Origin of the sequence: Mycobacterium sp. E3247 (assembly GCF_001667785.1) — a bacterium.
Taxonomy (GTDB): domain Bacteria; phylum Actinomycetota; class Actinomycetes; order Mycobacteriales; family Mycobacteriaceae; genus Mycobacterium.
Window position 1 is genome coordinate 1 of sequence record NZ_LZJG01000317.1, and the last position, 45,857, is coordinate 45,857.

A 45,857-nucleotide genomic window follows, 5' to 3' on the forward strand; every position below is an offset into this window, starting at 1 on the left:
CCCGACCATGGTCCAGCCAATCGCGCACCCGGGCGGCAACAAAGGCGGCATCTGCGGTCCGGCGACAAACGCCGTCAGCACTGCGACCAGAATCGCCGGGCGCATCAGGACCCCGGTTCGTCTCGTCGACGGTCGGGCCGGGGCGTCAGGCATATAACAATTCCGCTCTGCAGGGAAGCTGATTTCCCAGTCTGGAATGCGCCGGTATCGGCCGCAACTCGAAGGAATTTCCACTTCCGCCGGCGCCGCAGTCGGTCGGCCGCATTGATGTCGGACCGCTCGATGCGGAAGACTGATCAGGGCAATCGACGGAAGTGATCACAGTGAGCCGTGACCGCGTCGCGAATATCCGGACAATACGGCACACCGCGCCGATGTTGCTCTGCGTGGCCGTGTTCACAATCGCCGGTTGTTCATCGTCGGCCGTGAAGCCGACCGCCACCGCGCCAACGGCTGCGAACGGACCGAGTGCGGCGGCCACTCCGCTCGCATCCAGGGCGGCGCCCGCCGCACCAAGCCCACCCCTCGGCGAACAGCCCCAGCTGGCGACCGATCCCGCACGACTGGCCGACGACCTGGTCGCCGACGAACGGGTGCTGCGTGACCCCTCAACGCCGGAGCCGGCGTTGGTAGCGGCGGCACACCGGGAGCAGGCCGCGTACCGGGCCATCGGGAGGCACCCCGAATGGGACTCGATCACCCGGCCACGCATCCCGCCCGAACTGGCCGACGTCTACGACCGCAACCTCGACGCCCGGCGCCAGCTGCAGGCTATGACGCCCGCGAAAGACACGCTTCCCGCGTGGCGGATCGACCCCCCGGTCCCGGCCGACGAGCTGATGAACGACTACCACGCGGCGGAAGCCGAGACCGGCGTCGGCTGGAACTACCTGGCCGCGATCAACTTCGTCGAGACCCGCTTCGGCAGCATCAACGGGGTCAGCACGGCCGGCGCCCAAGGGCCCATGCAGTTCTTGCCGTCGACCTTCGCCACCTACGGCCAGGGCGGCGACATCAACTCGCCCCGCGACAGCATCATGGCGGCGGGCCGGTTCCTCGCCGCCAACGGCTTCGCCAACGACCCCGCTCGCGCCATCTACGGCTACAACCACGCGCACCAATACGTCGGTGCGGTCGACCAATACGCCGCATTGATCGCCGCCGATCCGGCCGCGTTCCCCACCTACTACCGCTGGGACGTCTATTACGTCACCACCGCCGGCGACGTTCTGCTGCCCGTCGGTTACTCAGCGCCGGCCCCGATCCCCGTCGGGGACTACCTCGCCACTCACCCGCAGTAAAGACCATACGCCCGGCTGATAAGCAAGCACCGCAAGGGATTTCGCACTCAACGTCCCCGTTATGCGCCGGCGCTAGGCTCGGTCCTTCTTGCGCGCGAGGAACGCCCGCATGTGCTCTTGTGGCTCCCCGGTCAGAAACGCCAGACCGAACTGCTCGATGCTGTCCTCGATCGCCCCGTGCACCGTCATGTCGAACCACTTGTTGAGCAACCGCTTCTGCTGGCGGACCGCGTGCGGGCCGAATCCCGCGAGCCTCCCCGCGAGCGCGGCGATGCGAGAGTCAAGCGCGTCGGGAGCGACCGCCTCGTGCACCAGGCCCCACGTGACGGCCGTGCCGGCGCCGATCGTTTCGCCCGTCAGCAGGAGCCAGGCCGCGTGCGACGCCCCGATCAACGCCGGCATCAAGGCCGCATGGATCACCGAGGGAATTCCGACCGCCACTTCGGGCATGCCGAATTCGGCGCCGGACTCGGCGATCCGCAGATCGCAGCACATCGCGACCTCGAGCCCACCGCCCAGGCAATACCCGGCGAGCCGGGCGATGACCGGGACGGGGCATTGACGGATCGCCTCGCAAAGGCCCGCGAGCCGACGGATGAAGGCTTCGGCGCTGACGCGGTCCAGGGCGACCATCTCATGAATGTCGGCGCCGCCGATGAACGCCGCGTCCCCGGCCCCGCGCAGGACGACCACCCGAACGTCATCGTCATCACCGGCGGTGACGAACGCCCGTGTCAATTCCTCGATGGCGGCCGTGCCGACGATGTTGAGCGATTTGGAATTGATCAGCTCGACCGAGAGCACACCGCCGTCGCGGCCGACCCGAACGAACCGCTTGTCCATCGTGTTCACGCGGCCCTCACAGGTACTTCAGGGCGATGTCTTGCAGATGGGTGCGCATCGTCTGGCCGGTCGCCCTCTCCAGCTTGATGCCCAACTCGCCGGCGAGATTGACGAAACCCATCAGCAGCATGATTTCGCCGTCGGGTTCGTTGGTGACGTTCTCGACGAGCCGGCTCCATGCGAATTCATTGCCGCTGTCCGACGTCCACGCCGTCATGACCTCGATGGCTCGGCGAACGTTTTCCCGCACATCCATTCCCGGAGCCTGCCACGACCACCCGCCGACCGCCCGCCGACGGGCGCACCGCGGCTGTAGCGGCTGCGTCGGTCGGCGGCCCGTTGCGGCGACCCAGTCAGACCGGACCGTCAGTACAGCGGGACCCAGACTCCCATGTACCAGAAGCCCCAACCGCCGAACTGCCAGTTGAAGACCGGGATGGCGGTGTAGGTGTCGTACTGGAACGGCCCGAAATCGGCCTGCGCCACGACGACGTCACGCGGAGGCCCGGACCACGGACGGTTCCAGCCGCCGGGAGGCGGCGGACCGTCCCAGCCGCCCGGAGGCGGCGCGCCCACCCAGTGTGGCGGCGCGTGGCCGGGTGCCGGGCCGTCGTTCCAGCCGTGTCCTCGCGGCGGCGGCGGGGGCGGCGCGCCGTGGTCCACGACGCTGAAGCCGGTCCGCGCGTCGCCGGGCCCGCCAACTTGGGCGTTGCCGCTGACATAGGTCCCGCGCGGGACATAGGGCTGGTGCGGTGGCTGCGTGCTCGGCGGGTTGAGGGCCTGCCTGCCCTCCGGCGGCGGCGCGTTGTGTTCGCTCGCCGGCGCGTTGGATTGCCCACCTGGCGGGTTCGGCCCGTGATCGTTCGGCGCGTTGTTCGGCTGCTCGTTCGGGCCGCCCTGCTGGGGGTACTGCCCGTGCTCGTCGGGCGCCGGCGGGTTCTGCCCACCCTGCGGCGGGTTGTTCTGGCGGCCCTGCTCGTTCTGCCCGCCCTGCGGCGGGCTGCTCGGGCCGCCCTGCGGCGGGTTGTTCGGGCCCTGGCCCCCTTGGGGAGGATTGTTCTGCCCGCCCGGCGCGCCGCCGGGTCCGGCCTGCTGACCGCCCGGGCCGCTCTGCGGACCACCGCCGCCGCCGCCGGGAGCGCCGCCACCACCACCGCCACCACCTCCGTGGCAGTTCGGGCATGGCGGGGGCGGGCCGAGCGGAGCCGCGGAGGCCGAACCGGCGTTCAATGTGATCGCGGAGATACTCAGGCCCGCCGCGAGCGCCGCCGCGCTGACAACACGTTTCATTGACATAGCTGCGTCCCCTCTTGGGTGTGGATCGCCTGCACTAGGGGCAGGTGACGTCCAACTCGAATGACTTGGTCACCTGCTGCGGTTGTTGCGGGTTGCTCATGTCGAGCCCGGTTGCGGTGCCCTTGATCGCATAGGTTTTCCCGTTCACCGCGGCTCCGGCGTTGCCGCCCTGGTTGGGAGCGGCGTCGGAGAAGCCGAGGGTGATGCCGTTGACGCTGCCGAGCCCGACCGAGTGAACGATGGGCGGGTTGGCGTTGCTGACCACCGCGCCGACACCGGCTGTGGGGTCACCGATGCCGATGTTGGTGTTGTCGCCCGCCGGGGCGCAGGTGACCTGGCCGCTGACGTTCTGCGCCTGACCGTCCACGATGACCTGCGGGCCGGCCGCCGACGGCGACGACGAGGACGAGGACCCGGTGGTTGACTTGTTACTCGAACAGCCGGCGCAGGCGGCGGCCACCACGGCCACGCCCGCCATGCCGACGACGAACCCACGCTTCACCACTGCTCTCCTTCGTGTCGCTGGTGCCGCACTGCCAACTCGTTGGCCTGGTCGACTCCGCGAGCCCACGCCGAACCTGCAGCACGGACGCCCGCAATGCCGCGAGCCCGGGTACCCGCTGCCAGTGAAAGAGAAACGCGGTGTCGCGACGCCGCACACTACGGCAGAACGCGCAACCCCCACTTGCCCAGTAGCGGATCGACGAGTACGAAGTCGGTGGTGTTGTCGTCGCCCTCGGGCGAAGACATCAACAAACCCACCGCACTCACGGTGCCGTCATCGTTCTTCACGAAACCGGGGCTGCCGCTGTCCCCGTTGAGGCTGAACACGCTGGCTGTGACAACGCCACCTTCGACATGCTTGACGACCCCACAGGTCTCGCCGGTGACCGCACCGATCTTGCAGAACGGCACACCCTCCCGAATTTGGTCGCCGTTCAACACATCCCGGACCACATACCTGCCGCCGACATCACCTATCGGCGCGCCGACGCCCGGATCGAGGCGGATGATCGCCGCGTCCCGCGTCTCACCCTCCTGCTCGCTGGCGCTGATCCTCCCGAGCGGTAACGAATTCCCGTACGTCCACAACGAACCGTCATGGGCGTCGCAGTGGCCGCTGGTCATCAGGTAATAGCTGCCGTCGTTACCCTTCGCCGCGAAACCCGCTGTGCACGAGTTATTTTCATCCTCAACCTTCATGCCCGGCGTCACGCCCGAATCCGCACGCGCGGGATTCGCCAACGCCATCGTGGCGACGACCACAGCGCCGACCAGGCCCAACCCTCGCAACCACCGCATGGCCACGCCACCTCTCTTGATGTATCGGGCAGCATGCTAACAGCGGGAGCGGGTTTCGGCCGCCCGGCCGTTCGGAATACGCCCGCCGGCCCGCCCGCGGCGAATTGACGTAAACGGCAAATCGGTGGCGATTGCTCTGCACCGCAACAGCTTTCGCCGCGAGGGCGACAAACCGATGATCAGTCGCCGACGTGGCGGGCGAGGAAGCCCAGCACGGCGTCGGCGAAGATGTCGTTGCGATCACCGGCCACCATGTGCCCCGCACCGCGCACGTCGCTGAACTCGACCTGCGGGAAGCGCGCCAGGAATTCGTCGGCGCGTTCCTGGCTGACGAGGTCACTCATCTGTCCCCGAATCAACAGCATCGGCACGCCGTCGCGCAGGATCGCGTCGACGGCCGCGTGCATGCGATCGGGGTCGGTAACCTCGAACGGCGGAAACGCGGCGGTTCCGCTGATGAACTGGGGATCCCAGTGCCAGTACCAGCGATCGCCGCGGCGGCGCAGATTCGTGGTCAGGCCGTCCAGGTCGGTGGGCCGCGGCCGGTGCGGGTTGTATTCGGCGATGGCGTCGGCGACTTCGTCAAGTGAGGCGAACCCCGATTCCACCCGGTCGGACATGAAGGCGTGGATCCGATTCGCCCCTGACTGGTCCATGTTGGGCACGATGTCGACCAACACCACCGCGCTGGCGATGCCCGGGGAGAGCTCACCCGCGAGCAGCATCGACGTGAAGCCGCCCAGGGATGCGCCGACGAGCACCGGTTGCGGGGGCAGCGTGCCCAGCACTTCGCGGACGTCGCCGGCGAAGCTGACGACGCGATAGTCGCCCGCGTCGGACCAATCGGATTCCCCGTGGCCGCGCAGGTCGACGGTGACGGCCTGCCAGCCGCGCTGCGCGACGGCGGCGGCGGCCTTGCCCCACGAACGACGCGTCTGCCCGCCACCGTGCAGGAACACCACGGCCCGCGCCTGCGGATCGCCCAGCCGGTCGGCGACGATGCGCACGCCGCCGGGACCCTGGATCGAAAACGGTTCCACTGCCATGGGCATCAGGTGATACTAAGCCGTTTCGGCGCCGACCCGGGCCCCGAAGCGGCTCCAATACGATGCAGCGGAGCGTCCTGAGGAGAAACCGATGCAGCTTGACGAATACCTGTCCTTGGATGCGACCGCGTTGGCCGAACTGGTCCAGCGCAAGCAGGTCACGGCGTCCGAACTTCTCGCACTGGCACGGCGGCGGGCGGACGCCGTCAATCCGCGGTTGAACGCGATCGTCCGCCACCTCGGCGAGGTCGCGGACAGGCGGGCCGCCGACCCGGCCCTGAGTGGACCGTTCGCCGGTGTGCCCTTCGTGATCAAAGACCTCGCGCAGGAGTATCGCGGCTTCCCGACCTCGAGCGGTTCCCGCTCGCTGGCCAACGACGTGGCCGATCGACACGCCCTGGTGACGCAGCGGTTCCTGGACGCGGGGCTGGTGATCTTCGCGATGACCAACACCCCCGAGTTCGGGGCCAAGGGCGTGACGGAATCCGATTACTGGGGGCCGGCACGTAATCCGTGGAACACCCAGCACACCCCCGGCGGCTCGTCCGGAGGTTCCGGGGCGGCGGTCGCGGCCGGGATCGTCCCGGCCGCGGGGGCCAACGACGGCGGCGGATCCATCCGCATCCCCGCCGCCTGCAACGGGCTCGTCGGCCTCAAGTTCAGCCGGGGACTTTCGCCGTACGGGCCGCAGACCGGCGAGCCGATGTTCGGGATGGTGACCCAGGGCGTCGTTTCGCGCACGGTGCGTGACAGCGCCGCGCTGTGCGACGCGATCGTCGGCCGCGATCCGTACGCGGCCTACGAAGTCGCCCTTCCGCGAGGCACTTTCGCCGACCACGTCAAGCGTCGTCCGCGCACGCTGCGGATCGGGTACTCGTGGTCCTCGGCGATCAACCCACACCCGGACCGGGAAGCCGTCGCCGCGGTGGAACGGGCGGTATCGCTCCTGAGCGGTCTGGGGCACGGGGTCGAGGAGGTTCGGCCGCCGTACGACGACGCCGCCCTCGCCCGTGACTTTCTCACCATCTGGTTCGCCCAGCTCTACCAGCACGTCGCGGACGCCAGACAGCGCACCGGCGCCGGCGACCGCGATTTCGAGGCCGACACCTTGGCCGTGAGTGAACTCGCCCGGTCCACCGGCGTGCTGGCACCGATCCTCGCGCTGGAGAACCGCAACAACCACATCCGATCCCTGGCGGGGTTCCACGAGACCTTCGATTGCTTGCTGACCCCCACCCTGGCCACGCCACCGCTCCGGGTCGGCGCGACGGCCACGCCGCGGCCCCTCCAACAGGTGGCCCGCATCGCCAGCAAGCTGCGCGCGGGAAAACTCATGGCGCTCAGCGGGATTCTCGACCAATTGGTCCAGGAGAGCCTGGGATGGGTGCCCTATACGCAGCTCGCCAACATCACCGGACGCCCCGCGATCAGCGTGCCCCTGCACTGGACCGACGACGGGCTTCCCCTCGGGGTTCAATTCGTCGGGCGCCTGGGCGCCGACGCCGACCTCCTGCAGCTGGCAGCCCAACTCGAGGACGCCGCCCCGTGGGCCCACCGGTATCCCGCGCCCGCGTGACCACCCCTATGCGTCCGGTTTGCCTTCCGACGAGTGATCGCCGCGCCACAGGCGCGAAAACCGCCGGGCGACATCGCCGAGGCGGCTCCCGGCCCATTGTGAAGCCTTGATCCTGCCGAGAGCTTGCTTTCCCTCCGCCGCGTAGTCGCTAACGGTTTCGTCGCCTTCCTCAGCGCGCATCCTCAACCTCCGATCTCGTCAAGCTGCTCGTGTCCGCGGCTGACGCTCGGACGGCTCCGACGGCGTCAAACGCTCCGGCGGTTCCGCCGGGGTTAGCCGCTCGGGTGTCTCGGCCGGCGCCAGCCGCTCGGGCGTCTCGTCGGGAGTGCCACGCTCCGGCGGCTCGATCGTGTCCATCATTTAGCACCTCCGATCGGCTCAGGGTTGCCTACCCGCCGACCCCGGGCGCCGAAACGCGGACGAACTCGCCCGCCGCGGCTTCAGGACACCGGTTCCTTGCTGGCCTTGACCGGCGCGGTGCTCGGCGGCAGCTTGAGCAGGTTGCCGCGCAGGCTCCCCCGCGCGGTGCGCACGGCCACCAGCAGCCAGGTGAACAACAGCCCGGCGTACGCGATCACCGCAGCCACCCGGAAAGCGGGCAGGTGCGTGTGGCCGGCGAGCTGCGAGGTGCCCGTGACGAACGTTCCGACCGGGAAGGTCAGGCTCCACCACGTCAGCGCGAACGGCATGCCGCGACGCAGCGTGCGCACGGTCAGCGCCGTGGCCAGCGCGATCCACAACACCGCGAAACCCCACACCGGAACTCCGTACAGGATCGCGAAGGCATTCAGGTCCTCGGCCAGCTCGGGGTTGACAGCCAGTCCCGCGCTTGCACCCAAAAGCCCTGCGGCGGTGATCGATTGGCCGAGCGGACCCAGGACGATCCACAGCGTCGGCACCCGCGCCGAGCCCGACGTGCCGTAGAGGGTCAGGCGCGCCCAGATCATCGCGATGATGTTCAGCGAAGCCAGCAACGACAGGCCGAACATCGCGTAGCAGCCGTACAGCATGGTTTCGCGTCCGGTGCCCGCCGTCATGTGCGGCAGTAGCAGCGCCCCCATGGCCGCGGTCACCATGGGCGGGACCACCGGCATCAGCCAGCCCCCGAAGGCCGCGTCGGGCTCGACGTTGTGCTGGGTGAACATCAAAAACGGGATGCTGACAGCGGTGAACAGCCCGCCCAGCGTTCCCGCCGTCCACAACACCCAGTCCAGGTCTACCGCGACACGCTCGCCGAGCAGATCCCTTCCGACCAGCACCGCTCCCCCGCCGACCGTCATCAGCGCCATCGGGGCGGCGCCGTAGAAGTGCGCCATCTGCGGATTGCGGGCGTGCGTGCGCGCCACCGTGGGGTGGCGCAACCAGTGGCCCCCGACCAGGACGATGAGCACCACCAGCAGGACGGCGGCGATCACCCAGACCACCTGGGCGAAGGCGCGCAGTCCCACCACGTGCACGGGCAGGGCCGCGCCGGCGCTGGCCACGATCCCGGTGCCCATCACCGCGGCGAACCAGTTGGGCCCGATATTGCCCAGCACCTCGACCCGGGTCTGCGGCGATGCAGCGCCGCCGGGGTTTGCAATGGCCATAGCTGCAAAACCTACTGCGCCGAGCCGGATCGGGCTGGCCTGCCGCTTACACTCCAACGGTGATGCATCCGGCACCAACGACCAGGCGGGCCTTCGGCAGGGGTCGGCTGGTCGCCGGGATTGCCGTTATGGTGGCCCTCGCCGTTCTCGCCGTACCCATCAAACAACGCTGCGGGGCGCCGGGCTTGTCGTGCGCTACGGCGGTCGACCCCCGGGGCAACGTTCACTACTACTACGAGGTGGAGCCGCTCGGTGTGTACCTCGCAGAGATCGTGACCGGCTCGAACATCACCGTGTTCTACGAGTCGGGCGAGGACCTCGTCAAAGCCGGATAGCCGTCATTTCGGCTCGATCACAAGTTCGATTCGGTCACGCCGGCCATGTGACGTCGGTGAAACCCCCGCGAGACGGTTCGCTCGGAACACGCTGGTCAGGCAGATGCTGCCGCCCCGACGGCCGGCCGGGCGCTGCCGGTCGAGCGTGCCGGGAACCCGTTCTCGATTGGGGGCTTCACAGCAAGCTAACGCATACTTGACACCATGCTTGAAGCGACGTCGCCGCAAACCGCCGCCGCGGTGCCCGGCGATGCGCTGGGTTTGGGCCGAGGATTGTGATGGCCCGCTCTGGCGGTGCCCACCACCGTCATCGAGCCGTCCGTCAGCCCTCCCGATTCCGCAAGGGACTGACGCGCACCTTGGGCGCGCTGGTGTCCGTGGCGGCCGTCGGCCTGACCGGGGCGGGGTACTACGTCGCGCACGGCGCGCTGGGCGGCATCACCGTCTCGAACGCCCTGCAGCCCGACGACCCGCGCTCCAGCGGCGACAACATGAACATCCTGCTGATCGGGCTGGACTCCCGCAAAGACCAGGACGGCAACGACCTGCCCTGGTCGATTCTGAAGCACCTGCACGCGGGCGATTCCGACGACGGCGGCTACAACACCAACACCCTGATCCTGGTGCACGTCGGGGCCGACGACAAAGTCGTCGCCTTCTCGATCCCACGCGACGACTGGGTCGCCTTCAACGGGGTGCCGGGTTACAACCACATCAAGATCAAAGAGGCGTACGGCCTGACCAAGCAGTACGTCGCTAACAAGCTCGCCAACCAGGGCACCAGCACTCAGAAGGAACTCGAGACCAAGGGCCGGGAAGCCGGCCGGGCGGCGACTCTGCGTGCCGTGCGGAGCCTGACCGGCGTACCGATCGACTACTTCGCCGAGGTCAACCTGGCCGGGTTCTACGACCTGGCCCAAACCCTGGGCGGGGTGGAGGTCTGCCTCAACCACCCCGTCTACGACTCGTACTCGGGCGCCGACTTCCCGGCCGGGCGGCAGACCTTGGACGCGTCAGAGGCCCTGTCCTTTGTGCGGCAGCGCCACGGCCTGGAGAACGGGGACCTGGACCGCACCCATCGGCAGCAGGCGTTCATTTCGTCGGTCATGCAGGAGCTGCAGGCCGCGGGGACCTTCACCAATCTGGACAAGCTCAAAAGCCTGATGGCCGTGGCACGCAAGGATGTGGTGTTGTCGGCCGGTTGGGACGAGGAGATGATCCAGCGGCTCGGTTCACTGGCCTCCAGCGGCCACGTCGAGTTCCGCACGCTGCCGGTGGTGCGCTACGACAACATCGACGGTCAGGACGTCAACATCATCGACCCGGCGGCGATCAAGGCCGAGGTGGCCACGGCGATCGGCGCCTCGCCCACAACCACAGCGCCCGCCACCACGGCCGCCAAGCCCAGTCCGTCGACCGTCGTCGATGTGATCAATGCGGGCAGCACGAGTGGACTCGCGACCGAGGTGTCCCGCGCCCTGCAGAACCACGGCTACACGACGGGCCAGACCCGCGACCGCAACTCGGGCGAGCCTACGGCGAGCACGGTCGCGTACGGCGCCGGTGTGGAAGCCGACGCGGCGAACGTGGCCAAACTGCTCGGCCTCGACGCGCCCGGCCAGCCCGACCCCAGCGTTCAGCCCGGCCACATCAGGGTGACCGTCGATACGAATTTCTCGGTATCCATGGTTGACGACAGCACCGACGAAACCGCGACCACCACGACGTCCACCAAGGCCAAGCCGTACTACTACAACGGCACCACGACGACCTATCCGACGCCCGATCAGGGGAAGCCGATCGACGGCGGCGGCGTGCCGTGCGTTAACTAGCCGCGCGGCGAAACCGGGCGCAGCGGGCCGCCGCGGGTCGCCGGCTAGGCGTGCGTCCCGCCGTCGATGCGGATCTCGGTTCCGGTGATGAACGCGCCGTCCTCGGACACCAGCATGGCGATCACCCCGGCCACCACCGACGGATCGGCCATCCCGGTGCCGCTGGACTCCACCGTGGTCGGCAGAATCGGCATCAACCTTGAAAACAGCGCCCAGTCAGCGTCTTTCGGGATGTATCCGCCGGTTGCATCGGTGATCCCGGACTTGATGCTGCCGGGTGCCACGCACACCGCGCGCAGGCCGTCGCGCGCGTACTCGAGCGCCAGCGAATGCGTGAACGCCTGGATCCCGCCCTTACTCGCGGCGTATGCCGCCATATACGGGTGAGCGAAAGAGGCGGACGTCGAACTGAAGTTGACGATCGCGCTGCGCGAATTCGCCAATAATGCCGGAAGCGCTTCCCGCACAACGAGAAACGTGCCGGTCAGGTTGACGCCGACGATCTGGTTCCACAGTTCCAGCGAGGTCTGGTGGGTGTGCGCGGCACGCAGGATGCCGGCGGCGTTGACCAACGAATCCAGGCCGCCGAGCGTTTCGACGGCCCGGCACACGCCGTCGACCACCGAATCCTCGTTGCCCACGTCCATCAGCATGGTGGTCAGACGACCGGCCGTCTCCGCCTCGTCGGCGCGGGCACGAGTGGCGCCCAGGCCGCCCTCCGCGACGTCGGAGGCCACCACCGTGGCGCCCTCGTCGAGGAGTCGCAGCGCGGTCGCCTGCCCGATGCCCGACGCGGCGCCGGTCACCAGGATCCGTTTGCCCTCGAGTCGCTTCATTGCCGCTCCCTGCTCGTCGCGTCGCTAGGGGCTCATCATTGCAAAGGACGGCCCCCGGACAAGGCAGAGTGGACGCATGGACATCGGATTTATCGGCTTGGGCAAGATGGGCCAGGGCATGGCCGCGAACCTGTTGAAGGCGGGCCACCGCGTGATCGTCTACAACCGCTCCCCCGACAAGACGGCGACGCTTGTGCAGCAGGGCGCCGCGGCGGCGCCCGCCGTGGCGGAGGCGTGCCACGGCGAGGTGGTGTTCACCATGCTCGCCGACGACCACGCCGTCGAGGATGTGGTGTTCGGTGAGGCCGGCGTAGTCGCTTCGCTGGCTCCGGGCGCCACGCACGTCTCGTCGAGCACCATCAGTGTCGCCCTCTCGGAGCGCCTGGCGGCCGCACACGCCGAAGCCGGCCAGCGCTACGCCGCGGCACCGGTGTTCGGCAGGCCCGACGCAGCCGCGGCGGCAAAGCTTTTCGTTGTTGCGGCGGGCGAGCCGCAGGTGCTACAGGCGCTCTCCCCGCTGTTCGACGCGATCAGCCAGCGGACCTTCGTGGTATCCGAGCAGCCGCACACCGCCAACCTGGTCAAACTGAGCGGCAACTTCCTCATCGCGTCGGTGATCGAGAGTGTGAGTGAGGCCGTGGCGCTGGTGGCCAAGGCCGGGGTCGACAGGCAGCAGTACGTCGACATCCTCACGTCGACGTTGTTCGCCGCCCCCGTCTACCAGACCTACGGCGGGTTGATCGCGCGCCGGGAGTTCGAGCCGGCCGGGTTCGCCGCCGAGCTGGGCCTCAAGGACGTCCGGCTGGCGCTCGCCGCCGGGGAGCAGTTGCAGGTGCCCCTGCCGGTGGCAAGCCTGCTGCGCGACCGCTTCCTGGCCCTGGTGGCATCGGGCGGCGGGCACCTGGACTGGTCGGCGCTCGCCACGCTCGCCGACCGCGACGCCGGCCTGGCGTCAGACCACTCCCCGTAGCCCGTCGGCGCCGAACGCCGGCTCCAGCATGGCGGAGTAGTCCGGGCCGCGCCGCAACATCAGCCCACCGTCGACGTTGATGACCTGCCCGGTGATGTAGCAGGCCGCGTCGCTGAGCAGGAACATCGCCAGGTTGGCGACGTCCTCGACCTCGCCGGGGCGGGGCAGCGGCGTGCACTCGCGGTAATCCTCGGCCACCTCCGGCAGGGCGAACACCGGCGCGACCAGATCGGTGCGGATCAGGCCCGGCCGAATGCTGTTGACCCGCACCCAGGACGGTCCGAGTTCGTCGGCGGCCAACTGCATCATGTGGTCGATGGCCGACTTGCTCACCCCATAGGCGCCGAACCAGCGATGGGTGTTGCTGGCCGCGATCGACGAGATGCCCACGAACGATCCCCCGCCACCCCGCACCAGCTCGCGCGCGACGTGCTTGAGCACGTACATGGTGCCGTTGACGTTCAGGTCGACGGTGCGCCGCCAGGCTTCTGAGTCGATCTGGGTGATCGGTCCGATCGTCTCGGAGCCACCTGCGCAATGCACCGCCCCGTGGAGTTGACCGTGCCAGGCCGTCGCGGCGTCCACCGCGCGGGCGGCCTCCTCCTCATTCGTGACGTCGGTCGGCTCGTAGCGAATGGAACCGCCGCCCGAAAGGGCCTCGATCTCGCTGACGGCCCCCGCCAACCGGTCGGAATTGCGGCCCACGATCATGACCGAGGCGCCCGCCGCGACCAGCCCGGCGGCCACGCCCTTGCCGATTCCGCTGCCACCGCCGGTGACCAGATACGTCCGGTTTTCGAAAGAAAGCTGCACGCGACGCCCTCTCAAACTCCAAACAGGTTCCAGATATCGAACCACGCGGAGAACTCGCCGCGGCAACGGGTGGCCACGTGGGACCGGCGACCTGCTACGGCGTGTCGCGGCGGGCCACCTGCGTGGGCTTGGCGTTGCGCCAGTCCTCGACCTCGGGCGGCAGGCCCACCGCGTACCGGTTCTCGTTGTGGGCCGCCCAGTGCGCGTGGCCCAGTTCGTGGATGTGGAACGCGTGCCGCAACGCCTCGGTGAATCCCATTGCGTCGGAGGCGGCGTTGACCGAGTCCTTGACGAGCAGGGCCGCCATTGTGGGCCGGTCGGCGATGCGCCGGGCGAATTCCAGAGTCTTGTCCGCCAACTCGTCGACGGGGAACACCTTGGACACCATGCCCAGCCGATACGCCTCGTCGGCGTCGAGCGAGTCCCCGGTCAGCAGCAGCTCTTTGGCCTTGCGCGGACCGAATTCCCAAGGGTGGGCGTAGTATTCGACACCCGGCATGCCCAGGCGCACCGCGACCACGTCGCTGAACTTCGCGTTGTCGGCGGCCACGATCAGATCGCACGCCCAGATCAGCATCAGGCCCGCGGAGATCGCGTTGCCTTGCACCTGGGCGATGGTGATCTTGCGCAAATCCCGCCAGCGGCAGGTGTTCTGGAAGAAGTAGTGCCACTCCTGCAGGTAGAGCTTCTCCACGATCGGATCGCGGGTCCCACCGTTGATGCGAAAGCTGGGAAGCTGGCTGCGCTCGGCGATCGCCAGCTCCGAACCCAGGTCGTGGCCTGCGGAGAAGTTGCGGCCGCGCGCCGCCAGGATCACCACGCGCACGGTGTCGTCGGCCTCAGCGCGCAGAAACGCCTCGTCGAGCTGGACCAGCAGGCCGCGGCTTTGCGCGTTGTGTGCCTCCGGACGGTTGAGCCAGATGCGCGCGATGCGGCCCTCGTCGAGGGTTTCGTAAGTCACCAACTCTTCGGCGTTGGCGTCGCCCGTCTGGGCACCGGCTTGCTCTGACACTGTCATTCGGCCCACCTCATTCGTCGCCAGGTCCCACGTGTTTACACATTACGGCCAGTGTGTAATCGACTCACCGCTGGGTGGGCCGACTACGGGCGATCAAGGGCGGCCGCGAGAGAGGCGGCCGCCGCCTTGAGCAGCCGCAACGAGCGGTTCAGCTCGGCGTTCTCTGCCTTCAGCCGCTCGAGTTCGACTTGGTGGTCGGCGGGCGCCGCCGGACTGTCGTGGTCGAGTAGGGCCCTCCGGGTCCGCTCATGGACGGTCTCGGTCACGGTGTTGCCGAGCTGATCTGTGACGGCCCGGATCGCCATCCTCTCCATGTCGTGCCGCCCGCGCACCGAGGCGACCGCACGCACCTCGTCGATGCGGGCCGACCCGTTGGACGCGGCGGACTTCGGCACGGCCCTCAGCGGCTGCGCGTGGCGGTAGGCTCGCGGCGCCTGGCCTGCGGCGGCGTCCGCCGCGATGGGCAAGACGGTGGCCTGTTGCTGCTGTACCCGCAAGCGCAGTTCGGCTTCCCGCCGCCCCAGCTCGTCCGCCCACTGCGCAAGCTCGGCCTCCCGCCCGGCGACCTGCGCCTCCCGATGCCGGATCTGGGCCAGTTGTTGGGGCAACGGGTTGGCCCGCTTCGCGAGCCCGCCCGCCCGCTGGGCGAGTCGCGCCTCCTGCTCGCGCACCCGGCTCTCCCAGGCGCGCACGTCGTGTTCGTACTGGACGAGGGCCGCCTCGCGCTCGGAAAGCTCGGCTTCCCGTCGGTCCAATGTGCCAGCGCGTTTGAGCAGCTCGGCGCAGCGGCTGCGGAGCTCGGTTTCCTTTTGCAGGTGCCGAGTCAGCTCTTGCTCGACCAGGTCGATGAAGATGTCGACCTCTTGCTCGTTGTAACCGCGCTTGCCGATGCGCGGACGCGAGAATGCGACATTGTGGACGTCAGCGGGGGTGAGAACCATCCTGTTTCCGAAGTCTTTGGCGTCGCGGGCCACGTAAAGCCGGGACGGTTGCCGACGAGGTTATTGCAGTTGTTCTACACGTGCGTTATTGGCGGCTGAACAGCGAACAACTCGTTAGCTACATCAAGTCCTCACCCACCTGCCCATGCTGCATCACCTACAGTTAAGTCATGGCTACCAAATCTGACCCTGGCGAGATCGGCGACGTCGAACCGGTCGCCGACAGCACCGCGAGCCAGGCCAGGCGGGTTGTCGCGGCGTACGCGAACGACGCCGACGAGTGCCGCGTGTTCCTGTCCATGCTCGGCATTGGACCCGCAAAACTCGACGCGTAAATGACTCCCGGGAACGGGCACGACTCGAAGATGCCGACCTTCGGCAACTCCGACTTCGTCGTGGTCGCCAACCGGCTTCCGGTGGACCAGGAGCGGCTTCCCGACGGCACCACGGCGTGGAAGCGCAGCCCGGGCGGCCTGGTGACGGCGCTGGAGCCGCTGCTACGCCGCCGGCGCGGCGCATGGGTCGGTTGGGCCGGCATCGCCGAGGAAGAGGTCGACTTCGACGACGAGCCGATCGTGCAGGAGGACCTGGAGCTCCGCCCGGTGCGGCTGAGCGCCGACGACATCGCCCAGTACTACGAGGGGTTCTCGAACGCCACGCTGTGGCCGCTCTATCACGACGTCATCGTCAAGCCGATCTACCACCGCCAATGGTGGGAACGCTACGTCGAGGTCAACCGGCGCTTCGCGGAAGCCACCTCCCGCGCCGCCGCCCGGGGCGCCACCGTGTGGGTGCAGGACTACCAACTGCAACTGGTTCCCAAGATGCTGCGCGAACTGCGACCCGACGTCACCATCGGCTTCTTCCTGCACATCCCCTTCCCGCCGGTGGAGCTGTTCATGCAGCTGCCCTGGCGCACCGAGATCATCGAGGGCCTGCTCGGCGCCGACCTGGTGGGCTTCCACTTGAGCGGGGGGGCGCAGAACTTCCTGTTCCTGTCCAGGCGGCTGATCGGCGTCAACACCTCCCGCGGATCGGTTGGGGTGCGCTCGCGATACGGCGAGGTCGATCTCGGGTCGCGCGTCGTCCGGGTGGGCGCGTTCCCCATCTCCATTGACTCCGGCTCGCTCGATCATGCCGCCCGCGATCGCGACATCAGGCGGCGCGCCCGGGAGATCCGGGCCGAGCTGGGCAACCCCCGCAAGGTGCTGCTCGGCGTCGACCGGCTCGACTACACCAAGGGCATCGACGTGCGGCTCAAGGCCTTCTCGGAGCTGCTCGCGGAGGGACGCGCGAAGCGCGACGACACCGTGCTGGTCCAGCTCGCCACGCCGAGCCGCGAACGCGTGGAGAGCTATCAGATTCTGCGTGACGACATCGAGCGCGAAGTGGGACACATCAACGGCGAATACGCAGAGGTCGGCCATCCGGTGGTGCACTACTTGCACCGTCCGGTCCCCCGCAACGAATTGATCGCGTTCTTCGTGGCCGCCGACGTCATGCTGGTCACCCCGCTGCGCGACGGCATGAACCTGGTGGCCAAGGAGTACGTCGCATGCCGCAGCGATCTCGGCGGCGCGCTGGTGCTGTCCGAATTCACCGGCGCCGCCGACGAACTCCGGCAGGCCTATCTGGTCAACCCGCACGACCTCGACGGCGTGAAGGACGCGATCGAGGCGGCGCTCAACCAGCCCGTCGAGGAGGGCCGGCGCCGGATGCGGTCGATGCGGCGCCAGGTCCTGGCGCACGACGTCGACCGTTGGGCGCGGTCGTTCCTGGACGCGTTGGCGGAGTCGCGTCCTCACGATGCCAACTAGGCCGCGCGAACCCATGGTGTTGCCGCGTAATCGCTGTGATACTCAAGGGATCGCGGAGGGAGGGGTCAGATGAAGCTCCGTCACGGACTGGCTGCGGGCACCGGCATCTTCGTCGCCGTCGCAACGGGAATTGCGCTGGAATCCGGGGCGCCCGCCAAGGCGCTCGGACCGCCGCCGGACGGCAACTACAGCTACAACGAGGCGGGCGTGTCGGGGGTGACCTGGACCGTCACGGCCATCTGCGATCAGCCCTCCGGAACCCGGAACATGAACGACTATTCCGACCCAATCGTTTTCGCGATGAACTGCGCCCTAAACATCGTGAGTTTCACGGACGAGCGGATTAGCGCCGCCGACAAACTGCAGAACTACAGCGGCCGGGCGCGGATGTCGAGCATGCTGTGGACTTTCAAGGTCGACAAGGCTGACGGTGTGTCATGTCCGGGCGGCGGCACCGCCCCTTCCACCGAAACGTGGGCTTTCAGCGACGAGACGATGAGCGGCACCCACACCACCCTGCACGGTGCCGTCTGCGGGATGGAACCGGCGATGAAGAAGCAACCGTTCTCGCTTACACTGAGCGGCCCCCCGCCCAGCCCGGTCGAGCGTTATCCGTTGTACTGCAACGCGATTGCGATGTGCTACTAGATCGGCGTGATGTAGGCGATCAGCCACTGCTTGCCGATCTTTTTGAAGTCCACCCGCAACCGGCTGCCGTCGTAGAGCGGCTGGCGTGATTTGTCTGTCACCGTACGGTTCATGTAGACCATCAGCGATGCCGAATCCCGTTTGGCCGACATGACTCCCGCGCCGACCACGTTAGCCTGCACAACCACTTCACGCTTTTTGGCCTCGGGGATGATCTGCGTGTTGGCGCTCTTCTGGAATTCAGCGCGATATTCCGGCGTCAACAGCGGATACGCGGCCGTCAGGCTCCGCTCGACGGTCTGGTAGTCGTAGGCGAAGACCTCGGGAATCTCCTTGGCCGCCAACCCTGGCAGGACCGCACGCGCCGCCTGCTCGCCGCGGGTCTGCACGCGGTCCCAATACAGCCAGCCGCCCACCGCGGACAGTCCGACGAACGCCACGACCGCCAGGTAACTCGCGGCGGCCGCCAGCCAGCGCAGCCATCGCATCAATTACCGCCGTTCGGGTATTTGATGTCGTAGCCGGTCATTCGCCCGGTCTCGTCTTCGTGCACGATCACGCGCAGACGATATGGCATGGAGGGCTTGTTGACGCCGTCGATGTCGGCGACCGTGACGCGCACGGAGACCAGGACGGACGCGTTGTCGGCGACCGTGTCGATGCCTTCCAGCGCTGCGCCGTTGACGACCGCCTCCGACGTCGCATTGGTAGTGCGGAAGATGGCCTTGAGGTTTTCGACGTTGTTGTTGGCGCCAAGCATCCCGCGAAGCGGGCCGCTGGTGCCGTCGACGAAGCGATTCACGCTCTCGTCGATGTTGTCCTGTTTGTAGCTGAACATGTTGACCACGGTCTGCCTGGCGGTGTCGACGAAACGCTGGTCACGCGCCTCTGCGGCGTGAGCGTGTCGTTGCTGGACTCGCAACAGGGCCACGCAGCCGGCAAGCGCCCCAACGGCCAGCACTGCGGCCGCAAACGAGATCCACGCCACCAGCCTTCGGTTGGGTTGGCGTCGCGGCGGAGGTTTCAGGGCCTTCCCTGGCTTGGCGAGCTTCGCCGGCGACTTGGACCCGGCCGGGACCTCGACGCTCACCGGCGCGGCCTTGGCCTCCTCCGATTTCGCGGGACCCGCCGCGCGCGACGCCCGACGACGGACGCGGGGTTTGGTTGTCTGCTCTTCTGCTGCGACAGCGTCCATTACATCGGCCTTGGATCACGCATCAGGTCCACCCAGTTCTCGGCGCTGGATGCGCCGCTGGCTCCGGCCGCAAAAATACCGGTGCCGCCGGCCGGGTCCTTGAACGCGCCGGTCTTCTCGTCATAGGTCGTATACGCCGGTCCGCTGGCCTGCGGCTGCGGGCCCGGCGGCGGCCCCCACGGCTTCTCCGGTCCGGGACCGGCCGGCGGGGGATTGATACCTTCTGGCGGCGCCGGTGGTGGCAGCCACTTGGGATAGGGCAGTTGCGGCGGCACGGGTGGAATCCCCGGAGGCTGCCACGACGTGAAGGGTGGTGGCGGCCCGTTGTCGTTGGGCGGCGGCGGATCATATGCCGGCTGCTTGTTCGGCAGCGGCCCCGGCCCGGGCACCACCCCGGGCGGGGGCGGCCCGACGATCGGAGTGCCGGGGTCGGGTTCCGCGCCCGGAGGGATGTAGGGGAACTTGTTGGGCGGCAAGACGTTCAGACCGTTTGTCATCGGAGTGTCGTACGGGACCGGCGGACCTCGCCATGGGTTACGCCCAACGGGCACATAGCCCTTCGGGTCACGACAGAGCTGAATCGTGGGCGCGCGCTTCCCGGGGAACTCTTGGCAGGGGTAGTTGCGGGCGCCACGTACCGTGCTGGGGTCGTTTTGGGCGACCTTGCAGTACATATCCTTCGGCAGCTCGCGCACGGTCTCGTCGGCGGGTGTGCGCATCAATGGCGGCGGGAGGAAGCCGACCGCACACGGCGGCGGGTCGTTCAGGTCCAGCTTGAAGTCCAGCTTGCCGCCCTCGTCGAGAGGTGGACCGCCCGCCATCGTGATGATCGCGGCAAACAGCGCCGGTAAGACGACCAGAAGATGCTCGATCGACTTGTGGTAGATGACGCCCACCCGGCCGAGGTTGGCCAGGCTGGCGGCCAGCGCCGGGAAGGAGGGGCGGATACCGGAGAACGCGGTGCTGGCCTCGTCGGTGGCACCCGGGGCGGTGGCCAGCGTCTGGCGAAGCTCCGGGTCGGCCTGCCGCACCTCGGAGGTGAACCGCGCCAGCCCGTCGGACAGCGTCTTGATGTCGGCGCCGGCGCGAATCTGTGCCTGCAGGAAGGGACCGGCCTCGTCGATGAGCTGCGAAGCCTGCGGATAGTTCGCATTGGCCTCGTCCACCAGCAACCGGGCGGATTCGAAGAGCCGGGCCAGCTCGGGGCCCGACCCGTTGGTCGCGATGAATGTCTCATGCAGCAGCTCGCGCAGGCGGGTGTCGCCCAGGCTGTTGGTCAGCGCCTCGGCCCGCTTCAGCAGGTCGGCGACATCCTGGCCGATCCGGGTGTTCTGCCGCTCGATTCGAAACCCGTTGCGCAACTTGGTCGACGCCGGCGTACTGGGCGGTACCAGGTCGATGTATTGCTCGCCGACGGCCGACACGCTCTTGACGGTCGCGGTGACGTTCGACGGAATCGGCGTGCCGCTGTTCAGCCGCATCTCCGCGGTGACGCCATTGGGGTTGAGGCCCACCGATTCCACCCGTCCCACGGCGACGCCGCGATAGGTGATGTTGGCGTTCTTGTAGAGGCCGCCGCCGGCGACGAAATCGGCGGTGCCGGCGTAGGTTCCGAGCCCGAAGGTCGCGGGCAGCCGCAGGTAGAAGATTGCCATCACCGTCAACGTGATGGCGGTGATCACCGCGAAGATCCAAAGTTGGATCTTGGTGAGTCTGTCGTGCATCTGCGGCCGCCTCCTACTGTCCTGAAGCCGTGCCGGGCGGGATCTTGAACGGGTCGGCCGCCTGCCCGGACAGGTTTGCCATTTCGCCGGTCAAGAAGTCGGGTGGATTGAGGATCTCACCCATGTGGGCCATGTTCGGGTCGAAATATGCCGTGGTGAAGAACGTTTCGCCGATCCGGCGCAGGGTCAGGTCGAAGGTGGTGAACACGTTGAGGTAATCGCCTCGGACGGCCTGCTTGATCCCGTAATTGGGGAACGGGAACGTCAGCAAGATCTGCAGGGAAGTGACGAAGTTCTTTCGGTTGTCGTTGAGGGCCTTGGCCACCGCGTAAAGGTCTTTCATGTCAGCGGCGAAATCGGCCTTGGTTTTCGCGAGCACGTTGGAAGTGACCGTCGCGAGTTTCTTGAGCGCCGCGAACGCCTCGACGATGTGGTCGCGATTCTTGTTCAGCACGCGTATCGCGTCGGGCAGGGTGTCCAGGGCCCGGCCCAGGTTGTCCTTGTCACGCGCCAGGCTCGCCGAGAATCGGTTCAGGCCGTCGACGGCATCGATGATGTCGTTGACCTGACGGTTGAGTCCGGCGGTCAGTTCCGCGAGTCGGGGCAGCAGGTCGACGAACTGGTTCTGCCTGCCGGCGACGGCCTGATAGGTCTCGTCGGTGATCTCTTCCAGGGCACCGACATTACCCTTGTTCACCACGACACCGAGGGCCGACAGCACCTCTTCGGTGGTGGGATAACGGCCGGTGTTGGACTCGGAGATCTTCGACCCGTCGGTCAGCCGGCCGATGGCCGGCTTGTCCTTCGGGCGCGCCAGGTCGATGTGCATCGAACCCAGCAGTGAGGTCTGGGCGACCGTCGCCGTGGAGTTGGTCGGCAACACGACGTTTTTGTCCAGCGCCAATTTCACCGCGGCATAGAACGATCCGTCGGAGCGCTGCATCGCCTGAATGCCGGCAACGCTGCCCACGGTCACGTCGTCGACCATGACGGGAGAGTTCTGCGGCAGCGTCGCCACGTCGGGCAGGTCGACCGTGATCGAGTAGGCGCCGCCGCCATGGCCGGCCGTACCGGGCATCGACAGGGAGTTCAGACCGCCGAATTGGCAGCCGGCCAGCAGCGCGCTACCGGCCGCTAACGCACCACCCCGCAACCACATCCGGCGCATCAGCCGCCCCCGTCCGCGGCCGGCGGTGTTTGGCTTGGCGGGGGCCCCGGCAGGGGTCCGAAGGCGCTCCCCGGCGCGGGTCCGGGCGCCGGAGCGGGTCCGGCATTTCCCAAGGCCGGTGCCGGCGCCTGGCCGCTCTGCGGTGCCGGCGGAACCAGCAACGCCTGCAGATCCGCCGGGTTCTGGTCGGCCGGCGGCGTCTTGGCGCCATTGGCCGGGATCCAGGTTAGCTCGGGGACCGGAGTCGCCGATTTCGCTTGGGTTTCGGGGGTGTCATAGATGATCTGGCCCTTGTAGGCGGTGATCGTGTTGAGCGGGTGGAACATGATGGGCGGGTAGTTCACGGTGAGGCGCCGCAGCACCGGCCCCAGCCGCTCACGGCACAGTTCCGCACGCCGGAAATAGTCGGGCGCCCTCGGCCCGGCGGCCGTCTCGAAGGACCCGCCGCAGATGAATTGCACGGGGTTGGCGAACTCCGGAATGGACAACAGACCGTTGAGCGTGCCCTGGGCCGGGTCGTAGATGTTGTAGAAGTTGGAGATACCCGGACCCGCGACGTGCAGTACCTGTTCGATGTTGTCGCTCTGGTCGCTGAGCGTCTTGGCGAAGTCGTTGAGGTTGTTGACCGTGTCGATGATGGTCGAGTTGTTCTCGTGCAGGAACCCGCGGATGTCGGAGAGGGCCTTGTTGAGCGTGCCTAGCGTGGTGTCCAGGTGGCGTGAGCTGTCGGCGAGCACCTGCGACACCGAGGCGACGTTTCCGGCGAACTGCACGATCTGTTCGTTACTGGCCGACAGCGCGTTGACGAGAACCTGAAGGTTCTTGACCGTGCCGAAGATGTCGCTGCGCGAATCCCCCAGCCGCCCAGCGGCTTGCGAGAGTTCGCGCAGTGCGTTGTGGAACGAATCACCGTTGCCGTTGAACGTGTCGGCGGCCTGGTTGATCGCCCGGCCCAGTGGCCCCTGCATCGATCCGGTCGTCGGACCGAGCTGCACCGCCAGTTGAGTCAGCGACTCCTTGACCTCGTCCCATTCCACCGGCACGCCGGTGCGACCGAGGCCGATGCTGCCGCCGTCGGGCAGCGCCGGGCCGCCGGTGTAGGCCGGGGTCAGCTGGATGAACCTGGCCGCCACCAGGTTTGGCGACATGATGATGGCCTTGGCGTCCTTCGGGATCTTCACGTCCTTGGACACCGACATGGTGATCTTGACATCGGAGGGTCGCGGCTCGATCGTGCGAATAGTGCCGACCGGGACACCGAGAACACGAACCTGATCACCGGGGTAGAGACCGACCGCCGACGTGAAATAGCCGACGATACTTCGCGTACTGCCGGTCGACGACAATACGTACACGCCACCCACCAACGCCGCGATGAGAGCGATGGCGGTCGTGTAACGCAGCCCCCGGCTGCCGGAGAAGCGCTTGGTCATGGCGACTTCGGCCTGATCACCCAGCGTTCCTGGATTAACCCCCGCAGGTAGTCGGCGAGGCTGGCCGGCATCTTGCCGGGCTGGTAGAAGAAGTCGAACATCGTCGCGACCAGCGGCGCGGGTATGACGCCGTAGACGTTGACGTTGAAGCCGGGCCCAGAGCCGACCACCTCGCCCAACTCGGTGGCGTAAGTCGGCAGCCGCTTGAGGGCCTCGGTGATGTAGTCGCGGCGCTCGTTGAGGTCGCTCAGCACGTCGTTGAGCTTGCTCAGAGCCGGGCCGAATTCACGGCGGTTGTCGGCGACGAAGCCGGAAATCTGTTGCGATAGCCCCTGGATTCCCCCGATGAGTTGTCCGATCGCGGCGCGCCGCTCGTCGAGCGCGGCGAACAACTCGTTGCCGTCGTCGACCAGCTTGTTGACTTGGTCGGCACGCTGGGACAGGACGCCGGTCACGGACTTCGCATGCGCCAGCAGGCTTTGCAGCGCCTCGTCCCGGCGATTCAGGGTGCGCGACAGCGTCGTCACACCGTCGAGCGCGCCGCGCAGCTGGGGAGTCGCGTCGTGCAACGTGTCGGTCAGGACGTTCAGCGCCTGCTCGAATTGGGGCTTGTTCAAGTTGCTGGCATTCGAGCCCAGGTCCTCCAGCGCGCCGGCGAGCGTGTACGGCGTGGTCGTGCGGCTGAGCGGGATCGTGGTCGACCTGCCACTGCCGGCCGGCGTCACCGCGACCGAACGCTCACCGAGGATGGTGTCGGTGCGGATCGCGGCCAGCGACTGGTCGCCCACGGTGACGTGCCGATCCACGCTGAAGCTGATCTTGGCGGTGTCACCGGCCAGGCCCACGGCGGTCACCTTGCCGACCTTGAGGCCCGACACGTACACCGCATTGCCTGGATTGATGCCGCCGGCGTCGGAGAAGTAGGCGTCGTAGACCTTCCCCTGCGGGAAGAACGGTAACGCCGCGTAGCCGAATGCGATGAGCACGACGCAGACCACCAGCACCACACCGAAGATGCCGGTGCGCAGCGGATCGCGCTCGCGCTTTGCGTTACTTGACAAAAGCGCACCTCCCCTTGCTGGGATCCACCTGACCACCGAGCGGCAGCAGGATGTCGCTGCCGGCCGGGCCGTTGATCTTGATCGTCACCGAACAGAAGTAGATGTTGAAGAACGACCCGTAGGCGCCCAGCGCCGCCAGCCGCAGATAGTCCTCACCCAGCTGCTCGACGTCGTTGTTGACCTCGGCCTTCCGATTGTCGATTTCGGTGGCCAGCGGCCGGGTGTTTTCCAGGATGCCCTGCAGCGGCCGCCGCGAATTCTTCAGCAGCTCGGTCAGATCCGTCGTCGTGGAGGCCAGCGGCGGAATGGCGCCGGCGATGTCGTCTTTGTTCTTCGCCAAGCCGCTGATCAGTTGCTGCAGCTGGTCCACGCTGGCCGAGAATTGGGCGCTGCGCGCATCGACCGTCTTGAGCACCGTGTTCAGGTTGTTGATGACGTCACCGATGAGTTGGTCGCGCTGGCCCAGCGCCGACGAGAACGCGCTGGTGTCGGCCAGCACGTTGGACAGCGCGCCGCCCTGACCCTGCAGCAACTCGATGACGGCGCTGCTGATCGTGTTCACCTTGTCCGCGTCCAGCCCCTTGAGCACCGGCCGCAGGCCACCCAGTAGCGCGTCGAGATCCAGCGCCGGCTGAGTGTGCTGGGCGTTGATCGTCGCGCCCGGCGGCAGCTTGCGCAGCTCCCCCGGACCGGAGGTGATCTCCAGGTACCGGTCACCGACCAGGTTTTCGTAGCGGATCACCGCGCGGGTGGAGGAATAGAGGGTGTAGCGCTTGTCGAGCCCGAACGACACGTCGATGGTGTTGTCCGGGTTGAGCTTCACACCGGACACGGCTCCGACCGGCACCCCGGCGATGCGAACCTTCTGGCCCGCCTTCAAGCGCGACACATCGGTGAACGTTGCGTGGTAGGTGCTTTCGGGGCCGAATCGGAAGTCCCCGAAGACCACCACCAGACCCGCGGACACGATCAGCATGGCCACCGCGAAGACGCTGACCTTGATCATCATCGAGCGGTGCGTCGGCATTGCCCCGGCCGCCATCAGAAGTCGTCCCGTTCGGCGAACGCGCCATGGAACAGGAACTGCAGTGTCGAGGGCGCGTCGAACTGCAACTCGGTGAACGGCTCGTACGGAACGTTGGCGTTGTCGGTCACCAGGAACGGCGCCCGGTACCACGATCCACCGTGTTGCTTGTTCGGAATGTCGGGCAACCCGCGGCAGTTCGGGCCCCCGGAGCCATTGACCAGGGGCAACGATTCGGGATAGGTGTACGCCGGCGCACCCAGCACGAAGCTCGAAGACGTGAACAGACCCGCTTTGCGCACGCCGAGGATCGGTCCGAATTCCTTGAGGCCCCGGTCGATGCCGGCGAACAGGCAGCCGAATTCCGGCGAATAGTCGGCGGCCACCTTCAGCGGGGCCCGCAGCCGGTTGATGGCGTCGATGAAGTTCTGTTCAGCCGGCTCCAACGTGTCGTAGGCGTTGTTGGCCAGCCCGATCGTGGCCAGCAACGTGTCGTTGAGGTTGTTCTGCTGGTCGACGACGGTCTTGTTGATCGTCGGCAGGTTGTCGAAGACGGTGTTCAGGTTCGGGGCGGCGTCGGCGTAGATGTTGGTGACGACCGCCGCTTTACGAAAGTCCTCCTGCAGCGCGGGCAGTTTCGGGTTCGTTTGCTGGGTCAGCGTGTTCAGGCCGGACAAGATGCCGCCGAAGTCGTCGCCGTGACCGCGCAGACCCTCGGACAGCGCGCTCAACGTGCCGTTGAGCTCGACCGGGTCGATCTTGTGCAGCAGGTCGATCAGCGACTGGAACAGGGTGTTGACCTCCAGCTGCACCGCCGACGCGGCGACGTGCGCGTCCGGGCGCAGCGGGGTCGGCGAAGGGTTCTGCGGCGGAAGGAATTCCACGGCCTTGGCACCGAAGATGGTGTTGCCCGCGATGTGCACCGTCGCGTTGGAGGGGATGAAGTGCATGTCGTCACTGTTGATGCCGAGCGTCAGCCGCGCCTGGTCACCGGAGTAGTCGATGCTCTCGACCTTGCCGATCTGAATGCCGCGGTATTTGACCTTGGCGCCCTTCTCCATCACCAGACCGGCACGCGGGGCCGAGACCGTGACGTTGTCGATCGAGGCGAAAGCCGCTGTGTAGGAAAGGTAAGTCACAGCGGCGAACGCCACCAGCAGGCCGGCCAGCACCGCGGCTGCCAGCCGGACGTGTGAGCGTCGCGTATCTGTTTCTGCCATGTCCCTTTAAGCGGTCCTCTTACCCGGAGAGGTTGAAGTTACCGGACGCGCCGTAGACAGCGAGTGAGATGAACAATGTGATGACGACGACGACGATCAGCGAGGTCCGCACGGCCTGACCGACCGCGATCCCGACGCCGACCGGCCCGCCGCTGGCGTTGTAGCCGTAATAGGTATGGACGAGCATCACCGCGATGGACATGACGATCGCCTGCAGGAACGACCACAGCAGGTCCGAGGGGATGAGGAAGGTGTTGAAGTAGTGGTCGTAGAGGCCCTTCGACTGCCCGTTGATGTACACCGTGGTGAAGCGGGCGGCGAAGAACGCGGCCAGCACCGACAGGGAATACAACGGGATGATCGCGATGAGCCCGGCGATCAGCCGGGTCGACACCAGGTAGGACACCGAGTGCACCGCCATGCACTCGACCGCGTCGATCTCCTCGGACACCCGCATGGCGCCCAATTGCGCGGTGGCGCCGGCACCGATGGTGGCGGCCAGCGCGATACCCGCAATCACCGGCGCGACCACCCGGACGTTGAGGAACGCCGACAGGAAGCCGGTCAGCGCCTCGATGCCGATGTTGCCCAGCGACGAATACCCCTGCACGGCGATGACCCCGCCGGAGGCCAGCGTCAGGAAGGCGGCGACACCGACGGTGCCGCCGATCATGACCAGCGCTCCCGCGCCCATCGTCATCTCGGCGATCAGCCGGACCGTCTCCTTGCGGTAGCGGGTGAGCGCGTTGGGGACGTACCGGACGGTTTGCCCGTAGAACAGCGCCTGCTCGCCGAAGTCATCGACCGGCTCCTGCAACCGGGAAGCGAGGTTGCGCAGCCGGTAGGTGACGTCGTAGCTCATCGAGTACTCACTTCGCCGAGATTCGCACGCCGATGGCAGTCATCACCACGTTGATGACGAACAGACAGATGAACGCGTAGACCACGGTTTCGTTCACCGCGTTGCCGACGCCCTTGGGTCCGCCCTTGACGGTCAGCCCGCGATAGCAACCGACCAGCCCGGCCATGACGCCGAACAGCAGCGCCTTGACCTCGGCGAGCACCAGCTCGCGCAGCCCGGTCAGGACGGTCAGCCCGTTGATGAACGCACCCGGATTCACGCCCTGCAAGAAGACGGAGAACACGTAGCCGCCGGACAAGCCGATGGCGCACACCAAACCGTTGAGCAAGAGCGCGACCACGGTGGAAGCCAACACGCGGGGAACCACCAGCCGGTGGATCGGGTCGATGCCGAGCACCCGCATCGCGTCGATCTCCTCGCGGATGGTCCGCGCGCCGAGGTCGGCGCAGATCGCCGTGGCTCCGGCACCGGCCACGACGAGCACGGTCACCACCGGACCCAACTGCGTGATGGTGCCGAAAGCCGTTCCGGCGCCGGACAAGTCGGCGGCCCCGATTTCGCGCAGCAGGATATTGAGGGTGAATGCCACCAGCACGGTGAATGGGATCGACACCAGCAGGGTCGGGACCAGCGACACCCGCGCGATCATCCACGTCTGTTCCAGGAACTCGCTCAACTGGAACGGCCGGCGAAAACTCTGACGACCCGTGTCGATCATCATTTCGAAGAACCCGCCGACGGCGCGGGCGGGAACAGCAAGTTGTTGCATCAACTCGATTACCCCCCTCGGCTGCTCGCGGCGAAGTCTATGTCAGGCCTTTGCGTCGTTTGCGGTCGTAGCTGGCTCGATGTGAGCCGGATCATATTAACCCAGAAGAAGTTAACGGTGTCAATGAACAGTATTTCTTTATCTGAACCGTTAATTTGCCAGGTCAGACGCACTTGTCATGTGTCAAACTGAAACAGGTTATACCTGTCGATTCCCCCCCACGAAGTAACCTCACACGGTTATTGCTCCATCAGTCCGACCGCGGAAAAGTTCCGCTCCGGATCCCGCCCAGCAAAGTACTCACGCAGCGTCGCGCTCAGTTGCGCGGGATCCCAGGCCGGCCCGTCGGCGCTGAATTGGTGCTCGGCGGTCGGCGCCGAAACCAGTGTCACCCGCGGCCCGTAAACAATAAACACCTGCCCGTTGACTTCTGCAGCCGCCGGCGATGACAGGAACTTGACCAGGCTGACAACGTGCTCGGGTGACAGCGGGTCGACGCCGCCCGGCTCGACCTCCGGTGCGGCACCGAAGACGTCGGCCGTCATCGCGGTCCGGGCGCGCGGACAAATCGCGTTGGCGCACACCCCGTAGCGGCCGAGCGCCCGGGCGGCGGTCAGGGTGAGCGAGATGATCCCGGCCTTGGCGGCGCCGTAGTTGGCCTGCCCCACGGGACCGACCAGCCCCGCCTCGGACGCGGTGTTGACCAGGCGCCCGAAGACGGTTCCCCCCGCTTCCTTAGCCTTCGAGCGCCAGTAGGTGGCCGCGTTGCGGGTCAGCAGGAAGTGGCCGCGCAGGTGCACCGCGATGACCAGATCCCATTCCTCGTCGGACATGTTGAACAGCATCCGGTCGCGGGTGATCCCCGCGTTGTTGACCACGATGTCCAGCCCACCCAGGCCGTCGGCCTGCGCGACCAACTCGTCGGCGGTGGCGCGTTCGCTGATGTCGCCGGCGACCGCGACGGCCTTCGAGCCGGCCGAGTTGATCTCGTCGATGACGTCGGAGGCATCCAGCGCGGTGGCGATGTCGTTGACGACGACGGTCGCCCCGGCCCGGGCCAGGCCGAGAGCCTCGGCACGTCCCAGCCCCGCGGCGGCACCGGTCACCACCGCGACCTTTCCGGAGAGATCGGTCGCGTTCGTGCTGCTAGTCAATTTATGAATACCTCTAGTTTCTGGTGGCGCATTCGGGCTCGGGTCACTCGCCCCGCTGCAGCGCGGCTCGCGGGCATTCGGCGATCGCCCGCTCGGCCAACTCCTCCTGATCGGGGGGAATCGGGTCCAGCTTCACGACGGCGTAATCCTCGTCGTCCAAGTCGAAGATATCCGGCGCGATTCCCATGCACACGGCGTTACCTTCACACCGGTCACGGTCGACGATCACCCGCACAGCACCCTCCTTGCACCTGGCTTCAACCTGAGGACACGCCCCCTCAGTATGTAGGTCCACCATAGGGCCCCGATACCGCGGGGGAAACGGTCGCTGGAATCTCAGACTAGAACGTGTTACAACCGGGATGACGAATGGGTTGTTGTCGGCCGACTAACGTCGGCCAATCGAGGCGAATCACGTTAACAAAGGACGGCTGGGATGCGCATCAGTTACACCCCTGAACAGGAGGAGCTGCGTCGCGAGCTGCGGTCGTACTTCACCAAGCTCATGACGCCGGAGCGTCGCGAGGCGCTGACCTCCTCGGGCGGCGGCGAGGTCGGGACCGGCACCGCGTACCGCGACACCGTCGCGCAGATGGGCAAGGATGGCTGGCTGACGCTGAACTGGCCCAAGGAGTACGGGGGCCAGGACCGCTCCCCGATGGATTCGCTGATCTTCACCGATGAGGCCGCGATCGCCGGCGTGCCGGTGCCGTTCCTGACCATCAACAGCGTGGCGCCGACGATCATGGCGTTCGGCACCGAGGAACAGAAGAAGTTCTTTTTGCCCAAGATCGCCGCCGGCGAACTGCACTTCTCGATCGGCTACTCGGAGCCGGGCGCCGGCACGGACCTCGCCAACCTGCGCACCACCGCCGTCCGCGACGGCGACGACTACGTGATCAACGGCCAGAAGATGTGGACCAGCCTGATCGCGTACGCCGACTGGGTCTGGCTCGCGGTGCGCACCAACCCCGAGGCCAAGAAGCACCGCGGCATCTCGATGCTGACCGTGCCGACGACCGCCGAAGGCTTCTCGTGGACACCGGTGCACACCATGGCCGGTGTGGACACCAGCGCCACCTATTACTCCGACGTGCGGGTCCCGGTGACCAACCTCATCGGTGAGGAGAACGGCGGCTGGAAGCTGGTCACCAACCAACTCAACCACGAGCGCGTCGCCCTGGTGTCGGCGCAACCGATCTTCCTCGCGCTGCAGGAGGTTCGCGAGTGGGCGCAGAACACCAAGGATTCCAGCGGCGCCCGGCTGATCGACTCGGAGTGGGTGCAGATCAACCTGGCCCGGGTGCACGCCAAGGCCGAAGTGCTGAAGCTGATCAACTGGGAGTTGGCGTCGTCGGACGGCGAATCGCTCAACCCGGCGGACGCGTCGGCGGCCAAGGTGTACGGCACCGAGTTGGCCACCGAGGCTTACCGGCTGCTGATGGAGGTGCTGGGGACCGCGGCCACGATGCGCCAGAATTCGCCGGGGGCGCTGCTGCGCGGCCGGGTCGAGCGGATGCACCGCGCGTGCCTGATCCTGACCTTCGGCGGCGGCACCAACGAAGTGCAGCGCGACATCATCGGGATGGTCGCGCTGGGACTGCCCCGAAACCGCTGAGCCCCCCTCCCCTAAAGGACGAACACCGATGGACTTTTCGACAACCGAAGCGGCCACCGATCTCGGCGGACTGGTCGACACGATCGTGAACTCGGTATGCACGCCGGAGCACCAACGTGACCTCGACAAGCTCGACCAACGGTTCGACCGCGCGCTGTGGGGCAAACTCGTCGACGCCGGGATCCTGACCAGCGCCTCGGCCACCTCGGTGGGCGGCGACGGCTTCGGGGTGCTCGAGCAGGTCGCCATCCTTGTGGCGCTGGGTCACCAGTTGGCGGCCGTGCCGTACCTGGAATCGGTGATGCTGGGCGCTGGGGCGTTGGCGCGGTTCGGCACCGAAGAGCTGCAACGGGATTGGGGTTCCCCGGCGGTCAGCGGCGAGAAGATCCTCACCGTCGCTCTCCTGGGCGAGATGGGTGAGGGGCCGGTGCGGGCCACCCGCGCCGGTGACGGCTACCGGCTCACCGGCACCCGCACCCAGGTCGGCTTCGGACCGGTGGCCGACGCGTTCCTCGTTCCGGCCGAGACCGATTCCGGGACCGCGGTTTTCCTGGTCGCCGCCGGTGATCCCGGGGTTTCGGTGAGCCCGCTGGAGACCACCGGCCTGGGCAGCGTCGGACACCTGACGCTGGACGGCGCGGAGGTGGACGGCGCCCGGATGGTCGGCGGCGCCGAGGTGGTCGTCTGGCTCGACACCCTTGCCGCATTGGGCCGCAGCGCTTTTCAGCTGGGAGTGCTGGACCGCGGATTGCAGCTCACCGCCGAATACGCCCGCGAGCGTGAGCAGTTTGACCGCCCGATCGGCAGCTTCCAGGCGGTGTCACAGCGGCTGGCCGACGGCTACATCGACGTCAAGGGCCTGCGCCTCACGCTCACCCAGGCGGCCTGGAAGGTCTCCGAGGATGTCCCCGCAGACATCGACGTGGCCAGCGCCGCGTTCTGGGCCGCCGATGCCGGACACCGGGTGGCGCACACCATCGTGCACGTGCACGGCGGCGTCGGCGTCGACACCGATCACCCCGTGCACCGCTATTTCCTGGCCGCCAAAGAGGCCGAGTTCGCGTTGGGCGGCGCCACCGGTCAGCTGCGCCGCATCGGCCGCGAGTTGGCCGAAACCCCCGCCTAGGCGCGGCGTTGAACCTGCCTGCGGATCCGACGGTCACCAAACTGCTGGTACCGCTAGCCGAGATCGACGATCGGGGCGTCTACTTCGAGGACTCGTACACCGGCTGGCGCGATCACCTGCGCCACGGTGCCGCGATCGCCGCGGCACTGCGTGATCGCCTGGACCCGGCGAAGCCGTCGCACGTCGGGGTGTTGCTGGAGAACACCCCGTTCTTCTCGGCGATGCTGGCGGCGGCCGGCATGTCCGGGATCGTGCCGGTGGGACTCAACCCGGTGCGCCGTGGCGACGCGCTGGCCCGCGACATCGCCCACGCCGATTGCCAAGTGGTGCTGGCCGACTCCAATTCGGCTGCCGCGCTCGGCGACATCGCCCACGTGAACGTCGATTCCGCCGAGTGGGCGGATGAGGTGGCCGCGCATCGGGATGCCGAGCCGCGTTTTCAATCCGCCACGGCCACAGATCTTTTCATGCTCATCTTCACCTCGGGGACCAGCGGTGAGCCGAAGGCGGTGAAGTGCAGTCACGGCAAGGTCGCCATCGCGGGGGTGACGATGACGCAGCGTTTCGACCTCGGGCCCGACGACGTCTGCTATGTGTCGATGCCGCTGTTCCATTCCAACGCGGTGCTGGTCGGCTGGGCGGTGGCTGCGGCCTGCCAGGGCTCACTGGCATTGCGGCGCAAGTTCTCCGCCTCCAACTTCCTGCCGGATGTCCGCCGATTCGGCGCCACCTACGCCAACTACGTCGGCAAGCCCCTGTCCTATGTGCTGGCCACACCCGAGCGGCCCGACGATGCGGACAACCCGCTGCGGGCGGTGTACGGCAACGAGGGCGTGCCCCGCGATGTCGAACGCTTCGCCCGCCGGTTCGGCTGCGTGGTGCAGGACGGGTTCGGTTCCACCGAGGGCGGGGTGGCGATCGCCCGCACCCCCGACACCCCGGACGGCGCGCTGGGCCCGTTGCCCGAGGGCGTCGAGATCGTCGACCCCGACACGGGCGAACCCTGCGCACCGGGCGTGGTGGGCGAGCTGGTGAACACTGCCGGTCCGGGCCGTTTCGAGGGTTACTACAACGACGAGGCCGCCGAGGCCGAGCGGATGGCGGGCGGCGTGTACCACACCGGCGACCTCGCCTACCGAGACGACGCCGGCTACGCGTATTTCGCAGGACGGCTGGGCGATTGGATGCGCGTCGACGGCGAAAACCTGGGCGCCGCACCGATCGAGCGGGTGCTCTTGCGCTACCCCGACGTGACGGAGGTGGCCGTGTACGCGGTGCCGGACCCGGTGGTCGGCGACCAGGTGATGGCCGCCGTGGTCATGGCGCCCGGGGCGGAGTTCGATGCCGAGAAGTTCCGCGCCTTCCTCGGCGAGCAGCGCGACCTCGGGCCCAAGCAGCGGCCGTCATACGTGCGGGTCAGCGCGCAACTTCCGCGTACGGTGACGTTCAAGGTGCTCAAGCGTCAGTTGGCGGCGCAGGGCGCGGACTGCGACGATCCCGTGGTGCGGATCCAGCCGCAAACGGGAAGGGGAGCGTCAACGCGTGCCTAGAATACGAAAGCTGATCGCGGGGTGGACCCTGCTTGCCTCCCTCGGTGCCGCGGCGCTCGGCTCGGGCGCCGGCGGCGCCGCGGGGGAGCCGGCGCCACCGCCGCCACCCCTGCCTCCGCCACCCCCACTGGTGTACGCGCCGCAGACGCCGGAACGTGACACCTGGGAGCCTCCCCCGCCGGAGGCACCGCCGCTGCCGCCACTGCCGCCGCCCGGCTAAGCGACGCGCCGTCACCCTCGTCGCACCGCGCGTTAAGACCGTCGACGATAATGCGACACGGCACAGACACGTCGGGACCGAAGGAGACGCGATGGTGGGTCCGGTCAGCGCATGACTTCCCGGCCCCTGGAGACCGCGCTCGAAGCGAGCTTCGACCAGCTGTCCGCCGCGGTGCCGGCGGACGTCGGCGTCGCGATCGCCCGACCGGATCGCACCTACTCACTCGGCCGATGGTGGTCCGGCGTCGCATGGTCGACCATCAAGGTGCCGTTGGCGATCGCGGCGCTGCGCAGTGATTGGCTGCGCGCCAAGGACCTCGCCGTCAAAGCCATCACGGAATCCGACAACCGCGCTTCCGAGCAACTGTGGTCACACCTGGGCGATCCGGCGGAAGCGGCACGGCGGGTGCAGGGGGTGATCGCCGAGGGCGGCGACACCGCCACCGTGGTCGAATCGCGCCGGCTTCGGCGCGGGTATACCGCGTTCGGCCAGACGCAGTGGACTCTGCAGCGGCAGGCCCGGTTCGCCGCCGAGCTGCCCGCTATCCCCGGTTCCGCCGACGTCGTCGACCTGATGCAGCAGCTCACCAGCGGCCATCGCTGGGGGCTGGCCGCCAAAGGGTTTGCGGCCAAGGGCGGTTGGGGCCCCGGGACGCACGGCGACTACCTGGTGCGTCAATTCGGGATCGTGCCCACGCCGTCGGGACACTGGGGCGTGGCCCTGGCGGCCAAGGTGCACGACGGCGTGTTGGAGACGGGCGTCGACGTCCTCAACGCGATGTCGGAATGGGTCCTCAGCCGGCTTCCCGGCCTAGCCCGTTATTGACGGCACCACGGCGTCGATCAGGTGCGGCCCGGGTTGGCTCAAGGCGTGACGCAGCGCGTCGCCGAGTTCCCCGGCGGTGCTGACCCGGCGCGCCGGCACTCCCATGCCCTCGCTGATCTTGACGAAATCCATGGCGGGACGGGACAAGTCGAGTAGGTCCAGGGCTTTGGGCCCGGGAGCCGATCCGGCGCCCACGCGCGCCAACTCGATCCGCAGGATGTCGTAGGCGCTGTTGTCGTAAAGCACGGTGGTCACGTTGAGGTTCTCCCGCGCCTGAGTCCACAATCCCGAGATCGTGTACATCGCCGACCCGTCGGATTCCAGGCAGAGCACCGGGCGGTCGGGGGCGGCCACCGCGGCACCCACCGCGGCCGGGATGCCGTACCCGATCGCCCCGCCGGTCAGGGTCAGCCAGTCGTGGGCCGGCGCCCCCGCCGTGGCCTGGGCGAGCAGCACACCGGAGGTGTTCGACTCGTCGACCACGATCGCCCTTTCCGGCAGCAGCGCCCCGATCACGTCGGCCGCCGACGCGGACGTCAGCGCGCCCGTCGGCAGCTGCGGCCGCGCGGCGTCCGCCACCGGCGCAACGGTTCCGGGCGCCACCTCGTCGGCCAGCGCGGCCAGCGCCTCGGCGGCACCGCTGTGCCCGGCGAGCAGATGCACCTCGCAGCCGGCCGGGACCAGGTCGCTGGGCATGCCCGGGTAGGCGAAGAAGGACACCGGCGACTTGGCCCCCGCCAGCACCAGATGCTTGGCACCGTCCAGCTGGGCGGTGGCGGCCTCGGCGAAATACGCCAGCCGCTCGACGGCGGGCACACCCGCGCCGCGCTCCAGCCGCGTCGGGAACGTTTCGCAGAGCAGCCGGGCTCCGGTCGCCTGAGCGATCCGAACCGCGGCGGCAAGTCCGGGACCGCGGGTGGCGTCGCCGCCGATCATGAGCACCGTCGGGTCCCCCGACCGCAGCACCTCGGCCACTTCGAACGCCAACCGCGGTTCGGCCCCCGGTGGTTCCGCGGCCACGGCACCCGCGGATTGCGCACCGTCCGACCAGGACACGTCGGCGGGCAGGATCAGCGTCGAAATTCGCGGGCCGGAACGGCTGGCGGCGATCGCCTCGGCGGCATCCGACGCGACGTCCGCGGTGTGTTCCGTGCGGCGCACCCACCCCGATACCGTGCCGGCCAGCGCGTCGATGTCCGATTCCAGTGGGGCGTCGTACTTCTTGTGATACGTGGCGTGGTCGCCGACCACCACCACCATCGGCACCTGGGCGCGCCGGGCGTTGTGCAGGTTCGCCAGGCCGTTGCCCAGACCGGGTCCCAGGTGCAGCAGCACCGCGGCCGGCCGCCCGGCGATGCGGGCGTACCCGTCGGCCGCGCCGGTCGCCACACCCTCGAACAGCGCCAGCACGCCGCGCATCCGCGGGACGGTGTCCAGGGCGGCCACGAAGTGCATCTCCGAGGTGCCCGGGTTGGCGAAGCACACGTCGACGCCACCGTCGACCAGGGTGTTGATCAGGGCCTGGGCACCGTTCACGTGATTGCCTCCAGTTTGAAAACGCCCTCGGCGTTGCGGTGCAAGAAGTCTCGGCGACCCTCGTCGGTCAGGCCGAGGTCCGCCAACCCAGCCAGGGCGTGCGCGTGGGTCACCATCGGATAGTTGGTGCCGAACAACACTTTCCGTTGTCCGGTGCCGGTTTTCATGAACCGGACCAGCTCGTCGGGAAGTCGCTTGATCGTGTAGGCCGACGTGTCGATGTAGACGTTGGGGTGCTTGCGGGCGACGGCGACCATCTCCTCGGTCCACGGATAACCGACGTGGCCACACACGATCACCAACTCGGGAAAGTCGAGGGCGACCTGGTCGATGTAGGGAATCGGGCGGCCGGTCTCCGACGGGCGCAGCGGCCCGGTGTGTCCCACCTGCGTGCAGAACGGCACGCCCAGCTCCACGCATTCGGCGAACAGCGGATAGTAGCGGCGATCGGTCGGCGGCGCGTTCCACAACCACGGCACGACCCGCAGGCCCAGGAATCCCTCTCGAACGCGGCGCCGCAGTTCGCGAACCGCTTCCATCGGACGATCAAGGTCGACCGTGGCCAGCCCGCCAAACCGCTTCGGATGCAGGCTGATCCACTCGGCAACCTCGTCGTTGGAGATCAGGTCCTGGCCACCGGGACCGCGCCACGCGCTGAGCAGGCCGAAGCGTACGTCGGCCGCGTCCATCGTCGCGATGCTCGCCTCGATCGGGACGTCGGCGTCCGGTATGGAGTCACCTGTCCAGCGCCGCAGCGATGCCAGCATGTCGCTGCGCAGGAACCGCGCAGTCGGGTGCTGCATCCACACGTCGACCGTCATCGCGATCAAGAGTAGACGCGATGTCAGAGGGCCAGTGCGGCGCGGGCGCAGGCGTGCGTCCGCTGGGCGTACCCGCCGCCGAACAGCACGACGTGCGCCAGCAGGGGGAAGAGCTGGTGCAACCCGACGCGGTTGCGCCACCCCTTCTTCAGCGGTCGCACCCGCTGGTAACCCTCCAGGACCGCCTCGTAGAGCGGGCAGCCGAACAGCGCGAGCATCGCCAGGTCGCTCTCGCGGTGACCGGCGTGCGCGGCCGGGTCGATCAGCACCACACCGTCGGGCGTCCACATCACGTTGCCGCCCCACAGATCGCCGTGCAACCGGGCGGGCCGGTCGTCGTCGAAGTCGCCCGCGCGGCAACGCGCTACGACGGAATCGATCGCGCCGCGGGTGGAGGCGTCGAGCCGCGCCGCGGCCAGCTCGGCCATGGGGATCAGCCGCTCCTCGGCGTAGAAGTCGCCCCAGCGGCGGTGCCGCCGCAACAACATCGGCAGCGGCTGGGACAGCGGCCCGAAGAACCCGGGTCCGTCCCACCCGTCGGGCCCGGCACCGAAGTCGGGGGCACCGGCGTCGTGCGTCACCGCGAGCCGGCCGCCGAACGCGAGCGCCGCCTCGGGCGTTGGTGTCACCGAATCAAGCCGCCGCAGGGTCAGGCTCGTCGCGTCGACGGCGATAACGTGCGCGCAGGGCACGCCCCCGTCGACGCCGGCCAGCCACCGCAATCCGGCGGCCTCCCACGCGAAGTAATTGCTCGGCGCGGCCGGGTGTTGCTTGACGAAGTCGCTCAAGCGGTCGCGTGGGCGGCGTGTACGTCGTCGGCCGGACGGGCCTCCGTCTGCTCCTTGGCCCAGCGGTAGTCGGGCTTACCGGCCGGCGAGCGCTTCACCTCGTCGACCAGCCAAAGGCTGCGCGGCACTTTGTATCCCGCGATCTCGGAACGCACGAAGCGGTCGAGTTCCGCGAGCGTCGGGCGCGCCAACGGCCGCGACGCGACGACGGCGGCGACGTGTTGCCCGTAGCGGGGGTCGGGCACGCCGACCACCAGGGCGTCGAAGACGTCGGGGTGGCCCTTGAGCGCCGCCTCGACCTCCTCGGGGTAGATCTTCTCACCGCCGCTGTTGATCGACACCGAGCCGCGGCCCAGCATCGTCACGGTGCCGTCCTCCTCGACGAGCGCCCAGTCGCCGGGAATCGCGTAGCGCACCCCGTTGATGGTCTTGAACGTCTCGGCGGTCTTCTTCTCGTCCTTGTAATAGCCGACCGGGATGTTGCCCTTCTTGGCGATGAAGCCGCGCACGCCGGAGCCGGGCGTGACCTCGTTGCCCTCTTCGTCGAGCACGACGGTGCGGTGGTCGATGGTCACGCGCGGGCCGCCGGCGTGCGGCGCGTCCTTCGCAACGATGCTGGTGCCGCCGAATCCGGTCTCCGAGGAGCCGATGGAGTCGGTGATGACCCGGTTGGGCAGCAGCTCGAGGAGCTTCTCCTTGATGCTCGGCGAGAACAGCGCGGCCGTGCTGGCGAGAAGGAACAGCGACGACAGGTCGTAGTCGTGGTCGGTGTCGAGCGCGTCGAGCAGCGGTCGCGCCATCGCGTCGCCGGTGAAGAACAGCAGGTTCACCTTGTGCTCGTGGATGGTGCGCCATACCTCTTCGGCGTTGAACTCCGGTGCGAGCACGGTGGTTTGGCCCGAGAAGATCGACATCCAGGTGGCCGACTGGGTGGCGCCGTGGATCATCGGCGGGATCGGGTACCGGACCATGGGCGGGTTGGCGGCTGCGGCCTTGGCCAGGTCGTACTCGTCCTCGACGAATTGCCCTGTGGCGAAGTCGGTTCCGCCGAAGAGCACCCGGTAGATGTCCTCGTGGCGCCACATCACGCCCTTGGGGAAGCCGGTGGTGCCGCCCGTGTAGAGCAGGTAGATGTCGTCCTCGCTGCGGTCACCGAAGTCGCGCTCGGGCGAGCCCTGGGCGATCGCCTCGTAGAACTCCACACCGCCGTAGCGCTGGTAGTCGTTGTCGGAGCCGTCCTCGATGACCAGGATGGTTTTGACGTTGGGGGTGTCCGGCAGCACGTTGGCCACCCGGTCGGAGTACTGGCGCTCATGGACCAGGGCGACCATGTCGGAGTTGTCGAACAGGTAGCGGAGCTCGCCCTCGACGTAGCGGTAGTTGACGTTCACCAGAATGGCGCCCGCCTTGACGATGCCGAGCATTGCGATGACGATCTCGATGCGATTGCGGCAGTACAGCCCGACCTTGTCGTCCTTTTTCACCCCCTGGTCGATCAGGTAGTGGGCCAGGCGGTTGGCCTTCTCCTCCAGCTGGGCGTAGGTCAGCTTCTCGTCGCCGCAGATCAGGGCGACACGGTCCGGCACAGCGTCGATGGCGTGCTCTGCGAGATCGGCAATATTCAGGGCCACGGCCACCAAATTAGAACGTGTTACATTTCTTGACAAGCTCATGCCCCTCGTCGACGGAAAGGCGGTAGCCGTGGCACCGGCCCCAGCAAACGAGCAGTCCGGCCCCTCCGAAGCAGACGCGCTGGTGGAACAGCGGGGTCACACCCTCATCGTCACGTTGAACCGGCCGCACGCCCGCAATGCCCTGAGCACCGAAATGATGGAAATCATGGTGCAGGCCTGGGACCGCGTCGACAACGATCCGGACATCCGCTGCTGCATCCTGACCGGGGCCGGAGGGTACTTCTGCGCCGGTATGGACCTCAAAGCGGCAACCAAGAAGCCGCCGGGTGAGTCGTTCAAGGACGGCAGCTACGACCCGTCGCGAATCGACGCTTTACTCAAGGGCCGCCGGCTGACCAAGCCGCTCATCGCGGCCGTCGAGGGGCCCGCGATCGCGGGCGGCACCGAGATCCTGCAGGGCACCGACATCCGCGTCGCAGGCGAAAGCGCCAAGTTCGGCATCTCGGAGGCCAAGTGGAGCCTGTACCCGATGGGCGGGTCGGCCGTGCGGCTGGTGCGGCAGATCCCCTACACGGTCGCCTGCGATCTGCTGCTGACCGGCCGGCACATCACCGCCGCCGAGGCCAAGGAGATGGGGCTGATCGGGCATGTGGTGCCCGACGGGCAGGCGCTGTCCAAGGCGCTCGAGATCGCAGAGGTGATCGCCAATAACGGGCCTCTAGCCGTGCAGGCCATCCTGCGGGCGATCCGCGAGACCGAGGGCATGCACGAGAACGAGGCGTTCAAGATCGACACCCAGATCGGCATCAAGGTCTTCCTGTCGGACGACGCCAAGGAAGGCCCGCGGGCGTTCGCCGAGAAGCGCAAGCCCAACTTCCAGAACAAGTAGCCCTCTTCTCTGCGCCGAGCGTGAACTGAGGGCCACTTTTCGACCGATTTTTCGCCGTGACGTCACGTTCGGCGTTTGTCGGTCCGCCGCGTCACACTGCCGGCATGCGGGAACCATTCATCGGCAGCGAGGCGCTGGCATCGGGTGCACTGACGCGATACCGGTTGCGCAGCCGATTCGTCGCGCTGCATCCGGACGTCTACGTCCAACGCGACACCGATCTCACCGCCGTCACGCGCGCCCACGCCGCATGGTTGTGGTCACGGCGGCGCGGCGTGGTCGCGGGACAGTCCGCTGCGGCATTGCACGACGCCAAGTGGGTCGATAATCGCGGCCCGGCTCAGTTGGTGTACGAACACCGTCGTCCACCGGCCGGAATCTGCACCTGGTCGGAGAGGGTCTCCCCCGACGAAATCCAGTTGATCGGCGGAATACCGGCAACCACCTCGGCACGCACCGCTTTCGACCTTGCCTGCCGGAATCCGACAGGAAAGGCAGTCGCAGCCATCGATGCGCTGGCCCGGGCAACCGGGCTGAATGTCGAGCAGGTCCAACGACTCGCGGAACGCTACAAAGGTCATCGCAACATCCGACGGGCCCGGCGCACGCTGGCACTCGTCGACGCGGGCGCGGAATCCCCGCGTGAGACGTGGCTGCGGCTGCTGCTCATCGAGGCCGGTTATCCGCGGCCGCGTACCCAGATTCCGGTCTACGGCGAATACGGCGAGCTCGTCGCGGTCCTCGACATGGGTTGGGAGGACGTCAAACTGGCCGTCGAATACGAAGGCGACCACCATAGATCTGACCGAAGACAGTTCAATAAGGACATTCGGCGCGCGGAGTCCCTCACAGAGGCGGGTTGGACGGTCGTCCGCGTGACCGCGGAAGACACGCCGGGCGGCATCGTCGCCCGAGTATCGGCCGCTTGGACCCGCCGAATGTGAACTCATGGCGACTTTCGGCCGATTTTCTCGCCCTCAGATCACGCTCGGCGCGACCGAAGCACCGAAAGCGGCTTGCCCGGCCCTACTCCAGCGGCGCGCTCGGCGTGAACGCCACCGGCATCTTCTCCAGGCCGGACACAAAGTTGGCCGGCCGCAGGGGCAGGTCGGCGTCGGAGGCCAGCCGCATGTCGGGCAGCCGTTGCAGCAGACGCGTCTGCATGATCGACAGCTCCAGCCGGGCGAGCTGGTTGCCGAGGCAGAAGTGCGTCCCGAACCCGAAGGCCAGGTGGTTGTTCGGGTAGCGCTCGATGTTGAAGGTTTCCGGGTCGTCGAACACCTTCTCGTCGAAGTTGGCCGACTCGAACAGCAGGATCATCTTCTCGCCCTGGTGCAGCTGGGTGCCGAGGAATTCGGTGTCGGCCGTGATCGTGCGTGCCATGTTCTTCACGGGCGCGGTCCAGCGGAGCATCTCTTCGATCGCGTTGGGCAGCAGGCTCAGATCGGCCGCCAGGCGCCGGTGCTGATCGGGGTGCAGCAGAACTTGGCGCGTCCCGCCGGACAGCGTGTGGCGGGTGGTCTCGTCGCCGCCGATCAGCAGGAGCAGGACCTCGGTGACGATCTGGTGGTCCTCGAGCCGTGAGCCCTCCACCTCAGCGTGCACCAGAACGCTGACCAGGTCGTCGGTCGGTTCGGACTTGCGGGCCTCGATCATCCCCATCATGTATTGGCTGTAGGCCGCGAAGGCGTCCATGGTGACCTGGACGTCCGCTTCGGCCGCGGTGCTGCTCAACGCGCCGACCAGGTCGTCGGACCACTTGAGGAACATCGTGCGCTCTTCGGGCCGCACGCCGAGCATGTCACCGATGACGGCCATCGGCAGCGGCGCCGCCAGATCCCAGACGAAGTCACACTCGCCGCGTTCACACACCGCGTCGATCAGCGTGTCGCACAGCGAAACGATCTTGGATTCCAGGTCTTTCACCCGCTTGCGGGTGAAGCCGGAGTTCACGAGCTTGCGGCGCAACAGGTGTTGCGGGTCGTCCATCTCGATCATCATCTCGACCCCCGGTTGGTCGGGGCGGATGCCGCCGGCGTTGGAGAACAGCTCGGGGTTGCGCTCGGCGTCGATCACCGCCTGATACGTCGAGGCCGCGGCTAATCCGTTGCGATCCCGGAAGACCGGCTCGTTCTCGCGCATCCACTTGTAGACGGGCCGGGAGTCACCGGCGTAGAAGGTGCCGTCGGTGAGGTCGACGTCGGGTTTGGTCTTCAACTCGCTGGCGGTCATGAGATCTCCTGGGCATCACCGAAGGACATTTGGACGTGGTCGACAGAGCTGGACATCAGGGCACGCTTTGGAAGGCCGAGCGCCGCAAGCTCTTTCGAGTACGGATGATCACCGAGTCGGACGCTCACGCCGCCGAACCGAGTGCGCACTCCGTCCAGGGTGTGTTCGAAGGCGGTTTCGCGGGTGATTCCGTCGCGGTGGGAGTAGGTGCGCTGGGATTGCCGGCGCGGGGTCAGCCGGAACGGCAGCCCGCGACGGAAATCCATGCCGATCACCGATTGACCGTCGATGCTGAGATCGAAACCGAACTGAGGACCCTCTCGAACGGTGAAGTCACCCATCACCTTCGGGTAGCCCCAGATCTTGGTTCCCGCTTCCAGGGTGAACGCCTGGTCGACGGGAAGGTGGTGGATGAAGGCGCCGGCCGACTGGAGGGCGCGGGGTCCGCTTGCCGTCGATCCGGGTGGGTTGACCATCACGCTGGTGCCGAACTCGTGATACCGGCCCAGGTCGCCGTCGAGGTAGTGCATCAGCATCAGGACGACGATCGCGCGGCCGGGAAGGTAGCGGCAGACCCGCAGCCCGCTGTAGTCGATCATCCGCTGCGCGGCATCGGCGTCGACCGAGAACATCGCCATGTGCTGATTTGCCTGGCGGATCTTCACCGGCATCGTGAGTACCGTGCCCGCGATGGTGTGCTGCGAGGCTGTCATCCGGCCAATCTAGAACGCGTTCTAATCCTCTGGCAAGGATCGGCTAGACCAGCGTGGCGAGCTCCCTGATCTGCGCCTCGTTGCGCCCGTTGACCACCATCATGGTCACGCCGGCGGCCTCCCAGACCTTGACCTGCTCACGGACGTAGTTGATGTCGCCGACGATCGCGGCGTCGTCGACGACCTCGTCGGGGATGATCGAGGCGGCCTTGTCCTTCTGGTTGCTGCGGAACAGCTTGGTCACGTCGTCGACCACCTCGGCGTAGCCCATCCGGCGGTACACGTCGGCGTGGAAGTTGGTGTCCTCGGCGCCCATGCCGCCCATGTAGAGGGCCAGGTAGGGCTTCATGGCCGCGAAGGCGGCGGCGCGGTCGTCGGTGATGACGATGTTCGCGGTCGCGCAGATCTCGAAGTCCTCGCGGCTGCGCCGCGCACCGGGCCGTGCGAACCCCTCGTCGAGCCATTCGTTGTACGTGTCGGCCATCCGCGGCGTGTAGAAGATGGGCAGCCAGCCGTCGCAGATCTCGGCGGCCAGCGCCACATTCTTCGGCCCCTCGGCGCCCAGCATGATCGGGATGTCGGGGCGCAGCGGGTGGGTGATGGGCTTGAGCGCCTTGCCCAGACCCGTCGTCCCCTCCCCGGTCAGCGGCAGCGGGTAGTGCGGCCCGTCGCTGGTCACCGGCTTTTCCCGGGCCCACACCTGCCGCATGATGTCGATGTATTCGCGGGTGCGGGCCAGCGGCTTGGGGAACGGGCGCCCGTACCACCCCTCCACCACCTGCGGGCCGGAGACGCCGAGCCCGAGGATGTGCCGGCCTCCGGACAGATGGTCGAGCGTGAGCGCGGCCATCGCGGTCGCGGTCGGGGTGCGCGCGGACAGCTGGATCACCGAAGTGCCCAGCCGGAGCGCGCGCGTCGACGCACCCAGCCACGCCAGCGGCGTGTACGCGTCCGAACCCCACGCCTCGGCGGTGAAGACCGCGTCGAACGCGGCGTCCTCGGCCGCCGCGACGAGCTCCGCGTGATTCTCCGGCGGCTGAGCGCCCCAATACCCGAGCTGCAACCCCAGCTTCATGTCACTGAACCCTTCCGGCCGACCCGATGTTGAAACCGTTCTTAGAACCTGTTCTACTCGATGGCGTGACAGCCAGCTCGAGCAGCCCGACCTTGACGGATCACCCTGAGCCACCGCTCTCCGCGCCACTGACGTTGTCTTTCGACTACACCCGTTCGGTCGGCCCCACGCTAAGCAAGTTCTTCACCGCACTGCGTGAACGCCACATCCTCGGGGTGCGCGGATCCGATGGCAGGGTGCACGTACCGCCGGCGGAATATGACCCGGTCACCTACGAGCCGCTGGGCGAGATGGTACCGGTGTCCAGCGTCGGCACCGTCGTGTCCTGGACATGGCAACCGGAGCCGTTGCCGGGCCAGCCGCTGGACCGCCCGTTCGCCTGGGCACTGATCAAGCTCGACGGCGCGGACACCCCGCTGCTGCACGCCGTGGATGCCGGCGAACCCAAGGCCATCAAGACCGGTTCGCGGGTGCATGTGCACTGGGTCGACGAGCCGGTGGGCGCCATCACCGACATCGCGTACTTCGCCCTCGGCGAGGAATCCGAACCCGTGTCGGAACGGGCGGCGGGAGAACGAGACCCGGTGACCATGATCGTCACGCCGATCTCGTTGACGATTCAGCACACCGCCTCCCACGAGGAGAGCGCCTACCTGCGCGCCATCGCACAGGGCAAGCTGCTGGGCGCGCGCACCGGCGAAAAAGGGAAGGTCTACTTCCCGCCGCACGGCGCCGACCCGGCCACGGGCCAGCCCACCACCGAATTCGTCGAGTTGCCGGACAGGGGCACCGTGACGACGTTCGCGATCATCAACATCCCGTTCCAGGGCCAGCGCATCAAGCCGCCGTACGTGGCGGCCTACGTGCTGCTCGACGGGGCGGACATCCCGTTCTTGCATCTGGTCGCGGATATCGACGCGCACGAGGTGCGGATGGGCATGCGCGTGGAGGCGGTGTGGAAACCCCGTGAGGAATGGGGCTTTGGCATCGACAACATCGAGTACTTCCGGCCGACCGGGGAACCCGACGCCGACTACGACACCTACAAGCACCACCT

Annotated in this window: 46 protein-coding genes; 16 read left to right on the forward strand and 30 right to left on the reverse strand. The window is 67.5% G+C overall.

Annotated elements, in window-relative coordinates; all coding sequences use genetic code 11:
• Positions 1-374: 374 nt before the first annotated feature.
• A complete protein-coding gene (locus A9X04_RS17255) occupies positions 375-1,301 on the forward strand; it encodes a lytic transglycosylase domain-containing protein (RefSeq protein WP_067922987.1) in 927 nt (308 codons plus the stop codon).
• A gap of 72 nt (positions 1,302-1,373) precedes the next feature.
• On the opposite strand, the gene A9X04_RS17260 is transcribed toward A9X04_RS17255, so the two are convergent.
• From A9X04_RS17260 to A9X04_RS17285, 6 genes are all read right to left on the reverse strand, one after another.
• The gene (locus A9X04_RS17260; protein WP_231985754.1) at positions 1,374-2,144 is read right to left on the reverse strand and encodes an enoyl-CoA hydratase; all 771 of its coding nucleotides are present in this window, start codon (positions 2,142-2,144) and stop codon (positions 1,374-1,376) included.
• Positions 2,145-2,160: 16 nt separating this feature from the next.
• Positions 2,161-2,400 carry a hypothetical protein gene (locus tag A9X04_RS17265; protein WP_067922891.1) on the reverse strand — a complete coding sequence of 80 codons (240 nt, stop codon included), beginning with the start codon at positions 2,398-2,400 and terminating at the stop codon, positions 2,161-2,163.
• A 110-nt stretch (positions 2,401-2,510) separates the two neighbouring features.
• A complete protein-coding gene (locus A9X04_RS30495) occupies positions 2,511-3,434 on the reverse strand; it encodes an MAP_0585 family protein (RefSeq protein WP_067922896.1) in 924 nt (307 codons plus the stop codon).
• A 40-nt stretch (positions 3,435-3,474) separates the two neighbouring features.
• Positions 3,475-3,942 carry a lipoprotein LpqH gene (locus tag A9X04_RS17275; RefSeq protein WP_067922989.1) on the reverse strand — a complete coding sequence of 156 codons (468 nt, stop codon included), beginning with the start codon at positions 3,940-3,942 and terminating at the stop codon, positions 3,475-3,477.
• Positions 3,943-4,100: 158 nt separating this feature from the next.
• A complete protein-coding gene (locus A9X04_RS17280; RefSeq protein WP_067922899.1) occupies positions 4,101-4,748 on the reverse strand; it encodes a trypsin in 648 nt (215 codons plus the stop codon).
• Positions 4,749-4,921: 173 nt separating this feature from the next.
• Positions 4,922-5,788, reverse strand: a complete 867-nt coding sequence (locus A9X04_RS17285) for an alpha/beta fold hydrolase (protein ID WP_197509202.1) — start codon at positions 5,786-5,788, stop codon at positions 4,922-4,924.
• A 91-nt stretch (positions 5,789-5,879) separates the two neighbouring features.
• Between A9X04_RS17285 and A9X04_RS17290 the strand changes: the two genes are divergently transcribed.
• Complete coding sequence (locus tag A9X04_RS17290; RefSeq protein ID WP_067922901.1) at positions 5,880-7,364, forward strand: amidase; 1,485 nt, start codon at positions 5,880-5,882, stop codon at positions 7,362-7,364.
• Positions 7,365-7,804: 440 nt separating this feature from the next.
• Here the strand turns inward: A9X04_RS17290 and A9X04_RS17295 are convergent, their stop codons facing one another.
• Positions 7,805-8,953: a TDT family transporter gene (locus tag A9X04_RS17295; protein WP_067922903.1), complete on the reverse strand. Its 1,149-nt coding sequence runs from the start codon at positions 8,951-8,953 to the stop codon at positions 7,805-7,807.
• Between the two features lie 62 nt (positions 8,954-9,015).
• Here A9X04_RS17295 and A9X04_RS17300 point away from each other — a divergent pair, with 62 nt between their 5' ends.
• Both A9X04_RS17300 and A9X04_RS17305 read left to right on the forward strand, forming a co-directional pair.
• Entirely contained in the window at positions 9,016-9,288 is a 273-nt protein-coding gene (locus A9X04_RS17300) for a hypothetical protein (protein ID WP_067922904.1), read from the forward strand.
• A gap of 278 nt (positions 9,289-9,566) precedes the next feature.
• Positions 9,567-11,120, forward strand: coding sequence for an LCP family protein (locus A9X04_RS17305; RefSeq protein ID WP_156764396.1), 1,554 nt, complete (start codon positions 9,567-9,569; stop codon positions 11,118-11,120).
• A 44-nt stretch (positions 11,121-11,164) separates the two neighbouring features.
• Here the strand turns inward: A9X04_RS17305 and A9X04_RS17310 are convergent, their stop codons facing one another.
• Positions 11,165-11,956 (reverse strand): SDR family NAD(P)-dependent oxidoreductase, encoded by a 792-nt coding sequence (locus A9X04_RS17310; RefSeq protein ID WP_067922910.1) that lies wholly within the window; start codon positions 11,954-11,956, stop codon positions 11,165-11,167.
• Between the two features lie 76 nt (positions 11,957-12,032).
• On the opposite strand from A9X04_RS17310, the gene A9X04_RS17315 reads away from it, so the two are divergent.
• Positions 12,033-12,926, forward strand: a complete 894-nt coding sequence (locus A9X04_RS17315) for an NAD(P)-dependent oxidoreductase (RefSeq protein WP_067922913.1) — start codon at positions 12,033-12,035, stop codon at positions 12,924-12,926.
• Here the strand turns inward: A9X04_RS17315 and A9X04_RS17320 are convergent.
• From A9X04_RS17320 to A9X04_RS17330, 3 genes are all read right to left on the reverse strand, one after another.
• Positions 12,909-13,739, reverse strand: a complete 831-nt coding sequence (locus A9X04_RS17320; RefSeq protein ID WP_067922916.1) for an SDR family oxidoreductase — start codon at positions 13,737-13,739, stop codon at positions 12,909-12,911. The genes A9X04_RS17315 and A9X04_RS17320 overlap by 18 nt on opposite strands.
• A gap of 94 nt (positions 13,740-13,833) precedes the next feature.
• Complete coding sequence (locus A9X04_RS17325) at positions 13,834-14,757, reverse strand: enoyl-CoA hydratase (protein WP_067922919.1); 924 nt, start codon at positions 14,755-14,757, stop codon at positions 13,834-13,836.
• Positions 14,758-14,840: 83 nt separating this feature from the next.
• The gene (locus A9X04_RS17330) at positions 14,841-15,698 is read right to left on the reverse strand and encodes a DivIVA domain-containing protein (RefSeq protein WP_082975067.1); all 858 of its coding nucleotides are present in this window, start codon (positions 15,696-15,698) and stop codon (positions 14,841-14,843) included.
• Positions 15,699-15,868: 170 nt separating this feature from the next.
• On the opposite strand from A9X04_RS17330, the gene A9X04_RS30500 reads away from it, so the two are divergent.
• The 3 genes from A9X04_RS30500 to A9X04_RS17340 all read left to right on the forward strand — a co-directional run bounded on the left by A9X04_RS30500 (position 15,869) and on the right by A9X04_RS17340 (position 18,163).
• On the forward strand, positions 15,869-16,033 hold the full coding sequence (locus A9X04_RS30500; protein WP_102419489.1) for a hypothetical protein: 165 nt from the start codon (positions 15,869-15,871) through the stop codon (positions 16,031-16,033).
• On the forward strand, positions 16,034-17,515 hold the full coding sequence (locus A9X04_RS17335) for a trehalose-6-phosphate synthase (RefSeq protein ID WP_067922925.1): 1,482 nt from the start codon (positions 16,034-16,036) through the stop codon (positions 17,513-17,515).
• A 69-nt stretch (positions 17,516-17,584) separates the two neighbouring features.
• The gene (locus A9X04_RS17340; RefSeq protein WP_067922928.1) at positions 17,585-18,163 is read left to right on the forward strand and encodes a hypothetical protein; all 579 of its coding nucleotides are present in this window, start codon (positions 17,585-17,587) and stop codon (positions 18,161-18,163) included.
• Here the strand turns inward: A9X04_RS17340 and A9X04_RS17345 are convergent.
• The 12 genes from A9X04_RS17345 to A9X04_RS17400 form a co-directional block, all read right to left on the reverse strand.
• Complete coding sequence (locus tag A9X04_RS17345; protein ID WP_067922931.1) at positions 18,160-18,651, reverse strand: mammalian cell entry protein; 492 nt, start codon at positions 18,649-18,651, stop codon at positions 18,160-18,162. The genes A9X04_RS17340 and A9X04_RS17345 overlap by 4 nt on opposite strands.
• A complete protein-coding gene (locus A9X04_RS17350) occupies positions 18,651-19,358 on the reverse strand; it encodes a mammalian cell entry protein (protein ID WP_067922933.1) in 708 nt (235 codons plus the stop codon). The genes A9X04_RS17345 and A9X04_RS17350 overlap by 1 nt, the downstream gene beginning before the upstream one ends.
• Entirely contained in the window at positions 19,358-21,082 is a 1,725-nt protein-coding gene (locus A9X04_RS17355) for a virulence factor Mce family protein (RefSeq protein WP_067922935.1), read from the reverse strand. The genes A9X04_RS17350 and A9X04_RS17355 overlap by 1 nt, the downstream gene beginning before the upstream one ends.
• Positions 21,083-21,095: 13 nt before the next feature.
• The gene (locus A9X04_RS17360) at positions 21,096-22,250 is read right to left on the reverse strand and encodes a virulence factor Mce family protein (RefSeq protein ID WP_067922939.1); all 1,155 of its coding nucleotides are present in this window, start codon (positions 22,248-22,250) and stop codon (positions 21,096-21,098) included.
• On the reverse strand, positions 22,250-23,683 hold the full coding sequence (locus tag A9X04_RS17365) for a virulence factor Mce family protein (protein WP_067922940.1): 1,434 nt from the start codon (positions 23,681-23,683) through the stop codon (positions 22,250-22,252). The genes A9X04_RS17360 and A9X04_RS17365 overlap by 1 nt, the downstream gene beginning before the upstream one ends.
• A complete protein-coding gene (locus A9X04_RS17370; RefSeq protein WP_067922942.1) occupies positions 23,680-24,744 on the reverse strand; it encodes a virulence factor Mce family protein in 1,065 nt (354 codons plus the stop codon). The genes A9X04_RS17365 and A9X04_RS17370 overlap by 4 nt, the downstream gene beginning before the upstream one ends.
• Positions 24,734-25,786: an MCE family protein gene (locus A9X04_RS17375; RefSeq protein ID WP_067922944.1), complete on the reverse strand. Its 1,053-nt coding sequence runs from the start codon at positions 25,784-25,786 to the stop codon at positions 24,734-24,736. Before A9X04_RS17375 ends, A9X04_RS17370 begins: the two co-directional genes overlap by 11 nt.
• Positions 25,786-26,988, reverse strand: a complete 1,203-nt coding sequence (locus A9X04_RS17380) for an MCE family protein (protein WP_067922946.1) — start codon at positions 26,986-26,988, stop codon at positions 25,786-25,788. The genes A9X04_RS17375 and A9X04_RS17380 overlap by 1 nt, the downstream gene beginning before the upstream one ends.
• A 19-nt stretch (positions 26,989-27,007) precedes the next feature.
• On the reverse strand, positions 27,008-27,850 hold the full coding sequence (locus A9X04_RS17385) for an ABC transporter permease (protein ID WP_065442814.1): 843 nt from the start codon (positions 27,848-27,850) through the stop codon (positions 27,008-27,010).
• A 7-nt stretch (positions 27,851-27,857) separates the two neighbouring features.
• Positions 27,858-28,622, reverse strand: a complete 765-nt coding sequence (locus A9X04_RS17390) for an ABC transporter permease (RefSeq protein ID WP_067922949.1) — start codon at positions 28,620-28,622, stop codon at positions 27,858-27,860.
• 236 nt (positions 28,623-28,858) lie between these two features.
• Complete coding sequence (locus A9X04_RS17395) at positions 28,859-29,773, reverse strand: 3-oxoacyl-ACP reductase (protein WP_067922952.1); 915 nt, start codon at positions 29,771-29,773, stop codon at positions 28,859-28,861.
• A gap of 43 nt (positions 29,774-29,816) precedes the next feature.
• The gene (locus A9X04_RS17400; RefSeq protein ID WP_067922954.1) at positions 29,817-30,008 is read right to left on the reverse strand and encodes a ferredoxin; all 192 of its coding nucleotides are present in this window, start codon (positions 30,006-30,008) and stop codon (positions 29,817-29,819) included.
• A gap of 201 nt (positions 30,009-30,209) precedes the next feature.
• Between A9X04_RS17400 and A9X04_RS17405 the strand changes: the two genes are divergently transcribed.
• The 5 genes from A9X04_RS17405 (at position 30,210) to A9X04_RS17420 (ending at position 35,112) form a co-directional block, all read left to right on the forward strand.
• Positions 30,210-31,391 carry an acyl-CoA dehydrogenase gene (locus A9X04_RS17405; RefSeq protein WP_067760390.1) on the forward strand — a complete coding sequence of 394 codons (1,182 nt, stop codon included), beginning with the start codon at positions 30,210-30,212 and terminating at the stop codon, positions 31,389-31,391.
• A 28-nt stretch (positions 31,392-31,419) separates the two neighbouring features.
• Entirely contained in the window at positions 31,420-32,517 is a 1,098-nt protein-coding gene (locus tag A9X04_RS17410; RefSeq protein WP_067922956.1) for an acyl-CoA dehydrogenase family protein, read from the forward strand.
• 14 nt (positions 32,518-32,531) lie between these two features.
• Positions 32,532-34,067: a long-chain-fatty-acid--CoA ligase FadD17 gene (fadD17, locus tag A9X04_RS17415; protein WP_156764397.1), complete on the forward strand. Its 1,536-nt coding sequence runs from the start codon at positions 32,532-32,534 to the stop codon at positions 34,065-34,067.
• Positions 34,060-34,287 (forward strand): hypothetical protein, encoded by a 228-nt coding sequence (locus A9X04_RS29805; protein WP_082972857.1) that lies wholly within the window; start codon positions 34,060-34,062, stop codon positions 34,285-34,287. Before fadD17 ends, A9X04_RS29805 begins: the two co-directional genes overlap by 8 nt.
• Positions 34,288-34,398: 111 nt before the next feature.
• Complete coding sequence (locus A9X04_RS17420; RefSeq protein WP_067922963.1) at positions 34,399-35,112, forward strand: serine hydrolase; 714 nt, start codon at positions 34,399-34,401, stop codon at positions 35,110-35,112.
• Here the strand turns inward: A9X04_RS17420 and A9X04_RS17425 are convergent.
• From A9X04_RS17425 to A9X04_RS17440, 4 genes are read right to left on the reverse strand one after another with little or no spacing between them, the layout of a single operon-like run.
• Positions 35,098-36,648, reverse strand: coding sequence for an acetolactate synthase large subunit (locus A9X04_RS17425; RefSeq protein ID WP_067922966.1), 1,551 nt, complete (start codon positions 36,646-36,648; stop codon positions 35,098-35,100). The two genes, A9X04_RS17420 and A9X04_RS17425, sit on opposite strands and share 15 nt — an antisense overlap.
• Positions 36,645-37,469 carry an amidohydrolase family protein gene (locus A9X04_RS17430; protein WP_067922995.1) on the reverse strand — a complete coding sequence of 275 codons (825 nt, stop codon included), beginning with the start codon at positions 37,467-37,469 and terminating at the stop codon, positions 36,645-36,647. Before A9X04_RS17430 ends, A9X04_RS17425 begins: the two co-directional genes overlap by 4 nt.
• 23 nt (positions 37,470-37,492) lie before the next feature.
• Positions 37,493-38,257: a fructosamine kinase family protein gene (locus A9X04_RS17435; protein WP_067922968.1), complete on the reverse strand. Its 765-nt coding sequence runs from the start codon at positions 38,255-38,257 to the stop codon at positions 37,493-37,495.
• Positions 38,254-39,894, reverse strand: a complete 1,641-nt coding sequence (locus A9X04_RS17440) for an acyl-CoA synthetase (protein WP_067922971.1) — start codon at positions 39,892-39,894, stop codon at positions 38,254-38,256. The genes A9X04_RS17435 and A9X04_RS17440 overlap by 4 nt, the downstream gene beginning before the upstream one ends.
• A gap of 34 nt (positions 39,895-39,928) precedes the next feature.
• Between A9X04_RS17440 and A9X04_RS17445 the strand changes: the two genes are divergently transcribed.
• Positions 39,929-40,780 carry a crotonase/enoyl-CoA hydratase family protein gene (locus A9X04_RS17445; protein ID WP_067922974.1) on the forward strand — a complete coding sequence of 284 codons (852 nt, stop codon included), beginning with the start codon at positions 39,929-39,931 and terminating at the stop codon, positions 40,778-40,780.
• A 104-nt stretch (positions 40,781-40,884) separates the two neighbouring features.
• Entirely contained in the window at positions 40,885-41,724 is an 840-nt protein-coding gene (locus tag A9X04_RS17450) for a DUF559 domain-containing protein (RefSeq protein ID WP_067922976.1), read from the forward strand.
• 82 nt (positions 41,725-41,806) lie between these two features.
• Here the strand turns inward: A9X04_RS17450 and A9X04_RS17455 are convergent, their stop codons facing one another.
• From A9X04_RS17455 to A9X04_RS17465, 3 genes are read right to left on the reverse strand one after another with little or no spacing between them, the layout of a single operon-like run.
• Complete coding sequence (locus tag A9X04_RS17455) at positions 41,807-43,012, reverse strand: cytochrome P450 (protein WP_067922979.1); 1,206 nt, start codon at positions 43,010-43,012, stop codon at positions 41,807-41,809.
• Positions 43,009-43,725: an acetoacetate decarboxylase family protein gene (locus A9X04_RS17460; protein WP_067922981.1), complete on the reverse strand. Its 717-nt coding sequence runs from the start codon at positions 43,723-43,725 to the stop codon at positions 43,009-43,011. The genes A9X04_RS17455 and A9X04_RS17460 overlap by 4 nt, the downstream gene beginning before the upstream one ends.
• 43 nt (positions 43,726-43,768) lie before the next feature.
• On the reverse strand, positions 43,769-44,800 hold the full coding sequence (locus A9X04_RS17465; RefSeq protein WP_067922984.1) for an LLM class F420-dependent oxidoreductase: 1,032 nt from the start codon (positions 44,798-44,800) through the stop codon (positions 43,769-43,771).
• A gap of 65 nt (positions 44,801-44,865) precedes the next feature.
• Between A9X04_RS17465 and A9X04_RS17470 the strand changes: the two genes are divergently transcribed.
• Positions 44,866-45,857 (forward strand): Zn-ribbon domain-containing OB-fold protein (locus A9X04_RS17470; protein ID WP_067922998.1); only part of this gene is annotated, 992 nt, incomplete at its 3' end.

Excerpts from the sequence above, each read along its gene's own strand:
- A9X04_RS17295 (WP_067922903.1), bottom strand. The coding sequence starts at position 8,953 with ATGGCCATTGCAAACCCCGGCGGCGCTGCATCGCCGCAGACCCGGGTC.
- A9X04_RS17330 (WP_082975067.1), bottom strand. The coding sequence starts at position 15,698 with ATGGTTCTCACCCCCGCTGACGTCCACAATGTCGCATTCTCGCGTCCG.
- A9X04_RS17385 (WP_065442814.1), bottom strand. The coding sequence starts at position 27,850 with ATGAGCTACGACGTCACCTACCGGCTGCGCAACCTCGCTTCCCGGTTG.
- A9X04_RS17450 (WP_067922976.1), top strand. The coding sequence starts at position 40,885 with ATGCGGGAACCATTCATCGGCAGCGAGGCGCTGGCATCGGGTGCACTG.
- A9X04_RS17445 (WP_067922974.1), top strand. The coding sequence starts at position 39,929 with ATGCCCCTCGTCGACGGAAAGGCGGTAGCCGTGGCACCGGCCCCAGCA.
- A9X04_RS17345 (WP_067922931.1), bottom strand. The coding sequence starts at position 18,651 with ATGCGATGGCTGCGCTGGCTGGCGGCCGCCGCGAGTTACCTGGCGGTC.
- A9X04_RS17335 (WP_067922925.1), top strand. The coding sequence starts at position 16,034 with ATGACTCCCGGGAACGGGCACGACTCGAAGATGCCGACCTTCGGCAAC.
- A9X04_RS17285 (WP_197509202.1), bottom strand. The coding sequence starts at position 5,788 with ATGGCAGTGGAACCGTTTTCGATCCAGGGTCCCGGCGGCGTGCGCATC.
- A9X04_RS17255 (WP_067922987.1), top strand. The coding sequence starts at position 375 with ATGTTGCTCTGCGTGGCCGTGTTCACAATCGCCGGTTGTTCATCGTCG.
- A9X04_RS17355 (WP_067922935.1), bottom strand. The coding sequence starts at position 21,082 with ATGCACGACAGACTCACCAAGATCCAACTTTGGATCTTCGCGGTGATC.
- A9X04_RS17375 (WP_067922944.1), bottom strand. The coding sequence starts at position 25,786 with ATGGCGGCCGGGGCAATGCCGACGCACCGCTCGATGATGATCAAGGTC.
- A9X04_RS17380 (WP_067922946.1), bottom strand. The coding sequence starts at position 26,988 with ATGGCAGAAACAGATACGCGACGCTCACACGTCCGGCTGGCAGCCGCG.
- A9X04_RS17265 (WP_067922891.1), bottom strand. The coding sequence starts at position 2,400 with ATGGATGTGCGGGAAAACGTTCGCCGAGCCATCGAGGTCATGACGGCG.
- A9X04_RS17310 (WP_067922910.1), bottom strand. The coding sequence starts at position 11,956 with ATGAAGCGACTCGAGGGCAAACGGATCCTGGTGACCGGCGCCGCGTCG.
- A9X04_RS17410 (WP_067922956.1), top strand. The coding sequence starts at position 31,420 with ATGGACTTTTCGACAACCGAAGCGGCCACCGATCTCGGCGGACTGGTC.
- A9X04_RS17290 (WP_067922901.1), top strand. The coding sequence starts at position 5,880 with ATGCAGCTTGACGAATACCTGTCCTTGGATGCGACCGCGTTGGCCGAA.
- A9X04_RS17405 (WP_067760390.1), top strand. The coding sequence starts at position 30,210 with ATGCGCATCAGTTACACCCCTGAACAGGAGGAGCTGCGTCGCGAGCTG.
- A9X04_RS17315 (WP_067922913.1), top strand. The coding sequence starts at position 12,033 with ATGGACATCGGATTTATCGGCTTGGGCAAGATGGGCCAGGGCATGGCC.
- A9X04_RS17300 (WP_067922904.1), top strand. The coding sequence starts at position 9,016 with ATGCATCCGGCACCAACGACCAGGCGGGCCTTCGGCAGGGGTCGGCTG.
- A9X04_RS17360 (WP_067922939.1), bottom strand. The coding sequence starts at position 22,250 with ATGCGCCGGATGTGGTTGCGGGGTGGTGCGTTAGCGGCCGGTAGCGCG.
- A9X04_RS17350 (WP_067922933.1), bottom strand. The coding sequence starts at position 19,358 with ATGGACGCTGTCGCAGCAGAAGAGCAGACAACCAAACCCCGCGTCCGT.
- A9X04_RS17260 (WP_231985754.1), bottom strand. The coding sequence starts at position 2,144 with ATGGACAAGCGGTTCGTTCGGGTCGGCCGCGACGGCGGTGTGCTCTCG.
- A9X04_RS17340 (WP_067922928.1), top strand. The coding sequence starts at position 17,585 with ATGAAGCTCCGTCACGGACTGGCTGCGGGCACCGGCATCTTCGTCGCC.
- A9X04_RS30500 (WP_102419489.1), top strand. The coding sequence starts at position 15,869 with ATGGCTACCAAATCTGACCCTGGCGAGATCGGCGACGTCGAACCGGTC.
- A9X04_RS17465 (WP_067922984.1), bottom strand. The coding sequence starts at position 44,800 with ATGAAGCTGGGGTTGCAGCTCGGGTATTGGGGCGCTCAGCCGCCGGAG.
- A9X04_RS17430 (WP_067922995.1), bottom strand. The coding sequence starts at position 37,469 with ATGACGGTCGACGTGTGGATGCAGCACCCGACTGCGCGGTTCCTGCGC.
- A9X04_RS17420 (WP_067922963.1), top strand. The coding sequence starts at position 34,399 with ATGACTTCCCGGCCCCTGGAGACCGCGCTCGAAGCGAGCTTCGACCAG.
- A9X04_RS17325 (WP_067922919.1), bottom strand. The coding sequence starts at position 14,757 with ATGACAGTGTCAGAGCAAGCCGGTGCCCAGACGGGCGACGCCAACGCC.
- A9X04_RS17455 (WP_067922979.1), bottom strand. The coding sequence starts at position 43,012 with ATGACCGCCAGCGAGTTGAAGACCAAACCCGACGTCGACCTCACCGAC.
- A9X04_RS17365 (WP_067922940.1), bottom strand. The coding sequence starts at position 23,683 with ATGACCAAGCGCTTCTCCGGCAGCCGGGGGCTGCGTTACACGACCGCC.
- A9X04_RS17460 (WP_067922981.1), bottom strand. The coding sequence starts at position 43,725 with ATGACAGCCTCGCAGCACACCATCGCGGGCACGGTACTCACGATGCCG.
- A9X04_RS30495 (WP_067922896.1), bottom strand. The coding sequence starts at position 3,434 with ATGAAACGTGTTGTCAGCGCGGCGGCGCTCGCGGCGGGCCTGAGTATC.
- A9X04_RS17305 (WP_156764396.1), top strand. The coding sequence starts at position 9,567 with ATGGCCCGCTCTGGCGGTGCCCACCACCGTCATCGAGCCGTCCGTCAG.